Source organism: Vibrio chanodichtyis, assembly GCF_028863985.1.
Classification (GTDB): Bacteria; Pseudomonadota; Gammaproteobacteria; order Enterobacterales; family Vibrionaceae; genus Vibrio; species Vibrio chanodichtyis.
Map to the genome: position 1 here is coordinate 185,670 of NZ_JARBFT010000004.1, position 57,671 is coordinate 243,340.

At 46.1% G+C, this 57,671-nt stretch carries 53 protein-coding genes and 2 tRNA genes (2 of these 55 cut by a window edge); 31 read left to right on the forward strand and 24 right to left on the reverse strand.

Annotation, left to right across the window (positions count from 1 at the left end):
- Positions 1 to 886 carry the 3' portion of a c-type cytochrome biogenesis protein CcmI gene (gene ccmI / locus PUN32_RS06165; RefSeq protein WP_274722255.1) on the forward strand. Its footprint begins 332 nt before the window's first position, so 886 of the gene's 1,218 nt are visible here — the last part of the coding sequence; the start codon falls outside the window, past its left edge; its stop codon occupies positions 884 to 886.
- Positions 887 to 954: 68 nt separating this feature from the next.
- On the forward strand, positions 955 to 1,701 hold the full coding sequence (locus tag PUN32_RS06170) for an MlaA family lipoprotein (RefSeq protein ID WP_274722256.1): 747 nt from the start codon (positions 955 to 957) through the stop codon (positions 1,699 to 1,701).
- Between the two features lie 21 nt (positions 1,702 to 1,722).
- Here the strand turns inward: PUN32_RS06170 and PUN32_RS06175 are convergent, their stop codons facing one another.
- The 3 genes from PUN32_RS06175 to sodB all read right to left on the reverse strand — a co-directional run bounded on the left by PUN32_RS06175 (position 1,723) and on the right by sodB (position 3,808).
- Complete coding sequence (locus PUN32_RS06175) at positions 1,723 to 2,394, reverse strand: SDR family oxidoreductase (protein WP_274722257.1); 672 nt, start codon at positions 2,392 to 2,394, stop codon at positions 1,723 to 1,725.
- A 212-nt stretch (positions 2,395 to 2,606) separates the two neighbouring features.
- Positions 2,607 to 3,110, reverse strand: coding sequence for a VC2046/SO_2500 family protein (locus tag PUN32_RS06180; protein ID WP_274722258.1), 504 nt, complete (start codon positions 3,108 to 3,110; stop codon positions 2,607 to 2,609).
- A gap of 113 nt (positions 3,111 to 3,223) precedes the next feature.
- Positions 3,224 to 3,808, reverse strand: a complete 585-nt coding sequence (gene sodB / locus PUN32_RS06185) for a superoxide dismutase [Fe] (RefSeq protein ID WP_274722259.1) — start codon at positions 3,806 to 3,808, stop codon at positions 3,224 to 3,226.
- A gap of 283 nt (positions 3,809 to 4,091) precedes the next feature.
- On the opposite strand from sodB, the gene PUN32_RS06190 reads away from it, so the two are divergent.
- Complete coding sequence (locus PUN32_RS06190) at positions 4,092 to 4,424, forward strand: Grx4 family monothiol glutaredoxin (protein WP_274722260.1); 333 nt, start codon at positions 4,092 to 4,094, stop codon at positions 4,422 to 4,424.
- An 84-nt stretch (positions 4,425 to 4,508) separates the two neighbouring features.
- The gene (locus tag PUN32_RS06195; protein WP_274722261.1) at positions 4,509 to 6,455 is read left to right on the forward strand and encodes a DNA topoisomerase III; all 1,947 of its coding nucleotides are present in this window, start codon (positions 4,509 to 4,511) and stop codon (positions 6,453 to 6,455) included.
- 182 nt (positions 6,456 to 6,637) lie between these two features.
- Here the strand turns inward: PUN32_RS06195 and PUN32_RS06200 are convergent.
- The 4 genes from PUN32_RS06200 to PUN32_RS06215 form a co-directional block, all read right to left on the reverse strand.
- Positions 6,638 to 6,728, reverse strand: a tRNA-Ser gene (locus PUN32_RS06200).
- Between the two features lie 164 nt (positions 6,729 to 6,892).
- Positions 6,893 to 6,969: transfer RNA gene (locus PUN32_RS06205), tRNA-Pro, on the reverse strand.
- A gap of 63 nt (positions 6,970 to 7,032) precedes the next feature.
- Positions 7,033 to 8,838 carry a DUF3413 domain-containing protein gene (locus PUN32_RS06210; protein ID WP_274722262.1) on the reverse strand — a complete coding sequence of 602 codons (1,806 nt, stop codon included), beginning with the start codon at positions 8,836 to 8,838 and terminating at the stop codon, positions 7,033 to 7,035.
- A 33-nt stretch (positions 8,839 to 8,871) separates the two neighbouring features.
- Positions 8,872 to 9,087, reverse strand: a complete 216-nt coding sequence (locus PUN32_RS06215) for a YejL family protein (protein ID WP_166013310.1) — start codon at positions 9,085 to 9,087, stop codon at positions 8,872 to 8,874.
- A gap of 84 nt (positions 9,088 to 9,171) precedes the next feature.
- On the opposite strand from PUN32_RS06215, the gene yejK reads away from it, so the two are divergent.
- Entirely contained in the window at positions 9,172 to 10,173 is a 1,002-nt protein-coding gene (yejK, locus tag PUN32_RS06220) for a nucleoid-associated protein YejK (protein WP_274722263.1), read from the forward strand.
- 148 nt (positions 10,174 to 10,321) lie between these two features.
- Here the strand turns inward: yejK and nhaC are convergent, their stop codons facing one another.
- Positions 10,322 to 11,761 carry a Na+/H+ antiporter NhaC gene (gene nhaC, locus PUN32_RS06225; RefSeq protein ID WP_274722264.1) on the reverse strand — a complete coding sequence of 480 codons (1,440 nt, stop codon included), beginning with the start codon at positions 11,759 to 11,761 and terminating at the stop codon, positions 10,322 to 10,324.
- Between the two features lie 421 nt (positions 11,762 to 12,182).
- Between nhaC and asd the strand changes: the two genes are divergently transcribed.
- Complete coding sequence (gene asd, locus PUN32_RS06230; protein ID WP_274722265.1) at positions 12,183 to 13,301, forward strand: aspartate-semialdehyde dehydrogenase; 1,119 nt, start codon at positions 12,183 to 12,185, stop codon at positions 13,299 to 13,301.
- Between the two features lie 105 nt (positions 13,302 to 13,406).
- Here asd and PUN32_RS06235 read toward each other — a convergent pair whose 3' ends face one another.
- Positions 13,407 to 14,048, reverse strand: a complete 642-nt coding sequence (locus PUN32_RS06235) for a YchE family NAAT transporter (RefSeq protein ID WP_166013306.1) — start codon at positions 14,046 to 14,048, stop codon at positions 13,407 to 13,409.
- Positions 14,049 to 14,676: 628 nt separating this feature from the next.
- Here PUN32_RS06235 and adhE point away from each other — a divergent pair.
- Positions 14,677 to 17,364, forward strand: coding sequence for a bifunctional acetaldehyde-CoA/alcohol dehydrogenase (gene adhE, locus PUN32_RS06240; RefSeq protein WP_274722266.1), 2,688 nt, complete (start codon positions 14,677 to 14,679; stop codon positions 17,362 to 17,364).
- A gap of 747 nt (positions 17,365 to 18,111) precedes the next feature.
- Here the strand turns inward: adhE and rne are convergent.
- A complete protein-coding gene (gene rne, locus PUN32_RS06245; RefSeq protein WP_274722267.1) occupies positions 18,112 to 21,174 on the reverse strand; it encodes a ribonuclease E in 3,063 nt (1,020 codons plus the stop codon).
- Between the two features lie 607 nt (positions 21,175 to 21,781).
- On the opposite strand from rne, the gene rluC reads away from it, so the two are divergent.
- On the forward strand, positions 21,782 to 22,747 hold the full coding sequence (gene rluC / locus PUN32_RS06250) for a 23S rRNA pseudouridine(955/2504/2580) synthase RluC (RefSeq protein ID WP_274722268.1): 966 nt from the start codon (positions 21,782 to 21,784) through the stop codon (positions 22,745 to 22,747).
- Between the two features lie 83 nt (positions 22,748 to 22,830).
- Here rluC and PUN32_RS06255 read toward each other — a convergent pair whose 3' ends face one another.
- A complete protein-coding gene (locus tag PUN32_RS06255) occupies positions 22,831 to 23,412 on the reverse strand; it encodes a Maf family protein (RefSeq protein ID WP_274722269.1) in 582 nt (193 codons plus the stop codon).
- Positions 23,413 to 23,559: 147 nt separating this feature from the next.
- Here PUN32_RS06255 and yceD point away from each other — a divergent pair, with 147 nt between their 5' ends.
- The 16 genes from yceD (at position 23,560) to ptsG (ending at position 38,313) form a co-directional block, all read left to right on the forward strand.
- Positions 23,560 to 24,084, forward strand: coding sequence for a 23S rRNA accumulation protein YceD (yceD, locus tag PUN32_RS06260; RefSeq protein WP_166013295.1), 525 nt, complete (start codon positions 23,560 to 23,562; stop codon positions 24,082 to 24,084).
- 34 nt (positions 24,085 to 24,118) lie between these two features.
- Entirely contained in the window at positions 24,119 to 24,289 is a 171-nt protein-coding gene (gene rpmF / locus PUN32_RS06265; RefSeq protein WP_000290732.1) for a 50S ribosomal protein L32, read from the forward strand.
- 9 nt (positions 24,290 to 24,298) lie between these two features.
- Positions 24,299 to 25,324, forward strand: a complete 1,026-nt coding sequence (gene plsX / locus PUN32_RS06270) for a phosphate acyltransferase PlsX (protein WP_274722282.1) — start codon at positions 24,299 to 24,301, stop codon at positions 25,322 to 25,324.
- 5 nt (positions 25,325 to 25,329) lie between these two features.
- Entirely contained in the window at positions 25,330 to 26,280 is a 951-nt protein-coding gene (locus tag PUN32_RS06275) for a beta-ketoacyl-ACP synthase III (RefSeq protein WP_274722283.1), read from the forward strand.
- 69 nt (positions 26,281 to 26,349) lie between these two features.
- Positions 26,350 to 27,273 carry an ACP S-malonyltransferase gene (gene fabD / locus PUN32_RS06280; RefSeq protein WP_274722284.1) on the forward strand — a complete coding sequence of 308 codons (924 nt, stop codon included), beginning with the start codon at positions 26,350 to 26,352 and terminating at the stop codon, positions 27,271 to 27,273.
- A gap of 27 nt (positions 27,274 to 27,300) precedes the next feature.
- Entirely contained in the window at positions 27,301 to 28,035 is a 735-nt protein-coding gene (gene fabG / locus PUN32_RS06285) for a 3-oxoacyl-ACP reductase FabG (RefSeq protein ID WP_274722332.1), read from the forward strand.
- A gap of 233 nt (positions 28,036 to 28,268) precedes the next feature.
- Positions 28,269 to 28,505 (forward strand): acyl carrier protein, encoded by a 237-nt coding sequence (gene acpP, locus PUN32_RS06290; protein WP_166013291.1) that lies wholly within the window; start codon positions 28,269 to 28,271, stop codon positions 28,503 to 28,505.
- Positions 28,506 to 28,593: 88 nt separating this feature from the next.
- Positions 28,594 to 29,838, forward strand: a complete 1,245-nt coding sequence (gene fabF, locus PUN32_RS06295) for a beta-ketoacyl-ACP synthase II (RefSeq protein ID WP_274722333.1) — start codon at positions 28,594 to 28,596, stop codon at positions 29,836 to 29,838.
- A gap of 77 nt (positions 29,839 to 29,915) precedes the next feature.
- Positions 29,916 to 30,719 carry an aminodeoxychorismate lyase gene (gene pabC / locus PUN32_RS06300; protein WP_274722285.1) on the forward strand — a complete coding sequence of 268 codons (804 nt, stop codon included), beginning with the start codon at positions 29,916 to 29,918 and terminating at the stop codon, positions 30,717 to 30,719.
- On the forward strand, positions 30,716 to 31,732 hold the full coding sequence (gene mltG / locus PUN32_RS06305; protein ID WP_274722286.1) for an endolytic transglycosylase MltG: 1,017 nt from the start codon (positions 30,716 to 30,718) through the stop codon (positions 31,730 to 31,732). Before pabC ends, mltG begins: the two co-directional genes overlap by 4 nt.
- The gene (gene tmk, locus PUN32_RS06310) at positions 31,729 to 32,367 is read left to right on the forward strand and encodes a dTMP kinase (protein WP_274722288.1); all 639 of its coding nucleotides are present in this window, start codon (positions 31,729 to 31,731) and stop codon (positions 32,365 to 32,367) included. Before mltG ends, tmk begins: the two co-directional genes overlap by 4 nt.
- Entirely contained in the window at positions 32,360 to 33,334 is a 975-nt protein-coding gene (locus PUN32_RS06315; protein ID WP_274722289.1) for a DNA polymerase III subunit delta', read from the forward strand. Before tmk ends, PUN32_RS06315 begins: the two co-directional genes overlap by 8 nt.
- Complete coding sequence (locus PUN32_RS06320; RefSeq protein ID WP_274722290.1) at positions 33,325 to 34,092, forward strand: TatD family hydrolase; 768 nt, start codon at positions 33,325 to 33,327, stop codon at positions 34,090 to 34,092. Before PUN32_RS06315 ends, PUN32_RS06320 begins: the two co-directional genes overlap by 10 nt.
- Positions 34,093 to 34,532: 440 nt before the next feature.
- The gene (locus PUN32_RS06325; RefSeq protein WP_274722291.1) at positions 34,533 to 36,152 is read left to right on the forward strand and encodes a PTS transporter subunit EIIC; all 1,620 of its coding nucleotides are present in this window, start codon (positions 34,533 to 34,535) and stop codon (positions 36,150 to 36,152) included.
- Positions 36,152 to 36,607 carry a hypothetical protein gene (locus PUN32_RS06330; RefSeq protein ID WP_274722292.1) on the forward strand — a complete coding sequence of 152 codons (456 nt, stop codon included), beginning with the start codon at positions 36,152 to 36,154 and terminating at the stop codon, positions 36,605 to 36,607. Before PUN32_RS06325 ends, PUN32_RS06330 begins: the two co-directional genes overlap by 1 nt.
- Positions 36,608 to 36,882: 275 nt before the next feature.
- Entirely contained in the window at positions 36,883 to 38,313 is a 1,431-nt protein-coding gene (ptsG, locus tag PUN32_RS06335) for a PTS glucose transporter subunit IIBC (protein ID WP_274722293.1), read from the forward strand.
- A gap of 136 nt (positions 38,314 to 38,449) precedes the next feature.
- Here ptsG and PUN32_RS06340 read toward each other — a convergent pair whose 3' ends face one another.
- The 3 genes from PUN32_RS06340 to PUN32_RS06350 all read right to left on the reverse strand — a co-directional run bounded on the left by PUN32_RS06340 (position 38,450) and on the right by PUN32_RS06350 (position 41,094).
- The gene (locus PUN32_RS06340) at positions 38,450 to 38,551 is read right to left on the reverse strand and encodes a MetS family NSS transporter small subunit (protein ID WP_166013282.1); all 102 of its coding nucleotides are present in this window, start codon (positions 38,549 to 38,551) and stop codon (positions 38,450 to 38,452) included.
- Positions 38,551 to 40,011 carry a sodium-dependent transporter gene (locus PUN32_RS06345; RefSeq protein ID WP_274722294.1) on the reverse strand — a complete coding sequence of 487 codons (1,461 nt, stop codon included), beginning with the start codon at positions 40,009 to 40,011 and terminating at the stop codon, positions 38,551 to 38,553. Before PUN32_RS06345 ends, PUN32_RS06340 begins: the two co-directional genes overlap by 1 nt.
- A 492-nt stretch (positions 40,012 to 40,503) precedes the next feature.
- Positions 40,504 to 41,094 carry a porin family protein gene (locus PUN32_RS06350; protein ID WP_274722295.1) on the reverse strand — a complete coding sequence of 197 codons (591 nt, stop codon included), beginning with the start codon at positions 41,092 to 41,094 and terminating at the stop codon, positions 40,504 to 40,506.
- 47 nt (positions 41,095 to 41,141) lie between these two features.
- Between PUN32_RS06350 and cydH the strand changes: the two genes are divergently transcribed.
- The 4 genes from cydH (at position 41,142) to PUN32_RS06370 (ending at position 44,955) form a co-directional block, all read left to right on the forward strand.
- Positions 41,142 to 41,318 carry a cytochrome bd-I oxidase subunit CydH gene (cydH, locus tag PUN32_RS06355; RefSeq protein WP_274722296.1) on the forward strand — a complete coding sequence of 59 codons (177 nt, stop codon included), beginning with the start codon at positions 41,142 to 41,144 and terminating at the stop codon, positions 41,316 to 41,318.
- Between the two features lie 15 nt (positions 41,319 to 41,333).
- Positions 41,334 to 42,482, forward strand: coding sequence for a patatin-like phospholipase family protein (locus PUN32_RS06360; RefSeq protein WP_274722297.1), 1,149 nt, complete (start codon positions 41,334 to 41,336; stop codon positions 42,480 to 42,482).
- A gap of 218 nt (positions 42,483 to 42,700) precedes the next feature.
- Positions 42,701 to 43,918, forward strand: a complete 1,218-nt coding sequence (gene mlc / locus PUN32_RS06365; RefSeq protein WP_274722298.1) for a sugar metabolism global transcriptional regulator Mlc — start codon at positions 42,701 to 42,703, stop codon at positions 43,916 to 43,918.
- A gap of 98 nt (positions 43,919 to 44,016) precedes the next feature.
- Entirely contained in the window at positions 44,017 to 44,955 is a 939-nt protein-coding gene (locus PUN32_RS06370; protein ID WP_166013276.1) for a chemotaxis protein CheV, read from the forward strand.
- A 103-nt stretch (positions 44,956 to 45,058) separates the two neighbouring features.
- Here the strand turns inward: PUN32_RS06370 and PUN32_RS06375 are convergent, their stop codons facing one another.
- The 6 genes from PUN32_RS06375 to gap form a co-directional block, all read right to left on the reverse strand.
- Complete coding sequence (locus PUN32_RS06375) at positions 45,059 to 45,415, reverse strand: hypothetical protein (protein WP_274722299.1); 357 nt, start codon at positions 45,413 to 45,415, stop codon at positions 45,059 to 45,061.
- 137 nt (positions 45,416 to 45,552) lie between these two features.
- The gene (locus PUN32_RS06380) at positions 45,553 to 46,473 is read right to left on the reverse strand and encodes a ChaN family lipoprotein (protein ID WP_274722300.1); all 921 of its coding nucleotides are present in this window, start codon (positions 46,471 to 46,473) and stop codon (positions 45,553 to 45,555) included.
- 75 nt (positions 46,474 to 46,548) lie between these two features.
- Complete coding sequence (gene rlmA / locus PUN32_RS06385) at positions 46,549 to 47,367, reverse strand: 23S rRNA (guanine(745)-N(1))-methyltransferase (protein ID WP_274722301.1); 819 nt, start codon at positions 47,365 to 47,367, stop codon at positions 46,549 to 46,551.
- A gap of 147 nt (positions 47,368 to 47,514) precedes the next feature.
- Entirely contained in the window at positions 47,515 to 48,513 is a 999-nt protein-coding gene (locus tag PUN32_RS06390) for a DUF2860 domain-containing protein (RefSeq protein WP_274722302.1), read from the reverse strand.
- A 201-nt stretch (positions 48,514 to 48,714) separates the two neighbouring features.
- The gene (locus tag PUN32_RS06395) at positions 48,715 to 49,599 is read right to left on the reverse strand and encodes a D-hexose-6-phosphate mutarotase (protein ID WP_274722303.1); all 885 of its coding nucleotides are present in this window, start codon (positions 49,597 to 49,599) and stop codon (positions 48,715 to 48,717) included.
- Positions 49,600 to 49,862: 263 nt separating this feature from the next.
- Positions 49,863 to 50,858 (reverse strand): type I glyceraldehyde-3-phosphate dehydrogenase, encoded by a 996-nt coding sequence (gene gap / locus PUN32_RS06400; RefSeq protein ID WP_166013271.1) that lies wholly within the window; start codon positions 50,856 to 50,858, stop codon positions 49,863 to 49,865.
- Positions 50,859 to 51,194: 336 nt separating this feature from the next.
- Here gap and msrB point away from each other — a divergent pair, with 336 nt between their 5' ends.
- Positions 51,195 to 51,599: a peptide-methionine (R)-S-oxide reductase MsrB gene (gene msrB, locus PUN32_RS06405; protein WP_274722304.1), complete on the forward strand. Its 405-nt coding sequence runs from the start codon at positions 51,195 to 51,197 to the stop codon at positions 51,597 to 51,599.
- A gap of 46 nt (positions 51,600 to 51,645) precedes the next feature.
- Here msrB and PUN32_RS06410 read toward each other — a convergent pair whose 3' ends face one another.
- The 4 genes from PUN32_RS06410 to purU all read right to left on the reverse strand — a co-directional run bounded on the left by PUN32_RS06410 (position 51,646) and on the right by purU (position 56,531).
- The gene (locus tag PUN32_RS06410; protein WP_274722305.1) at positions 51,646 to 52,461 is read right to left on the reverse strand and encodes a DUF2989 domain-containing protein; all 816 of its coding nucleotides are present in this window, start codon (positions 52,459 to 52,461) and stop codon (positions 51,646 to 51,648) included.
- 52 nt (positions 52,462 to 52,513) lie between these two features.
- On the reverse strand, positions 52,514 to 53,527 hold the full coding sequence (gene ansA / locus PUN32_RS06415; RefSeq protein WP_274722306.1) for an asparaginase: 1,014 nt from the start codon (positions 53,525 to 53,527) through the stop codon (positions 52,514 to 52,516).
- A gap of 116 nt (positions 53,528 to 53,643) precedes the next feature.
- The gene (sppA, locus tag PUN32_RS06420) at positions 53,644 to 55,494 is read right to left on the reverse strand and encodes a signal peptide peptidase SppA (RefSeq protein ID WP_274722307.1); all 1,851 of its coding nucleotides are present in this window, start codon (positions 55,492 to 55,494) and stop codon (positions 53,644 to 53,646) included.
- Positions 55,495 to 55,697: 203 nt separating this feature from the next.
- Positions 55,698 to 56,531, reverse strand: coding sequence for a formyltetrahydrofolate deformylase (gene purU, locus PUN32_RS06425; protein WP_274722308.1), 834 nt, complete (start codon positions 56,529 to 56,531; stop codon positions 55,698 to 55,700).
- Between the two features lie 267 nt (positions 56,532 to 56,798).
- Between purU and PUN32_RS06430 the strand changes: the two genes are divergently transcribed.
- Positions 56,799 to 57,002 carry a hypothetical protein gene (locus PUN32_RS06430; protein ID WP_166013265.1) on the forward strand — a complete coding sequence of 68 codons (204 nt, stop codon included), beginning with the start codon at positions 56,799 to 56,801 and terminating at the stop codon, positions 57,000 to 57,002.
- Positions 57,003 to 57,093: 91 nt separating this feature from the next.
- A protein-coding gene (locus PUN32_RS06435; protein ID WP_274722309.1) for an ATP-dependent DNA helicase crosses the window boundary here: on the forward strand, positions 57,094 to 57,671 show its 5' portion. It continues 1,330 nt past the right edge of the window; the window shows 578 of its 1,908 coding nt (coding positions 1-578); its start codon is at positions 57,094 to 57,096; the stop codon falls past the right edge of the window.

The window sequence follows — 57,671 nt, forward strand, 5'->3', positions numbered from 1 at the left end:
ACAGTTTGGTCATTATCAGCAAGTACAAGCTTGGCAACAGGTTACGGCACAACTGCCACAGTTATCGAAAAAGTTAATGGTTCCTCAAGTTGAGCTCAGCGACCAAGAGATGAATGATCTGACTTTGGCGTTACGCACTCGCTTGCATTCTCAAGCCGATGATGTGACGGGGTGGCTGTTGTTAGGGCGCATAGGCTTGGCTAATCGTGACTTGAACAGCGCTATTGGCGCAATGAAAAAAGCCTTCGCACTGGATAGTGATAATCCAGAAGTGCAATTTGGTTATGCGCAAGCGCTGATGTTATCTAATGACGCAGTGGATCAGCAAGCGGCTAAATCGATATTGCTGAAGCTGGCTCAACATGGCTATCCGGATTTGCGCGTCTACTCTTTATTGGCGTTCGATGCTTTTGAAAATAGTGATTTTGCAACCGCGATAAAATATTGGAGCTTCATGCAACAAGTGATCGAGCCCGACGATGCACGTTATGAGATGCTGACGCGCAGTATTGACAGTGCACGACAACGGATGGGACAAGACTTGGCGGCCGAGGGTCAATCGGTGAAAGTCACGATTAAGCTGGGTGCCCAGACTCAGGTTGAACCGACTGCGGTACTGATGGTATCGATCCATGCTCCAGGTTCGCCAATTCCGGTGGCTGCGGCACGTTATCCACTTGGCGAATTCCCAAGAACCGTAGTCTTGGATGATAATAACAGTATGCTTGAAGGGGCAAAATTATCCAGCCTCGAATCTTTTGTGGTACATGCCCGCCTTGACCGTGATGGTAATGTGACCACCAAAACGGGTGACTGGTATGCTGAAAGCCAAATAACCCAGCCTGGACAGCCGGTTGAGGTTATACTTGATAAGCAGTATCCATAACATTACCTGCTGAATAATAGTATCAATAAGACCGATGACCACATCGGTCTTAGTACATGGAATAACATATGCTTAGCCGTTTATCTTGGATTGTTTTGGTAACCTCATTATTGGTTGGGTGTAGTAGTGCGCCAGATGAGGAGCCGTCATCCCCTCAGGTGAATGACCCTTTAGAAGGTTTTAACCGACAAATGTGGACGATTAACTACGATTACCTCGATCCGTACATTGTACGTCCGGTATCGCTGTTTTATGTTGGCTATGTGCCTAAACCAGTACGTACCGGAGTTGGCAACTTTCTCTCTAACTTGGATGAGCCAGCGAGTGTCGTCAATAACCTGTTGATGGGTAATGGTTCAAAAGCCGCCGATCACTTTAACCGATTTTGGATTAATACCAGTTTGGGTTTACTGGGCATTATTGATATTGCTTCTGAAGCTGGGATCAGAAAAAGCAATGGCAAAGAGTTCAGCGATGTCGTTGGTCACTATGGGGTTGGCAATGGCCCTTACTTTATGTTCCCAGGTTATGGGCCTTATACGCTACGTCAAGTCGGTGATCTGGTCGATGGGCTTTATTTTCCACTGGTTTACCTCAATACCTGGGCTGGAATTGGTAAATGGACATTGGAAGGCATGGAGACACGAGCGGCGTTGGTGGCGCAAGAGCCTTTACTGCACAACTCGCCAGATCCTTATAGCTTAACTCGCGATGCTTTCATCCAACGTCGTAATGCTGAGGCGGAAATTCAAGTGGATGATTATGATGCGGAACAAGAAGAATATTTGGATGAGTATTTGAGCGAAGGATTATAATCATTGACCGCTTAGCTGTGGCTAAGCGGACATCACTCGACCACTAAAATACTCATTAGCAACGATATATTCAGTATTGCGGATCAATTCTTCGCGCATTTCCGACCAGTGTACCCGTTCATCATTCGCGCTGGGGACTTGGGGCACAACGCCTGCCACCCGAATATTGAACGGAGTCAGCTCTTTAGCCCAGCATTGAGTAAATCCGGACACCATCGAATTAGCACTTTCAATTCCCAACCGATCTTGTGGTGCGTTATAGCACACCACATTGACGATCACCCCTTTCGTATCGTGCTGACGCATTCTGAGTGAGCAGGTATGGCTAAAATTAAACAATGAAGAAGCAATGGTCGCTAATTGCTGAATAAATTGAGCGGCCGGTTTCTCATCGACCAAAGAGGGCAGGGGGGCGGAGGGTAAATTATTAATCAATACATCTGGCACACGATCGAATTTCTGCTCGGTAATATCAAGTAGATGCTCAATGCTTTCTGGTGAAAAATCGCACAGATGAAAATAAGCAACTTGATCTGAGATTGCACAGCAACGCTGATAAGTTTTGACTAAACCAGACAGATTGAGATCGCATAACATCACCCGTGCTCCAAGCCGCACAAAATGGATAGCTAAGGTGCTACCTAGCACTGAACTGGCAGAAGTTATTAAGATTACTGCACTTTTTATATCCATGTGTGCCACCTTTCCGTATTTTTGTGCGCTTTGTTAGCGAGGATTTCTGTAAATGAGTGTGGTTATAATAGTTGATAAAATGTGAATGCAATGTGAATGAGCTCGAGTGAGCTTAGATAATTCAAATTGAAACTCAATAGTTTGCATTCATTCACAAAAATGATTGCAGAATGTGGGTGTTTGCAGTGCGGATAATTTCATATCTGCGCGGATCAGAGAGCAACTCGTAATTGATCTTGACGGTAGGCGGTCGCAAGACGCTGATAAAAATCTTTAGCTAAGAGTGAAATCGGGGTTTTATCCGCCAGATGGCGTCGTTCGTGCCCAGAGAGATTCAAATACACCTCTTCCGGCAAGCCTTGGGTATCTTGTGGGCGATAGGTTAACGCTTCTGGAGTCAAGTAATGGCTTAGCTTAGCACTTGCCATGCCCCCTTGATGGAACTGTGCTGCTTGGTTGGCTGAAATTTGATACGAACTGTGATCATTCGCCAGCGGTTGAGGAGGCGCAAGTTCAAAACGTTGCCGTAGTAGCTGCTCAGTGGTGGGAGTCTGATCGATCTTATCTACCGGGGTGTTATCGCGAACATCATTCGAAAATAGCGCCATCAGTAGAGAGAAGTCAGCACGACGTCCTTGCGTAACGGCTTGGCTAATACCTTGGCCGAAATGCAATTCACTGATGATCGCAGCTTTGTCTAATGTGTGGACTTGCATGACACTCTCCCGTTGATGTTCATTTAACGGCACTTGAACGAAAAACTTGAGCGAGAGAGATAAAAAAGCCTGCAAAATTGCAGGCTTATGGCGTTTTATTAAGCGGATGATGCTTATTTGGCGAGGTTTTGAGCAACAAAATCCCAGTTAACCAATGCCCAGAAGCCGTTCATGTACTCAGGGCGCACGTTACGGTAGTCGATATAGTACGCATGTTCCCACAGATCAACGGTCAGTAGCGGTGTCACCCCTTCTTCCGTCAGCGGTGTCGCTGCATTAGAAGTGTTGCTGATCGCTAATGTACCATCAGCTTTTTTCACCAGCCAAGTCCAAGACGAACCAAAATTGTTGATCGCAGAATCAGTGAATTTTGCTTTGAACTCAGCAAAAGATCCGAACGCTGCATTGATGGCTTCAGCAACCGCGCCAGTTGGCTCACCACCGCCGTTTGGTGACAGACAGTGCCAGTAGAAAGTGTGGTTCCAAATCTGAGCGGCATTATTGAAAACACCACCGGTCGAGGTCTTGATGATCTCTTCTAATGATTTATTTTCAAATTGAGTGCCAAGGATCAAGCCATTCAGTTTTACCACATAAGTGTTGTGGTGCTTACCGTGGTGGAAATCCAGTGTTTCTGCTGAGATGTGTGGCTCTAGTGCGTCTTTCGCATAAGGAAGAGCGGGTAATTCAAATGCCATTGCGGATTCTCCATTGAGTGTAAAGAGAGACTTCTCTTTATGTCATTGCTTCCAGTGTATTATTTTATTCGTCACTATGACTGACTTGCCAATTAGTTTAGCAAGTTTTTACTTTATTAAAACCCCGAGTGCAGAAAAAGATCATTAAGGTCAATCAATCCCAAGCATAACCTTGCCCAGTAAACTAAGTTTAGCGCTTAACCGTGTTAATAATAGGGTTTTTATTCTCCATTATTGCTTTAGAATACGGCCATATTTGATGACATCCATTAATGAGGAAGCGATGGAAACTATTGATAAAATCAAACAGCAAATCGCCGAAAATTCGATTCTGCTTTATATGAAAGGCTCACCTAAATTGCCAAGCTGTGGTTTTTCTTCACAAGCGGCACAAGCACTGATGGCGTGTGGTGAAAAATTTGCTTATGTAGATATTCTGCAAAATCCGGATATTCGTGCGGAATTGCCAGTCTATGCGCAGTGGCCTACTTTTCCACAATTGTGGATTGAAGGCGAGTTGATCGGTGGTTGTGACATCGTGCTGGAAATGTTCCAGAAGGGTGAACTGCAAACACTGGTTAAAGAGGCGGCAGCCCGTGCCGCTAATCAAGAATAATACTGTATAAAATTACAGTTTTACTTGCGTTTATAAGGCCACATTGAGTAATGTGGCCTTAATTTTATCTGATCAATGACCACCATGAGTCGACTCTTTATTGCTGAAAAACCAAGCTTAGCGCGAGCCATTGCCGATGCTCTGCCTAAACCACACCAAAAACAGCCGGGCAGTATTCGTTGCGCGAATGGTGATGTTGTGACGTGGTGTATTGGCCATCTGCTTGAGCAAGTTGAACCGGATGCTTATGCTGAACGTTATAAAAAATGGCACATGGCCGATTTGCCGATTATTCCACAGCAGTGGCAATTAAGGCCTAGGAAATCGGCGGCTCAGCAGCTTAGCGTTGTACGCAAACTGCTTAAAGATGCGACGCAAATTATTCATGCAGGCGATCCAGACCGTGAAGGACAACTGTTAGTTGATGAAGTGTTGGATTACTGCAAAGTGCCTCAGCATAAAAAAGCCCAGGTACAGCGCTTATTGATCAGTGATTTGAACCTTGCTGCAGTAAAACGTGCTCTACAGGATTTACGCAGTAATCGTGAATTTATTCCGCTTTCGGTTTCTGCCTTAGCCCGCTCACGCGCCGATTGGCTATATGGCATGAATATGTCGCGCGCCTATACTCTGCTTGGGCAAAAAGCGGGCTATCAAGGGGTGCTTTCTGTTGGCCGGGTGCAAACACCGGTGCTGGGTCTAGTGGTGAGGCGTGATCAAGAGATCGAAAATTTTATCGCTCATGACTATTTCACACTCGATGCGCTCATCCCTTATCAAAATGCTGCGGATCAGTTTGATATCCGTGCTCGTTGGCAACCGAGTGACGCTTGTTTGCCGTGGCAGGATGAGCAAAGTCGAGTGATCAACCGTAAGCTGGTTGAGAATGTCGCCAGTCGCATCGCACATCAACCTGCCAGCGTAACCGGATCAGAGCAACAGCAAACCAAGCAAGCGGCTCCGCTGCCTTATTCACTTTCGACGCTGCAAATTGATGCAGCCAAGCGTTATAACATGAGTGCGCAGCAAGTGTTGGATATTTGTCAGGCACTGTATGAGAAACATAAATTAATCACTTATCCACGCTCTGATTGCCGTTATTTGCCTGATGAACATTGGGCCCAAGCTGCAGAGGTGGTGGCGGCGATCGCCAATAATGCCCATGAGCTGACAACGGCTGTACAGCAGGCCGATTTATCGTTGCGTTCTAAAGCGTGGAATGACCGTAAGGTCGATGCTCATCATGCGATTATCCCCACCCCAAAACAGGCCGCGCTGAATCGGTTGTCTAGCTATGAGTTGAAAGTGTATCAGCTGATTGCTCGTCAATATTTAATGCAATTTTATCCAGCCGCCGTGTACGCAGAGGCAAAGTTAGTGTTTAACATCGCTGGTGGCACTTTTATCGCCAAAGGGCGTCAATTGCTCAGTGCGGGCTGGAAAGCATTAACCGGTTGTCAAGATGAGCAAGTCGAGGGTGTAGATAAAGTGCCACCTCTGCCTATCGGGACTGTACTGCAGTGTCGAGAGGGGGAGATCAAACAAAAGCAAACGGAGCCGCCTCGTCATTTTACTGAAGCAACGCTGTTGCAAGCGATGACTGGGATTGCTCGTTTTGTCGCGGATCAAGATCTGAAGAAAATTCTCCGTGAAACCGATGGATTAGGCACGGAAGCAACCCGTGCTGGTATTCTCGATACCTTATTTAAGCGTGGCTTATTACAGCGTGATAGTAAGCTGATTAAAAGCTCTCCCGCTGGTCGGGGCTTGATTGAAGCATTACCCAGTGAAGCCACTTACCCAGATATGACGGCGCATTGGGAGCATCAACTGCAAGCTATCGCAGAGAAAGGCCAAGCTTACCAACCCTTTATGCAGACCTTACAGCATCGGCTTGAACAATTGATCGAGCAAGTTAAAATTGCGCCAATACCTACGGCATTACAATCTTTACCCGCGGTCAGCAAGCCTACTTTTAAACGCACACGGCGTACTTCGAAGAATCAACGTCAAGCTAGAAAACGTAATTGATTGGATTAACTGCTGGGGATGAAGTAGGGGCATTATTCTGTTGCGAAGAAGGGAAGTTGACGCGAGCATCGTCGATGCTAGAAGGATGCTGAAATAACCACATATGTATCACCTATTTGTATTAGGTGACATTTGATCGTCTTAAAACGAAAAAAGCCCTTGATAAATCAAGGGCTTGAATGTGGCGGAGAGATAGGGATTTGAACCCTAGGATAGCTATTAACCATCGCCGGTTTTCAAGACCGGTGCTTTCAACCACTCAGCCATCTCTCCTTTTGTGCGGGCATAATATCGAGCTGATACTCACTTGTAAAGCCCCCAATAAACCGTTTGCTGCAATTATGTACACTTGGCTGCGATTTTTATCACTAAGCGTCATTTTGTACATTGATTAAAACGGAAAAGGGGAGTTTCTTAGAAACTCCCCTTTAGGTGTATGGTCGGACTGAGAGGATTTGAACCTCCGACCCCCGACACCCCATGACGGTGCGCTACCAAGCTGCGCTACAGTCCGATGCGCGTAATCTAATAACTTTTGTGTAAGGCGTCAAGCCTAGCTTGGCTTAAAATAATGAATTTAATTGTCTTTTGCGTAAAAACGCTGCAATTCAGTCAAACCTTGCATTAATACCGGTAGGGTCGGTGTTGTCTGTTTTAGGCGCTGGTATTCATTATCATAGACTTTAAAATTGCCAAACTTATCAATCACGGTGGTGTTTTGATCGGTTATTAAAGCCAACTCTCGGGCATCACCCGCAAGGATCCATTTGCGCTTACTTTCATTAAATAGATTTTTACCACTACTGTAATCTATCGGGTTGGATGAAACCCCAAGCAGATCTTGCATTAGAGTAACCGAGAAGTCGAGATGGCTAGAGCGGTGCGCGTAGGTACCAGCAATTCTGCCTGGCCAGTGGATCACCATTGGTACTTGCAGTTGATAGCGACTGTAGTTGCTGTCCGAACCCCAAGTATTGGTTTTGGTTTCGTTAAATTCGGTGCCGTGGTTAGAGGTCAGCACAATCACGGTGCTTTCGGCTAAGCCAAGCGTATTGAGCTGCTCAAGTAACTGGTTTAAGACTTGGTCAGCTTGGGTCACGGAGCGGTTATAGCTTGCGCGTAAGCGCTGTTCGGTGGAACCCTGTACAGGCGCATCGGTGAGATCGGAAAATTCTTCAAGCGTGGTCAATTCGAGATAGCTAAACCAAGGTTTTTTCTGAACGGAAGGTAGCCATTCTGCCCACATGTTTACCACTTGTTGATCGAAGGTATGCTGATTATCTACTGCGATTTTGGCCCGCTTTAATGTTCTAAATAGCGTTTCTTGATAAAGAGGATCGGCAAAATCATTGCCACTAAATAACCCAAATTGATAATCATTTTTTCTCATGATATCAATAAATAGCGGTGCACTGCCTTGGACACGAACACTGCTTGCGTAGGTGCTAGGTAAGCCATAGAACAAACCAAAGACCCCAAACATATCGTTGCTGGAACTGTAGTGGTTGGTAAAGTTGAGGTTTTGGTTGGCAAATTGATAAGCGGTTGGCATCAGATCTGGGGTTAAGGCATCCGCGCGCAGATTGTTAATGCTCACGATCAGCACGTTGAGGTTATTGGCGCGACGATTAAACTCTAACGGCTCCAATGGATAAGCCAGTACATCGATCTCGTTACTCTGCTCCGCCAGTCGCTTAGTGTACTCTTCTCTATCAAGTAAGCCGTGTTTTTCCATAAACGATTTGGCCGTCATCGGATAGGAGAGTGGGAAGTTAGCCCGTTGGCTGGTCACCGGTGCATATAGATAGGCATCGGACCAGACATAAATTAGATGGCTAGCAATAAAACTCACAAAAAACACCCCAGCGATTGGGCGTCCAATGCGCTTGTGCGATAGTTTGCGCTGCTTGCGCCATACCCATTCAGAGAGGCCAAGTTCAAGTAAAAAGATCAGCGGTAAAACCACAAACAGATGTTGTAAATCGGCATTGACGCTGCTGGTTTCATCGCTAAATAGCAACTCCCAAACCACCGGATTTAGATGCAGGTTAATGATCTGGTACGCTTGAGTGTCAATCAATAGTACCGTCAAGCCAAGTGTTGAGAAGCAAACGGCGAGAAAACGAAATAAGCTGCGTGATGGAATGATAAAGGTCAGAGGAAAAAGCACGAGCAGGTAGAGCGCGAAAACCAGAAAACCAAAATGGCCAATCCACGATAGGGTCAAATAGAGTTGCCCAAGCAGGGTTTCTGGCCAAGGTGATTGGGAAAGGTATCGCGTACCAATTAAGATAGCGGCGATGATATTAAAGAAGGCAAACCAATGCCCCCAACCAACTAAACGAGAAACTCGATCACCGTATGTATTTTCGCTGTCTACCATGTGCTTTTTCTATTAATAGGTTAAATGGGTCATTTAGCTTTGCAAAGACGAGATTAATGCTTGTGCGAATTTTTCTGCAATTATTTTACGCTGCCCTGCGGCAACATTTTGATTGAGTATATTGGTGGCAACATTACCCACCACCATTAAGGTGAGCTCTGGCGATGCATGGTGTTTATCGAGTACCGCAGCAATTTCAGTCAGAATGGTTTCAACGTGTTGGTCACTGTATTTCGATGTAATAGGCATATTGACTCTGATGATGATAGTAAAAGCGGCTTATGATACCCTAGTATGCCTGACAACTGAAACCACAACGATGATTATTTCACTATGAGCCTATTCCTTTCTAACGTGATTTTGCACCAACTGCGTAAAAATGATAACGATGAATTAGAGGTCAATTATCGCGCTGAATCTTTGCCTAATGATGCGTCCACCGAAAATTTGGTGGCGGAGTTACATCGTATTTTTAATGCCAAAGCAGGTAAAGGTTTCGGTTGCTTTAAATCAGACAGTGAGTTTCAGCTTTGGTTGCAAGAGATGCGTCGTGGCAGCTTACCCTTTTACCCTTTTTCACAGCAAAGCGCGCAGCGTCTGAAAAATGAGCTAGCCAAATACCCTTTCGCTGATGAAGGCATTTTAGTCATGGCGGAATATCAATCTTTGGCCACCGATTATCTGTTTATTGGTTTGCTACCGCTTAATCAAAGTTTGAAAGTCACCGAGGGACTAGAGATTAGCGCGACCGACTATCTGGATATCAATAAAATGGATATTGTGGCGCGGATTGATCTCTCTAGCTATGAGACGGACCAAGAGTCCAAGCGTTACCTGAGTTACATTAAAGGCCGAGTTGGGCGCAAAGTGGCCGATTTTTTCCTCGATTTTCTGCAAGCCGATATTGGTTTGGATACTAAGCAGCAAAACCAAGTATTGATGCAAGCGGTAGAAGATTTCTGTACGGATGCCAAGTTCGAAAAAGAGGAAACGATCAGTTATAAGAAGCAGGTGTACGAATACTGTAACGATCAAATCAAAGCTGGTGATGAGGTTAAGGTGCAAGAACTTTCTGGTGAGTTGCCAGCCAGTCATGAAGGGATCAATTTTTTCGATTTTACCCGTGAGCAAGGCTATCAATTAGAAGAGAGTTTCCCCGCGGATCGCTCAACCGTGCGTAAACTCACCAAATATGTTGGTGCAGGTGGTGGCTTAAATCTCAGCTTTGATAGTGTGTTACTTGGTGAGCGGGTGTTCTACGATCCAGAAACCGACACTTTGACCATCAAAGGGACACCGCCCAATCTGCGTGACCAACTGACGCGTCTACGCTAATCGGATATTTGCGGTGGCAAGCATGCCGTGCTAGCCCCGCAATTCGATCGACTGATATCGCTAGTCGAATAGGTAAAAAAAAAGAGCGCTTGCAAGCGCTCTTTTTTGTCATCCGTAAGGATGATGCTTGTTTTGCAGCAAGGTCTCGTTACGCCGCCGTGCTCACTGTTTCAGGCGCATCAGTCGGTGACAGGTCCGCAGATGCTGTGGGTTCACATTTATCCACAAACCATCCGCAGTAAGAGGTCACGATCGTAACGATAATGCACACAAAGCTTAGCCACATAAATGGCGCGTAGGAGAGGGTAGCCACTCCCAAAATACTCGCCATATAGATACCATTATCACTCCAAGGCACCATCCCTGAAGTTAACGTGCCGCCGAACTCCGCATTACGAGAGAGGTTTTTGCGTTGGTAGCCAAGCCGATCATAGTTTTTGGCACAAATTTTAGGGGTCAGGATCAGCGAAACATACATTGCAGAACCAAATACGTTACCCATAAACGCAGTGCCAATCGTGCTGGTGGCCAATGAGCCGGCACTGGTTACGCGACGTTCAAACAGTTTCGCGATGGTTTCAAGTACACCTACTTTATCTAACAGGCCGCCAAAACCGAGACCGAAGACGATCACCGCTACCGAGCCGAGCATGGATGACATGCCACCACGGTTGAGGATCGCATCAATAAAGCTTACGCCAGATTCGATATGGTAGGGAGCCCATGCAGTATTAAACGCCGCTAGGAAATCGACATCTTGGATCATCACCGCCCAAACAATACCGAGTAGTGAACCAAAACTGATCACTGGGAAAGAAGGCATGCGCATCGCAAGCAAACTTAGCACGATCAGTACGGGTACAAACGAATAAGGGGTGATGTAGAACTGTTGTTCCATCGCGACAATCACGCTCTCAACTTGAGACATATCAACATTGCCAGCGTAGTGGAAACCAAACAGCGTAAACAAAATACCGGTAATGATATAGCTGATCAGCGCAATCGGCAGCATGCCTTTGATGTGTTCCATCACTTCAACATTCGACATCGATGAAGCCAAGATCACCGAATCGGAAAGTGGTGACATCTTATCGCCAAAGTAACAGCCAGACAGAACCGCACCTGCGGTAATTGGTGCTGGAATGCCAAGACCTTGACCGATCCCCATCATGGCGATACCTGCAGTACCGGCGGCGCCCCATGAGGTGCCGGTAGCCAGAGCAGTTAACGAGCAAATCACCATGGTCGCCAGTAAAAAGATCGAAGGGTGGATCGCTTGTAGGCCGTAATAAATAATGGTGGGTACAATGCCACCAGCAATCCAGGTACCGACTAGGGCACCGACCGCCAGTAGGATCAGGACTGCACCTAAACCATTGCCAATACCATTTAAGGCGGCGGCCTCTAATTCTTTATATTTATGACCTAAGCGGATGCCTAAGGTCATGACAATAAACCAGCCGATGTACAGCGCAAGCTGGATAGGTAAATCTAACTGCGCAGTAAATGAAAACGCGAGCAACAAAAATAAGCCAAGCGCGATGATCACTTGGGTTAAGCTTGGTAGGCGTTGTGGGGCTTGTAACATAGTAAGAGCCTCTTATCCAATCGTTAGTAAGGAGTCAGGGTGTCCTTATTGAGTCGGCGGGCACTTTACCGTAGTTAAAATAATATATCGACATTAAAGCTTCTTGTTGTGATTTATATCGTCCAAATGGTTAATTTGTGGTGTTTGCTGTTGTTATTTTGCGCCATTAATGAAAGTAAATGTTTTGTAGAGTGGTTTTATTGTGTAACAGTAAGTTGTTTTTTGGTAAAAATTGACGTTAATGCTCTAATTTGACCAAAAATGCTTCTTTTAAGGCATCGAGTATCGAAAGTGCGATAAGTAGCAAGGAAGGATAGGAAAAAGTTCACTGATTTACTAAGAAACGCTTGAGATTTAAGACTGAACCACTTATAGATGAAGCCAGTAATTTGACATTGGATCTACACGGAGAGTATAGGAAATGAGAGTAGGTTTAGTAGGTTGGCGTGGCATGGTCGGCTCAGTTTTGATGCAACGCATGGTAGAAGAGCGCGATTTTGATCTGATTGAGCCCGTTTTTTTCAGCACATCGCAAATTGGTATCCCTGCACCAAATTTTGGTAAAGACGCAGGAATGCTACAAGATGCGTTTGATATTGAAAGTCTCAAACAGCTTGATGCGATCATTACTTGCCAAGGTGGCAGCTATACCGAAAAAGTGTATCCAGCCTTGCGTCAAGCCGGTTGGAAAGGTTATTGGATTGATGCCGCTTCTACGTTGCGTATGGATAAAGAAGCAATCATTACCTTAGATCCGGTTAACCTAAAACAGATTTTGCATGGTATTGACCACGGCACCAAAACCTTTGTTGGTGGTAACTGTACCGTGAGCTTGATGCTAATGGCATTAGGTGGCTTATATGAACGCGGCTTAGTCGAGTGGATGAGTGCGATGACTTATCAAGCGGCTTCTGGTGCTGGCGCGCAAAATATGCGTGAATTAATTTCGCAGATGGGCGTGATTAATGATGCGGTTAGCTCTGAGCTCGCCAATCCGGCCAGTTCGATTTTGGATATTGATCAAAAAGTGGCCGACACTATGCGTTCGAGCGCTTTCCCGACCGATAATTTTGGTGCGCCTTTGGCCGGCTCGCTGATCCCTTGGATTGATGTTAAACGTGATAATGGCCAGAGCAAAGAAGAGTGGAAAGCGGGAGTTGAAGCCAACAAAATTCTTGGTTTACAACACGCTCCAGTACCGATTGACGGCACTTGCGTGCGCATTGGAGCGATGCGTTGCCATTCTCAGGCATTGACGATCAAACTCAAACAGAATGTTCCACTGGATGAAATTGAAGAGATGATTGCTACGCATAACGATTGGGTGAAAGTCATCGCTAATGAGCGTGACATCACCGCTCGTGAGCTGACGCCAGCCAAAGTGACTGGTACGCTCTCTGTGCCAGTTGGTCGTTTACGTAAAATGAGCATGGGCGATGATTTCCTCAATGCTTTCACAGTGGGTGACCAATTACTGTGGGGTGCTGCTGAGCCACTGCGCCGTACGTTACGTATTATTTTGGCTGAAAAGGCGGCTTAACGGCGTGCCATATTTATCCCTGAAGACTAAAAAGCGCCGTTAGGCGCTTTTTTTATGGCATTCTTTTTTTACGGAGGATTTGGTGTGGGGTAAGGATGGATCGGTTTATAACGCTAAGCCTGGGAATAAGTTACGTAATCCATTGGCGATAAACTCAACCCCCAGCGCACCTAGGATTAGGCCCATGATCCGGGTAATGACGTTGATCCCAGTCTGGCCCAGTAGTCTGACAATATAAGGCGCGGAGCGAAACAGTAACCAAGAGCAAAAACTAAACGCGACAATGGTCAAAATAATGCCGACCGTATCTAGCATAGTGGGATAGCGAGACCCATATACGATGGTTGAGCTGATCGCGCCTGGGCCAGCCATCAGTGGCATGGCAAGTGGTACCACCGCAATTTGCTCGCGGCTGATGTATTCCGATTTCTCTTGCTTATTTTGTTTATCTTCACCGAGCTTACCGCTCATCATCGAAAAAGCGATGCTCATCAGCAGTAATCCACCCGCGATTCGGAAAGAATCAAGGGAAATACTAAACAGATCCAACAACATCTGGCCGGCGAGTAACGCAATGGTCAGGATAATCGCGACCGCAATATTGGCGGTGGCGGCGGTTTTATTTTTCTCTTCCAATGTCATATGACTGGTGAGAGAAACGAAAACGGGCATGATGCCAACCGGATTTACCGCAGCAACTAAGCCAAGGAAGAATTGAAGAAAAATAGCAATTTCAAAGCTTTGCATGATGAAGTCTCGTAACCATCAAAGGGACCTAAAGAAGCGTAGGTAATGTAAGTCAAAGATAGCAAAAGAACGAATGAAAAAAATTGGGTCGCCACGGATTATTGGGTGAGAAAAACTAATTGATGACTCATGCTGCCAAGGTAAAGAGCCCTCTGCTTTCCCATGTGAACGATGGTAATTGTTTCTACATGTCATTAATTGGGTGTTTTTTTGTAAAAAACACTCGAGATCTGGTGGTTGTCGGCATAATCTCTATACTCTGACTAGCACGTCATCTCCCTCCCAGAAGTGGTGTTGGCGTATAAAAATGAAACTTTTTTACAAGATATGTAGTTTTTTTAGCACGTTAGAATTTAAGTGATATTTTTTTGACCAGTCGCTTTTTTCGGTTTAATTATATTTAATTCAATGTGTTATGCTTGGTTTGTTCTGGCAGCTACCTCTTGTGAGGTAATTAATTTTTCATAACTGATCTGAGTCAATTTTTTTCACAGTCTGAAATATTATACTCAGCCGTGAAAGCAATTTACTAAGTTGGTTGTCAGTTAAACCTTTACGGTAAGGTGAAAACCAGTTACGCAGACTTACTAAAGAGTTTTTAACATTTTTTTATTTTAGGAGATTCATTATGCCTGTTACTAATCTGGCTGAACTTGATGCTCTGGTTGCTCGCGTTAAAGCGGCACAAGCAGAATTTGCTACTTTCTCACAAGAACAAGTAGACAAAATTTTCCGCGCAGCATCATTGGCAGCAAACCAAGCGCGTATCCCGCTAGCACAAATGGCGGTAGAAGAATCGGGCATGGGTATTGTTGAAGATAAAGTAATCAAAAACCACTTTGCTTCTGAGTTTATCTACAACAAATACAAAGATGAAAAAACCTGTGGCATCTTAGAAGAAGATGACAACCTTGGTACCATGACCATCGCTGAGCCAGTAGGCATCATCTGTGGTATCGTTCCAACCACTAACCCAACTTCAACCGCAATCTTCAAATCACTGATTTCTCTGAAGACTCGTAACGGCATCATCTTCTCTCCACACCCACGTGCAAAAAATTCAACCAACGCAGCAGCGAAACTGGTTCTGGATGCAGCAATCGCAGCGGGTGCACCGAAAGATATCATCGGCTGGATCGATCAACCATCAGTTGAGCTATCTAACGCGCTAATGAAGCATGATGGCATTGCACTGATCCTTGCGACCGGTGGCCCAGGCATGGTGAAAGCAGCATACTCTTCTGGTAAACCAGCGATCGGTGTAGGTGCGGGTAACGTTCCTGTGGTTATCGATGAAACTGCAGATATCAAACGTGCGGTTGCCTCTATCCTGATGTCAAAAACTTTCGACAACGGTGTAGTGTGTGCTTCTGAGCAAGCGGCTATCGTTGTGAGCGAAGTGTACGAAGAAGTGAAAGAGCGTTTCGCAACACATAAAGCTCATGTATTAAGCAAAGCTGACGCTGACAAAGTGCGTAAAGTTCTGCTGATCGATGGTGCTCTGAACGCGAAAATCGTAGGTCAACCAGCAGCAGCTATCGCTGAAATGGCTGGCGTGAAAGTACCTGCGGATACCAAAGTACTGGTTGGTGAAGGTCTGGGTAAAGTCTCTTATGACGATGAATTCGCTCATGAAAAACTGTCTCCAACTCTAGGTCTATTCCGTGCTGACAACTTCGAAGACGCTGTTGCTCAAGCGGTAACTATGGTTGAAATCGGCGGTATCGGTCACACTTCAGGCCTGTACACTGATCAAGATGTAAACGCAGATCGTATTCGTTACTTCGGTGACAAACTGAAAACTGCCCGTATCCTGATCAACATCCCAACCACTCACGGTGGTATCGGTGACCTGTACAACTTCAACGTTGCACCGTCTCTGACTCTGGGTTGTGGTTCTTGGGGGGGTAACTCAATTTCTGAGAACGTAGGTCCTAAGCACCTAATCAACAAGAAAACTGTTGCGAAGCGAGCTGAAAACATGTTGTGGCACAAACTACCTAAGTCTATCTACTTCCGTCGTGGTAGCCTTCCAATCGCACTGAGCGACCTAGAAGGTAAAAAACGCGCATTCCTAGTAACAGACCGTTTCCTATTCAACAACGGTTATGCTGATGACGTGGTTGCCCTGCTGAAAGCGCAAGGTATGGAAGTGCAAACATTCTTCGAAGTAGAAGCGGATCCAACGCTATCTGTAGTAGAGAAAGGCGCTGCAGCAATGCAAAGCTTCCAACCAGATGTGATCCTAGCTCTAGGTGGTGGTTCACCAATGGATGCTGCGAAGATCATGTGGGTAATGTACGAGCACCCAGAAACGCATTTCGCAGAGCTAGCAATGCGCTTTATGGATATCCGTAAACGTATCTACAAGTTCCCGAAAATGGGTCAAAAAGCAGAATTGGTATGTATCACTACCACTTCAGGTACAGGTTCAGAAGTTACGCCATTTGCGGTTGTTACTGACGACAAAACTGGTGCTAAGTACCCACTGGCAGACTACGAACTGACTCCTCAAATGGCGATCGTAGATGCGAACCTAGTGATGAATATGCCTAAGTCGCTGACCGCTTTCGGTGGTTACGATGCAGTAACTCACGCGCTAGAAGCTTACGTATCTGTTCTTGCGAACGAATACTCGGATGGTCAGGCTCTGCAAGCACTTAAGATGCTGAAAGAATACCTACCTTCTAGCTACGCAAACGGCGCGAAAGATCCAATCGCTCGTGAAAAAGTACACAACGCGGCAACGATTGCTGGTATCGCATTTGCTAACGCATTCTTGGGTGTATGTCACTCAATGGCGCACAAAATCGGTGCTGAGTTCCACCTGCCACACGGCTTGGCGAACGCGCTGCTGATTGCTAACGTAGTACGTTACAACGCGAACGACAACCCAACTAAACAAACTGCATTCTCTCAATACGACCGTCCACAAGCACGTCGTCGTTATGCAGAAGTGGCTGACCATTTAGGTCTGAGCCAAGCGGGTGACCGTACTGCACAGAAAATTGAGCGTCTGCTAGCTTGGTTGGATGAGCTGAAAGCGAACCTGGATATTCCAATGTCTATCCAAGCCGCTGGCGTAAACGAAGCTGATTTCCTTGCGAAAGTTGATGGATTAGCGGTTGAAGCGTTTGATGACCAATGTACTGGTGCAAACCCACGTTACCCACTGATTGCTGAACTGAAAGAAGTTCTGCTGGCTTCTTTCTACGGTAAGCCTTTCGTTGAAGGTCAAACTTTCGAAGGTACCACCGTTATCGTAAAGAAAGCGGATCAAGAAGCAGCGAAAGTAGCGCCAAAAGCAAAAAAATAATGTGATTGGTTTTCGCTAGCACGAAACAAATATCAAACCCTCCTGATGGAGGGTTTTTTTATGGGCGATTGATTGGTGTTCACCGACAAACGTCACACCGAGATAGAATATTCAATTCGCCACTGAACGGTGAATAGGTAGCTGTCTTGGCCAATGATTGACGTAGTGGCTGGTGAGCATTTGAAGTTCCAAGTGAGCAATACAGATTTTTAATACTCTTGCTAGCTGGTATGTGTTTCGCCAGTGCCTTGCCGTTAACCAGCATAGTAGAATATTAGGCGATTGACGGGGAAGCGTCTTAATGACTTTACCGAGTGAATCGGAGTTCAAGGCTCATTGTATTCTCATCGGTTGCTCAAGTTCGCCCAAGATCGGCTTATCTTGTCTTTTGTTGCCTATGTCGCTCGGCTGTTTACCTTTCAGCACAAGTCATTTTCCAGCCCGATGATATACCCATCCTACTTGACGTTGTAGCGGTGTTGACTAGCACTCTACAAACCTCATCACAGAGTTGATCTATGCTCAGAGGTTTTGTGTGTAGTGGTACAGGTCGTTTACCGCCTACCTGCATCTTCAAGTTGTTTGGGTATATTCCATCGCACATCCCTCTAACTCTCACTTGATGGTTTTAGTCAATCTCAAATGCCACAGCATGGTGTGCGTAAATTACGGGACTAAGATGCAAATATAAAAAATGCACATAAAAAAAGGGCTGCGAATGCAGCCCTTGTGGTCGGTATTGGTTAATTAGCTTAGTGGCTTTGTCATTGCGGCGCTTGCTTGACTACGCGCGGCTTGACTACCAGCACCACGTGCGGAATAACGCTCAGCACGGAATGGTGCTGGGTTAACCTGCACTTCACGGATCTCATTTGAGCCGGACGCTTTAGTCATCGGTGACGAAGCGCTTGGCTGTTCAATCACAGCTTTCGCACGACGCGGTTGGTGGCTGACCTTAGCAACTTTCACAACTTTTAATGGTTCAGTCGGTTGTTCGGTTACTGCTACGGCTTCAACCACGGTTGGTGCCACGGCAGCTGGTGCCGCATCAATCGTAGCTGAAGATGAAACTTCAACCGCGATTGGTGCAGCCACTACGTCTTGCTCGCGAGTTGAAACAACCGTTTCAGCAACTGTTTCAACGACAGGTTCTGCGATCACTACTGGCTGTTGTGCGATAGGGGTGGCGGATACCACTGGTTCGCGGCGTAGGATCACTTTACCCATACTCATTTCAGGGCAAGCAAAACCACCAAGAGTTGGTGCTGTTGCTACGGCTATATTTTGATCGACAATCACCTGATCCATTTGCTCTACTGGTTGCTCAGTTACAGTTACAACATCATGGCGAGATTGTGGACGTGGCGCTAAATCATAACGCGGCATCACTTTACCCATCGCCATTTCTGGTGATGCAACACCCCCTTTGCGCAGACGGAATGGGTTAGGGCGACGATCACGACCACGGCGGCGACGTTGACCACTTGCACGCAAGTGGCGTGGTGAACGGCGATTGCGACGTTGTTTTTGATCATCTTGATTTGAGTCAGTAACGTCTTCTACTGCTGGCAGAGTATGCGATTCTGCAGCTTCAAGCGACTCACTAGTGCTCATTGCTGACAAAGGATCCAGCTCTTCATTCGCCACTTGATCTTTAACGCGGATCTGTTTTGGCAGTTTGCGACGCTGACGACGCTCTTTAACTACCGCTACTTTTTCTTCTTTTGGCTCTGCAACTTTGACTTCTTGCTGTGCTTCCGCGGCCAGTTGGCGACCTTGCTCAAGCAGTTTAGCGCTCTTGCTGTCATCGCGTTTGTTACGGCGATCTTGTCGCTCTGCACGTTCGGTTTCTACGCGCTCATTACGTTCTGGCTTTGGTTTGCGATCTTGTGGCTTGCGATTATGGTTGGTCGCCTCTTTCTCATTGCGATCGCTGTTTTCCTCATTGGTGCGACGACGGTTTCTATCGCGAGGGTTACGACGACGGTCATTGTTACGCTCGTTGCGTTCACGGCGCGGTTTATCTTGCTGATTGTTGGTTGCCGCAGGTGTTGCTGCTGTTTCCACTGCTGGCGCTGGCGAGAACAGGTTCGCTAATGCGGTAAACAAACGGCTGAACAAGCCAGGTTGAGTCGGCGCTGCCGTTTTCGCAGGTTGTGGTTCAGCTTTGGCTTTTGGTGCTGGAGCGGGTATGGCTTCGGCAGGTTCTGCGAAGCCTTTTAGTACCGGCTCTTCAATGCGTTTTGGCTTAAGTTCGACATCTGGTGTCTCTTTGCCTTCCGCTTCTTTCATCGCTTCAAGCTTTTTCGGGATCAAGTAAGACAGGATGTCTTGCTCTTCACCGTCACGCACGCGGATCACGTCAAAGTGCGGGGTTTCCATCTCTGAATTCGGCACGATAGTGATACGAACATCTTGATTTTTCTCAATATGATTCACTGAGCGACGTTTTTCGTTCAACAAATAAGAGGCAATCGAGACCGGCACCACGGCAAGAACCTGCGAGGTATTGTCTTTCAGGGCTTCTTCTTCAATCAAACGCAGCACTGATAGCGCTAATGATTCATTGTCACGAATCACGCCGGTACCAGTACAACGAGGACAGATGTGGTGGCTAGCTTCGGCCAAAGATGGGCTTAGTCGCTGACGAGACATCTCCAATAAACCAAAGCGAGAAATACGGCCGATTTGTACACGAGCACGATCAACACGCACCGCTTCACGCAGACGGTTTTCAACTTCACGTTGATGGCGAACTGGAGTCATATCAATGAAATCGATCACCACCAGACCACCGAGGTCACGCAGTCGTAATTGACGTGCAATCTCTTCCGCGGCTTCCAAGTTGGTATTGAGCGCAGTCTCTTCAATATCGCCGCCTTTGGTCGCGCGAGCGGAGTTGATATCAATCGAGGTCAATGCTTCGGTTGGATCGATGACAATAGAGCCACCAGAAGGCAGACGAACTTCACGTTGGAACGCCGATTCAATCTGGCTTTCGATTTGGAAATGGCTAAACAGTGGCACTTCGCCTTCGTATTTTTTGACACGATTGACAAAGTCAGGGCGCACTAAGCGAATATGCTCAAGAGCACGTTCGTAGATGCTGGTACTGTCGATCAGAATTTCACCGATGTCACGGCGCAAGTAATCACGGATTGCACGAACAATCACGTTGCTTTCTTGATGGATCAGGAATGGTGCTGGGTTGGAATCCGAAGCCTGTTTAATCGCACTCCAGTGTTTAAGTAGTACGTTTAAGTCCCACTCCAGCTCTTCTGCACTTTTACCAACACCGGCGGTACGAACAATAAGGCCCATACCTTGTGGCAATTCCAGTGAACTGAGTGCGGATTTTAACTCGGTACGCTCATCACCTTCAATGCGACGAGAAATACCGCCCGCACGAGGGTTATTCGGCATCAGTACCAGATAGCTACCTGCCAGCGAAATAAAGGTGGTCAGAGCTGCGCCTTTACTACCGCGCTCCTCTTTTTCGATCTGTACGATCACTTCTTGGCCTTCGTTCAAAACATCTTTGATGTTAGGACGACCTTGGTAGCTATAACCGCTAGGGAAGTATTCACGCGCAATTTCTTTAAGAGGGAGGAAACCGTGTCGTTCAGCACCGTAGTCAACAAATGCAGCTTCAAGACTGGGTTCAATACGGGTAATGCGGCCTTTGTAGATATTGGCTTTTTTCGATTCGTGTCCTGGGCTTTCAATATCCAGATCGAACAGACGTTGGCCATCAACCAACGCGACACGCAACTCTTCTTTTTGAGTTGCGTTAATTAGCATTCTCTTCATTTAAAAATCTCATGTTCTTATATAGTTTTGATTCTTGTTTTTGTTGCTGTGTTTCGTTTTCACGGTGCCAGATCCCATGGCTTTTTCGATACAGCCTCCCGGCTGGAGGGGATGCTCTAGGGCACATCAGTATTCACAAGCTAGCAATAGCCTGTAAACCGCAATAAAGGCGGAAAGTACTCAACATGAAAGGCGACGAGTAGAGCAACAAAAAGTCTCAAATTCGGTGTCTTACGCCATGTGCTGCACTCAATTTTTCAACTCACTACTCACTAACTTGCTAGAAATTGAACAGTAAATAACAAAATGCTACCAGTTCAGCTCTTGCAGCTGTGAACTATAGCAGTGACAGCTAAAGTCAGCAATCAGCTTTCCAAGCTAGTGTGAATTATTTGCAGGAGATTAAAAAAGAGTAGGGAATAACCTATTGTCCAATGCTGGAAATAAGTGTGAAAAATGACTTATCACTATCTCTACCAGTAATTTAACGCGCAATATTTGTGCTAATTTATTGAAATGGTGCTGCCATCGCGTGAAGATCTAATGAAAATAAATTTTTGTTGCTAAGAAAATGTGATTTTAGCGTGATTCCAGATAGAATAACGCCATGAATGAAATTAGAACTCAAGTCCAGCTCATCGATATTGATGAAGATATGGCAGGTCAGCGCATTGATAATTTTTTGCGCAACCAATTAAAAAGCATCCCTAAAAGCGTAGTTTATCGCATTCTGCGTAAGGGTGAGGTGCGCGTGAATAAAAAGCGCGTTAAAGCGGAATACAAACTGGCCGCCGGCGATGTAGTGCGCGTGCCACCTGTCACGCTAGAAGTGAAAGAGGATCAGCCAGCAGCGCCGAATACCAAACTCAATAAAGTGGCAGAATTAGAACACTGCATTGTCTATGAAGATGAACATTTGTTGATCCTCAATAAGCCTTCGGGGACCGCGGTACACGGTGGCAGCGGTTTACATTTTGGTGCGATTGAAGCATTACGTGCTTTACGTCCGCAAGCGCGTTTTCTTGAACTGGTGCACCGGATTGACCGAGATACCTCGGGAATTTTGCTGGTGGCCAAAAAGCGTTCCGCACTGCGTCATTTGCAAGCTCAGTTTCGCGAAAAAACGGTGCAGAAATACTACTATGCACTAGTGATGGGGCGCTGGGATCCGGAGTGCCGGGTCGTAAATGCGCCGTTACTAAAAAATGAAGTCAACAGTATCGTGCGTGTCAATCCAAACGGTAAACCTTCGGAAACGCGATTTCGCATTGTTGAGCAGTTTAGTGAAGCGACCTTAGTGCAAGCGAGTCCCGTAACTGGGCGCACGCACCAAATCCGTGTCCATACCCAATATATGGGGCATCCAATTGCGTGGGATGATCGCTATGGCGATCGCCGTTTTGATGCTTACACGGCCAAGTTTGGGATTGAACGGCTGTTCTTGCATGCGGCGAACATTCAGTTTGTTCATCCAGCCAGCGAGCAGAAGCTAGATATTCACGCGCCATTAACGGCAAACCTTGAGCAAGCGCTAAACCAACTGCGCCAAGCTCAATCATCGCCAGAGCTGTAAGGAATAACCCTAACTCATAAATTGATGCGCGGTATTCACGTGGACTCACAGGGCGATTTATCGCGCTGTGAGTCATCCACGGTTTAAATCACATTAACCCCTTCTTGTTCAAGCAGATTAATCAATTTAATCAGCGGCAGACCAATCAGCGAATTGGGGTCATCACCTTCTAATCGCTCAAACAGGGCAATGCCTAGTCCTTCACTCTTAAAACTGCCAGCACACTCCAGTGGTCGCTCGACCGCCACATAGTTGCGGATCATTGATTCAGACAAGGTTCGAAAATGAACCGTAAACGTATCGTAAACCACCTGAATTTTCTGGGTTTGGTTATTAAAAAGGGCGAGTCCAGTATAAAAGGTGATCGCTTTGCCACTTTGTCGTGACAGTTGCTCCACCGCCTTTTCTATGGTTAAGGGTTTGCCGATGATTTGACCGTCAATCACGCACACCTGATCGGAGCCAATCACTAAACTCGGTTCAGGCAAAAAACAGCTGCGTGCTTTGTGTTCGGCTAAACGCATCACCAATTGGATTGGGCTTTCACCGATTAAAGGCGTTTCATCACAATCGGGTTTCGCACTAACAAAAGGTAGCTTGAGTTTGGTCAGAATTTGTTGGCGAAATGGTGAGGTGGAAGCTAAAACTAGTTGGTAATTTTGCATTTTACTTTACAATCATCGCGTGTTTGACAGCAGCATAACGTATCCTAATGCGCTGTTCATAATGCTCTCTGTGGAAAGGGAAAAAAAACTAAGTTTTTTGCCTTTTTCTTTGACTAAACCTGTTTTGGAAGATAATATTCGCGCCCTATGCAAAAGGTAAAAATACCGCGAACGGTTGATCCAGCTAAAGCGGCTCAGAAGAGATTAGATTTTGATGGCATCATCCAAATCAGTCTGTTCAAGCGCTTAGAGGAGTCAGTCGCAGGCGTTAAACGCGACGCTGAAGTTTCATTGTCATTTGAGATTGATGAACAGCAACTCGTTGTTATCTCTGGTAAAGCTAACATCGAAGTTGATTTAGAGTGTCAGCGCTGTAACGAGGTTTTCGCACATGAGTGTGAAGTTGACTTTACTTATACCCCTTATTTAGGGCGTAAAAGTGAAGAAGACGCCCCAGACGAGTATGATTTGGTAGATCTAAACGAGTTTGGTGAGGTTAACCTAGTTCAGTTAGTTGAAGACGAGTTCATCTTAAATTTGCCTCAAGTTGCAATGCATGACGAAGCGGATTGTAGCGTTGATTCAGACAATTTGGTGTTTGGTGAACTTCCAGAAGAAGTTTTGGAAGAGAAACCGAATCCATTCGATGTTTTAAAAAGCTTGAAGAAGTAATTCGCTAAGCATTCTTAACATAGGAGTAGGGTCAATGGCCGTACAACAAAACCGTAAAACACGTTCAAGACGTGGTATGCGTCGTTCACACGATGCGCTAACTGCTGCAGCGCTATCTGTAGACGCAACTTCAGGTGAAACTCACCTACGCCACAATGTAACTGCTGAAGGTTACTACCGTGGTAAAAAGGTTATCAACAAGTAAGGTTGACCTTTGCAAAATTTAACCGTTGCACTTGATGCAATGGGCGGGGACTTCGGTCCACGCGTTACAGTGCCTGCCGCCGTGCAGGCACTGTCACATTTCCCAGAGCTAAAAGTGATCTTAGTGGGTGATCAACATCAGATCGCTCAACAACTCTCCCTACTTGGTTATTCTGCCAATGCTCGTTTAAGTATTGTGCACAGTGACCGAGTTATCTCTAACTCTGAAAAACCTTCGTTGGCATTACGCAATAGTGCTGGTAGTTCCATGGGTATGGCGATTGATCTGGTTGCCGATAACCAGGCGGATGCTTGTGTCAGTGGTGGTAACACCGGTGCCCTGATGGCGCTATCCCGTTTTCGTCTTAAACTGTTACCTGGTATTGATCGTCCGGCGTTGGTTTCTGCTTTACCTACGGTATCCGGCGGTAAAACTTGGATGCTGGATCTCGGTGCCAATGTGTCGAGTGATGCGGATTCTTTGTTCCAATTTGCGGTGATGGGAGCGGCGCTAGCTGAGCAACATTTACGCCACGCACCTAGAGTTGCCATTTTAAATATCGGCGCAGAAGAGATTAAAGGTAATGACCTGGTTAAGCGCTGCGCGGAGATGCTGACCCAAACCCAAGAGATCAATTTCATTGGTTATATTGAGGGCAATCAGCTATTAACCAATAGCGCAGATGTGATAGTGTGCGATGGCTTTGTGGGAAATGTCTGCCTTAAAGCGTGTGAAGGAACAGCGCAACTCTTTATCGATAAGTTAAAAAAATCGCTTTTAGCCTCATCCATAAAGGGTTGGATTGCAAGAAAACTGTTTTCTGAGCTCTTTACTGAATTAAAAACCCTGAACCCCGACCAGTATAACGGCGCAAGTTTGCTAGGATTGCGCGGCATTGTCATTAAGAGTCATGGAAGTGCTGATGTATCCGCTGTTGTCAATGCAATTTGTGAGGCGGTGCATGAGGTGAAACGACAAGTACCCAGCCGTATAAGCGATCGTTTGGAAGCGGTTTTACTCGAGAGGCATTATTAGTCTTCATGTATAGCAAAATTTTAGGTACTGGCAGCTACTTGCCATCTCAGGTGCGTACTAACGCAGATTTAGAGAAAATGGTAGAGACCAGTGATGAGTGGATTGTTGCTCGTACTGGTATCCGCGAACGTCGCATTGCCGCTGACAATGAAACGGTGGCCGATATGGCTTTCTATGCGGCACAAAATGCGATAGCAATGGCCGGTATCGATAAAAATGATATTGATATGATTATCGTTGCCACCACCAGTGCGAGTCACGCTTTCCCCTCCGCTGCTTGTCAAGTGCAAGGTAAGCTGGATATTAAAGGTTGCCCTGCATTTGATTTGGCGGCCGCTTGCTCTGGTTTTATGTACGCGCTCTCGATTGCCGATCAACAGGTTAAATCTGGGGCATGTAAAAATATTTTGGTGATCGGTGCGGATGCACTGTCCAAAACTTGTGATCCGACCGATCGCTCCACGGTTATTTTGTTTGGTGATGGCGCAGGTGCCGTAGTGGTTGGAGCCAGCAATGAGCCAGGTATTCTTTCAACGCATATCCACGCCGATGGTCAATTTGGTGATTTATTGAGCCTTGAAGTGCCTGAACGTGGTGGCAGCAGTGATAAATGGCTGCACATGGCGGGTAACGAAGTATTCAAAGTGGCAGTGACACAACTGTCTAAATTGGTGGTCGATACGCTGCAAGCCAATAACATGGATAAATCAGAGCTGGATTGGTTGGTTCCCCATCAGGCTAACTATCGGATTATCTCGGCGACAGCGAAAAAACTGGCTATGTCATTAGATCAAGTGGTGGTCACGCTAGACCGCCACGGCAATACGTCGGCAGCGACAGTGCCAACGGCATTGGATGAAGCGGTACGTGATGGGCGTATTCAGCGCGGGCAAACTCTATTGCTCGAAGCGTTTGGTGGCGGTTTCACTTGGGGCTCGGCGCTGGTGAAATTCTAAATCCACAATCAATGTTGATTTTAAGGAGTCGTAAGGCTCCTTATCCATTATGAGATAAAGGAAAGAGTTATGAGTAAGTTTGCTATCGTATTCCCAGGTCAGGGCTCGCAAGCGGTTGGGATGCTGGCTGATCTTGCACAGCAATATGAGGTGGTAAAACAGACTTTCGCACAAGCGTCTGAAGTGTTGGGTTACGATCTATGGGCTCTGGTGCAAGATGGACCGATCGAAGATCTCAACCAAACTTTTCGCACTCAGCCAGCTCTGCTTGCGGCTTCGGTGGCGATTTGGCGTGTATGGCAACAACTAGAATTACCACAACCGGCGGTATTGGCTGGTCACAGCTTAGGTGAATATTCGGCATTAGTCTGTGCAGGAGTGATCGATTTTAAACAAGCGATCAAGCTGGTTGAGCTGCGTGGACAATTGATGCAACAAGCGGTGCCTGCTGGTACTGGTGCGATGTATGCAATTATTGGCTTAGATGATCAAGCCATTGCCAAAGCTTGTGCTGATGCAGCGCAAGGTGAAGTGGTTTCTCCGGTCAACTTTAACTCACCAGGCCAAGTGGTGATCGCTGGTCAAAAAGATGCGGTAGAGCGTGCTGGAGCTCTGTGTAAGGAAGCGGGCGCTAAGCGTGCGTTGCCACTGCCGGTTTCTGTGCCATCACATTGCGCGCTGATGAAGCCTGCTGCCGATGAATTGGCAAAAACTTTAGCAGAGCTTGAATTCAATGCGCCACAAATTCCCGTCATCAATAACGTGGATGTGATTGCCGAAACCGATCCGGCTAAGATTAAGTTGGCACTGGTTCGCCAGCTCTACAGCCCAGTACGTTGGACCGAGTGTGTGGAACAAATCAGCGCTCAGGGGGTCGAAAAACTGCTTGAGATGGGACCAGGTAAGGTATTGACTGGTCTGACTAAACGTATTGTCAAAACCCTTGAAGGAGCTGCGGTGAACGATGTGGCTTCTTTGGATGCGTTAAAATAATAACAGGAATAAAACATGACTCAATTCATGAGCTTAGAAGGCAAGGTCGCCCTAGTAACCGGCGCGAGCCGCGGTATTGGTAAAGCGATTGCTGAATTGTTGGTTGAGCGCGGTGCGCGAGTGATTGGTACTGCGACAAGCGAAAGTGGCGCGCAAGCGATTAGCGACTACTTAGGTGATAATGGCAAAGGCATGGCACTGAACGTGACCAATCTTGAGTCAATCGAAGCGGTAGTGAAAACCATCGCAGATGAGTTTGGTGGCATCGATATTTTGGTTAACAATGCTGGTATCACCCGTGATAACCTGTTAATGCGTATGAAAGAAGAAGAGTGGTCAGACATTATTGATACCAATCTGACTTCGATTTTCCGTCTATCTAAAGCCGTATTGCGTGGCATGATGAAAAAACGCCAAGGCCGCATTATCAATGTCGGTTCGGTTGTGGGTACGATGGGCAACGCGGGTCAAACAAACTATGCTGCAGCGAAAGCGGGTGTGATTGGTTTTACTAAATCGATGGCACGTGAAGTGGCATCGCGTGGCGTAACAGTGAACACTGTGGCTCCGGGTTTTATCGAAACGGATATGACCAAAGCGCTGAATGATGAGCAACGTGCAGCAACCTTAACCCAAGTTCCAGCTGGGCGTTTGGGCGATCCGCGTGAAATAGCATCAGCGGTGGCTTTCTTAGCCTCACCAGAAGCAGCTTACATCACCGGTGAAACACTGCATGTTAACGGTGGCATGTACATGATCTAAACGGCTTGCTTCATGATCCGGTACTGAACTGTCGAGTTGTGAGGCGAATTTAGATGAAAAGTGTCGATAACATGCACGATGTTTATGCATGACTTATATCAAATATGGTGTGAATTTCGGTTAAAGTCGGCTAATTTGTGGTTAGACCAGAAACCTCACACTTGCAACTTTCCCTAGTTCGAATAAACTACGGAATCATCGCATTAGGCGAAATCTGTAAAGGAAAAGAAAAAATGAGCAACATCGAAGAACGCGTAAAGAAAATCATCGTTGAACAGCTAGGTGTAGACGAAGCAGAAGTGAAGCATGAATCTTCTTTCGTTGATGATCTGGGTGCAGATTCTCTTGACACTGTTGAGCTAGTAATGGCTCTGGAAGAGGAATTCGATACTGAAATTCCTGATGAAGAAGCAGAGAAGATCACGACTGTTCAAGCTGCGATCGATTACGTGACCAACAACGCTCAGTAATCTCTCCCCAGGCGGCCTACTGGCCGCCTGAATTTTTATTAGTTCTCAACACCCTCTCATTTCAATTTCAATTCCGGAGAATATGATCGTGTCCAAGCGTCGCGTTGTTGTCACTGGCATGGGTATGTTGTCACCGGTAGGCAACACGGTAGAGTCATCTTGGCAAGCTTTGTTAAACGGCCAAAGCGGTATCGTCAACATTGAGCATTTCGACACTACCAATTTTTCTACTCGTTTCGCAGGGTTAGTCAAAGGCTTTGACTGCGAACAGTACATGTCAAAAAAAGATGCCCGCAAAATGGATTTATTTATCCAGTATGGTATTGCGGCGGGTATCCAAGCTCTACAAGATTCGGGTTTAGTCGTCACGGAACAAAATGCGACACGCATTGGTGTTGCGATTGGTTCTGGGATCGGTGGTCTTGAACTTATCGAAACGGGTCACCAAGCATTAATTGATAAAGGCCCACGTAAGGTTAGCCCTTTCTTTGTGCCATCGACCATTGTCAACATGATTGCTGGTAATTTGTCGATCATGCGCGGTTTACGTGGCCCTAATATTGCTATTTCAACCGCTTGTACCACTGGCCTACATAATATTGGCCATGCAGCACGCATGATTGCTTACGGCGATGCGGATGCGATGGTCGCAGGTGGCGCTGAAAAAGCCTCTACACCTCTGGGTATGGCTGGTTTCGGTGCAGCAAAAGCACTTTCAACTCGTAACGATGAACCGCAAAAAGCTTCTCGTCCTTGGGACCAAGATCGTGATGGTTTCGTGTTGGGTGACGGTGCGGGTGTGATGGTGCTCGAAGAGTATCAACACGCGAAAGCGCGCGGTGCGAAAATTTACGCCGAAGTGGTTGGTTTTGGGATGTCTGGTGATGCTTATCACATGACTTCACCAAGTGAAGACGGCTCTGGTGGCGCCTTGGCGATGGAAGCCGCAATGCGTGATGCGGGTGTGACTGGCGAACAAATTGGCTATGTCAATGCGCACGGTACCTCAACACCGGCAGGCGATGTTGCTGAAGTGAAAGGCATCAAACGTGCTTTAGGTGAAGCGGGCAGCAAACAAGTGCTGATTTCTTCCACCAAATCGATGACGGGTCATTTGCTTGGGGCGGCTGGTTCTGCTGAAGCGATTATCACAGTGATGTCATTAGTTGATCAAATCGTTCCTCCGACCATCAATCTGGATAATCCAGAGCCTGGTTTGGATGTCGATTTGGTACCGCATGTGGCGCGTAAAGTCGAGAATATGGAATACGCGATGTGTAATTCATTTGGCTTTGGTGGCACTAACGGTAGCTTGATTTTCAAACGCATGTAAAAACTTCACCACTCTTTACTTGAGTTCACACGGCTTGATGCATAGCATTGAGCCGTTTCTTTTTATGGAGTCCGAGCATGTACTGGGTGAATGGAAAGCGAGGTAATGAGCGACCGATTGATGATCGTTCTTTTCAATATGGCGATGGTTGCTTTACCACTCTACTAACTCAGCACGGTCAAGCGCTGCTTTGGCCGCAGCATCAAGCCCGCTTACAAGCTTGCCTTAAAGCGCTACATATTACCGAGCCCGATTGGTCAGCGGTGTGGCAAGGTGTGCAGGCGATGATACGCAGTGATGCGCAAGCAGGGATAAAAATTCATATTAGCCGAGGTACCGGCGGACGTGGTTACAGTCCTACTCAAGTTAGCGAATCCAGTGTTACTATTAGCGCGTTTGCTTTTCCTAGCCATTATGAGCAGTGGCGTAACGCGGGTGTGTCATTAGGCATTTGCCAGCAGCGAATGGGGTTAAATCCGCTGCTGGCTGGACATAAACATAATAATCGTTTGGAGCAGATTTTACTCAAACGTGAAATGGATGTGGCGGGTTGGGATGATGGTGTTTGTTTAGACATCGATGACCAAGTGATTGAAACTACTGCCGCCAATTTATTCTGGTGTAAAGATGGCCAGCTTTATACCCCTAGTTTACACCATGCCGGCGTTGCCGGTGTTGCACGAGGTCAGATACTCAAACTTGCCCAGCAGTTATCGATTCCGCTAGTGATTGACCGGTTTGGTATCGAAAGCTTGTTGGCGGCAGATGAAGTGTTCATTACCAATGCGTTACTGGTGATTGCGCCAGTGACACAGATAGGTGAACACTCGCTGGATATAGGTAGTATGACGCGACGTTTCCAGGAGAGTAGTAATTCGTGATTAAAAAGCTAGTATTGATTTTTGTCGTTCTGATCTGCGCTGCTGTAGGCAGTTATGCTTATTTTGTCAAACAAATGGATAACTATCTTGCGCAGCCTTTGCTGATAGAGCAAGCCCAGTTGGTGACCATAGCTCCTGGGACAAGTTTGAATCGAGAGCTGACAGTGCTCACCGAACAAGCGTGGATCAATGCCAGTTTTGTTGCCGATTGGGTGCGTCGCTTTCATCCTGAGTTATCGCAAATTAAAGCCGGGACATATCAATTACAACCTAACATGAGTCTACAGCAAGCTTTGGCTTTGTTGGTGGCCGGTAAAGAGCATCAATTTGCGGTGACCTTTGTTGAGGGTAGCCGTTTCCAAGAATGGCGTACTATCTTGGCCAATAATCCTTATATTACCCAGCAATTAACGGGTCTTTCGGAGGCGGAAATTGCCAAGGCCTTGGGGTTGCAACATGAAAAATTAGAAGGCTTATTTTTGGCTGAAACTTACCATTTCATTAAAGGTACTAGCGATTTAGACATTCTCAAACGTGCTAATCAAAAGTTAGAGCAGTTTTTGCAGGTGACTTGGGAGCATCGCCAAAAAGGCTTACCGATCCAAACCGCTTATGAAGCTTTGATTTTGGCTTCCATTATCGAAAAAGAGACCTCGATTGCTGATGAACGTGAGCGAATTGCCGCCGTGTTTATCAATCGGCTTAATAGGCGCATGCGGTTACAGACCGATCCTACGGTGATCTACGGTATGGGAGAAGCTTATGATGGCAATATTCGCAAGAAAGATTTACGAGAACGCACCCCATATAATACCTATGTGATCAATGGATTACCTCCAACTCCGATCGCTATGCCCGGTGAGGCTTCGATTTATGCGGCATTAAATCCGGAACAAAGTGATTACCTTTACTTTGTGGCGAGCGGTGAGGGCGGACATAATTTCTCGAAAACACTCGCTGACCATAATCGTGCGGTACGTAATTATCTTAAAAAACTTAGAAAAAAAACATGAACGCAAAATTTATCGTAATCGAAGGGCTTGAGGGTGCTGGAAAGAGTACCGCGATCCAAATGGTAGTGGAAACCTTACAGCAACATGGTATTCAGTCAATCGCCTGCACTCGTGAGCCGGGCGGGACCGTATTAGCCGAAAAGTTACGCGCCTTAGTCAAAGAAGAGCATCCGGGAGAAGTGTTGCAAGACATCACCGAATTGCTGCTCGTGTACGCTGCGCGGGTACAACTGGTGGAAAATGTGATTAAGCCGGCTTTAGCCCAAGGAACTTGGGTGGTTGGCGATCGGCATGATATGTCTTCACAAGCTTATCAAGGTGGTGGACGGCAGATTGCGGCTGCGACAATGCACAGTTTAAAACAAACCGCGTTGGGGGATTTTAAACCAGACTTAACCTTATATCTGGATATTGATCCGAAACTGGGTTTGCAGCGAGCTCGTGGCCGTGGTGAGCTGGATCGGATTGAAAAGATGGATATCGGTTTTTTTGAACGTGCTCGTCAGCGTTATCTTGAACTGGCCCACAGTGATGAGACGGTGGTATTGATTAATGCGGCTCAATCGATTGAACAGGTGACGACCGATATTCGCGTCGCGGTTGAAGCCTGGTTAAGTCAGATTAATCATGTCTAGTCTTACGCCTCTTTACCCTTGGCTTAGCCCTGTGTATCAGTCATGGCATACAACATTGGCAAGCGGACAGTTGGCGAGTGCGACCCTCGTCCAAGCGGCGGAAGGATTAGGTGCAGAAAGCTTGGTTGAGTCTATGGCTCGCAGCATCATTTGCGCCAGTCGTGACTCGCAGCCGTGTGGCTTTTGCCATAGCTGTGCTTTACTGCAGGCGGGTCATCATCCGGATCTGCATTATGTGCGACCTGAAAAGCCGGGTAAGGCGATTTCGGTTGATCAAATCCGGCATATTAATCGGATTGCTCAAGAATCATCGCAGCTCGCGGGTTATCGTTTGATTGTGATCGATCCAGCGGATGCGATGAACGAATCGGCTGCGAATGCGTTGCTGAAAACATTAGAAGAGCCACCTTTACACTGTTTGTTTATCTTAGTCACGTCCCGGATCCAGCAACTGCTACCGACCATTATCAGCCGTTGTCAACGCTGGGTGATCCCAAGCCCTACGCCTGATGTCGTGCAGGAGTGGTTACAAGCTCAGGCGATTGATGCGCCAGGCTATGCGTTGCATCTTTGTTCGGATTCACCACTGAAAACTCAAGCGTTTATGCAGCAAGGCGGGATCGCCAAGTATCGCGAGCTTGAAGCTCTGTTTATTGCGGCCGTTAACGGTGATGTTAATGCCCAATTAAAGTTTATTTCATTGATTAATAATGATTTAAACCAAGGACTTTATTGGGTTTGGTGCTGGCTAACGGATGCGCAAAAAATTCAGTTTGGGGTGCAGCAAAGCGATGCAACGCCACTTAGCGCCGAATTAGCCAACCGCCTGACTTATCATCAGCTTTATACCCAGACCGCGGCATTGCAAGCTCTCATCGATCAGCTGCGCCAATTTACTGGGTTGAATAGTGAACTATTGCTCCTGCAATGGTTTTATCAATGGATTAATGAGGAAATATGTTTGTAGATTCACACTGTCATCTCGACAAATTGGATTACCAAGATTTGCACACGGATGTGAATGATGTGATTACCAAAGCTCGACAAGCCAAAGTTGAGCACTTACTTACGGTAGGCGTTACGCTCGATGCTTTTCCGAATATGTTGGCCATGATTGAGCCCTTTGCTCAAGTGTATGTTTCCTGTGGTGTGCATCCTTTAGATGTAGAGAGTGAGTTTTCGCTTGCCACATTCCTGCAGTATGCGCAACACCAGAAAGTGGTGGCGATTGGCGAAACGGGGTTAGATTATCATTATCAGCCACAAACCGCAGAGTTACAGAAATTACGCTTTCGGCAGCAGATCGATGTTGCGGTTGAGCTGAATAAGCCATTGATCATTCATACACGTGATGCCCAACAAGATACGTTACAACTGCTAAAGGCAGGGCGGGCGGAGCGCTGTGGTGGGGTGATCCACTGTTTTACTGAAGATTTGCCGTTTGCTGAAGCGGCGATTGATCTCGGTTTTTATATTTCGATTTCTGGGATTGTCACTTTTCGGCAAGCAACGGCGCTTAAAGAAGTGGTAAAAGCATTGCCTTTAGAACGGCTCTTGATTGAGACCGATTCACCGTATTTATCACCAGTCCCACATCGTGGCAAACAAAATCAGCCAGCGTATGTCGTCGAGGTCGCGGCGTATATCGCTCAGCTTAAAGGGATTTCACTTACCGAAGTCGCTGCAAAAACCAGCGAAAACTTCAGAAATCTTTTTTTGCGATGAGAACTATTGTTGCGTAAAAAATAAACGGTAAATGATTTTTTATCGGTTAAACATTATAACAAATTAAAAAATAGCGAACATTTAGGCTGATTGATGGAAAATGGAGCAAAAATCATCAAATTGTAAATTTGTTGCAAAAAATAACATACAAGGCGATTTTATTTATCCTGTGAAATTAATGCTTTTTTATTTTTTGTTATTAAAAACAATGACATGACTTGTGTTGGTGGTGTTTGGGTGTGAGCGGGTGACTGTGATCCGCCTATTACTTTGAAACTAAATTTCATTCCAAACTAGAAAAATTAACGGCCATCAATATATATTTAGAGCCGGAAAATATAATGCATGAGTGTTACATTTTTCATTCAGTACTGGCATTAAGGCTACGGGGGGCCGTCAGAACTGAACCATTCTAATAACTTTATCAGGAGCATAAATACATGAAAGCTTTCTTTAGTAAACTTTCACAATCAATTATGTTACCCATCGCACTGCTGCCTGCAGCGGGTATTATGTTGGGTATCGGGGGGAGTTTTACCAACCCTACCATGATCGAAGCGTACCAAATCGGTGTGCTGCAAGACGGAACCGTTCTAAATAGTTTCCTACAAGTTATGACTGCGGCGGGTGGTATTGTATTTGCTAACTTGCCAGTCATGTTCGCTTTGGCGATCGCGGTAGGTTTTGCTCGTGCCGAGAAAGGTGCAGCAGCACTGGCGGCGCTGATCTCTTACCTGGTAATGAACGTTGCGATTGCTAAGACTTTGGTTGTGGCCAACATGATCAACTTAGATACCAACACTGTGGTACTGATGGGTAGCGAATATCCAGGGGTACTGGCTGATATGCTGGGTATTTCTAATACACTAAGTATGGGTGTGTTTGGTGGTCTGATCGCTGGTGCGGTAACTGTGGTATTGCACAATAAATACCATGATGCCAAATTACCAGATTACCTAGGTTTCTTCGGTGGTGCTCGTTTCGTACCTATCATCAGCGCATTTGCTGCGTTGTTCTACGGTATTGTTCTGACTTTCATTTGGCCATTCTTTGGTGCTGCATTCGGTGCCATCGGTGCTGCGCTAGGTGAAATGACTGCATCAGGTCACGGTTACATTGCTTCTTTGATCTTCGGTATCATTGAACGTTCTCTGATCCCTGTTGGTCTGCATCACGTTTTCTACTTGCCTCTATGGCAGACTGAGATTGGTGGTACTGCTCAGATCGCTGGTGAGTTGATCAAAGGTACACAGAACATCTTCTTTGCTTCTCTGGCAACCGGTGATTTCTCTCAATTTACTTCAACTAACTTTATGACTGGTAAATTCCCGTTCATGATGTTTGGTCTACCTGCAGCTGCTTATGCAATGTATACCCTAGCAGATGACAACAACAAGAAAGCCGCTGGTGGTCTGTTGTTCTCAGTTGCTCTGACTGCATTCCTGACTGGTATTACTGAGCCAATTGAATTCACTTTCTTGTTCCTAGCTCCAGCGCTGTACTATGCGATCCACGTTCCTCTAGCGGGTCTGTCATTCATGCTGATGGATATGCTGAACGTTAAAGTGGGTATGACTTTCAGTGGCGGTTTCATCGACTTCAGCTTGTTTGGTATTTTGCCAGGTGTAACTGGTGCTGAAAACAACTGGTACTTTATCCCTGTAGTGGGTATTGCTTACGCATTCGTTTACTTCTTTGTCTTCCGCTGGTTCATCGTTAAATTTGATGTGAAAACCCCAGGTCGCAAAGGTAGTGCCGTAGCAGTAGTGTCTAAGCAAGATTACCATGCAGCAAAAGATGGCGCGGCTGGCAGCAATCAAAAAGCGCAAGACATGATTGAAGCTCTGGGTGGTGCAGAAAACATCGTTGATGTTGATGCATGTATCACTCGTCTGCGCATCACAGTAAAAGATGGTGCTCAAGTGAAAGATAACGATTTCTGGACTCAACAGCTTGGTGCTCGTGGTCTGGTTAAAGTTGGTGACACTGGCATTCAAGCCATCTATGGCGCTGAAGCTGCAGGTTACAAAGCTCAAATCAACGCTCTGCTTGGTAAGTAATGAGTATTGGTGACAAATTTAGAAGAACCGGAGCCTTTATCATCGACGTCATGGTGGCGAAGATGTTCACTCAGGTGGTGGTAACGGTTCTGATGGCGATGGTGACAGGGCTCTTTAGTGATAAAACTTCAGGGCTATCGTTAAACGATGCGATGGCTCTGCCAGTTTTGTTATTGATGATGCTGTTAATGTTATTACTGTTTATCGGTGTATATCTTGGTTTCGGTGCGATTTGCTTTAAGCAGATTGGCAAGTCACTGGGTAAATATCTGCTTCGAGTGGACAGTGGTGATTGGATCAAGCCGAAAGATTTGTCGTTATACTTAGCTCGCGAAAAAGAGAAGATAGTGTTTTTCTGCGCCACATTAGGATTGTATGCCGTTTATTCGGCAATTCAGTTCTACATGTATGGTGTTGAACCACTGCATGATACAAGAGCAAAGAAAAACGCTTGAACAATTGATACCCCGAAAGCCCGCAAAAAATGCGGGCTTTTTGTCGTTATCCCTAAACTAGCGTTTTTCGTGGTAGTGATAGGTGATAGCCTATTATCGGTAAATCATCCCCTTAATTATAAGAAGCTTGGTTTGGTGGCTGAACAAAGTTTGCGTGGTATCAAGAGATCTTGAGATCTGGAAAAATATAATGGTTACATTTTTGCTGGCTCCTAATCGTTAGGTTGTCAGGGCATGCCGTTGGCCTTGCTAGTAATTTGATCAGGAGGATAAACATGTTTAAGCACGCTTTTGCAAATTTGCAAAAGGTTGGTAAAGCTCTGATGTTACCCGTATCAGTATTGCCGATTGCTGGTATCTTGTTAGGGGTTGGGGCGGCTAATTTTAGTTGGTTACCAGAGGTGATTTCTCATCTGATGGAACAAGCTGGGGGCTCGGTATTTGGTCAAATGGCGCTGTTGTTTGCGGTTGGCGTCGCACTTGGTTTTACTAATAATGATGGTGTGTCCGGTCTGTCAGCGATGGTTGGCTACAGCATCATGGTCGCGACCCTGAATGTGATGGCGACGGCCATGGGGGTTGATAAAATAGACACGGGTGTGTTGGGCGGTATCCTCGCTGGCGGTGTGGCAGCATGGTCTTTCAACCACTTCTATAAAATTCAGTTGCCAGAATACTTAGGTTTTTTTGCTGGTAAACGTGCGGTACCGATCATTACTGGCTTTATCTCAATTGCACTTGGTGTGATGTTGTCATTGATTTGGCCTCCGGTTGGGGCGGTGATTGGTTCATTTTCTGATTGGGCGGCTAACCAAAATCCGGTGACCGCATTTGGTCTCTATGGCCTCGTTGAGCGCGCATTGCTCCCATTTGGCTTGCATCATATTTGGAACGTACCATTTTTCTATCAAGCGGGTTCTTGTGTTAACGGTGTTGGTGACACGGTCAGTGGGATCATGACTTGTTTCTTGACCGCAGATGAGGCCTCACGTACGGCAGGTAATGGTTTTGGTCAGTTAGCTGGCGGCTATTTGTTTAAAATGTTTGGTCTACCCGCAGCCGCTTTTGCCATTGCCCATTCGGCTAAACCAGAAAATCGTGCCAAAGTTATGGGCATCATGGCCTCTGCTGCGCTGACGTCATTTTTAACCGGGATTACCGAACCGATTGAATTTTCGTTCTTGTTTGTTGCGCCTATCCTGTATGCGATCCATGCGGTATTAGCGGGTTTAGCTTATGTACTAACCAACGCATTCGATGTGGTGCATGGTCATGCGTTCTCGAATGGTTTCATTGATCTGGTTGTGCAATCGCCACGCGCAGATAACGTATGGCTACTCGTTGGGTTAGGTATGGGTTATGCGCTACTGTACTACCTAGTTTTCAGATCAGTGATCCGGATATTGAACCTAAAAACGCCAGGGCGTGAAGATGAAAATGTCGACATCGTGATGTCTAGTAGCAATCAACTGGCGGGTGAGCTCGTGGCGGCATTTGGTGGTAAATCCAATATCAGCAGCTTAGATGCGTGTATTACTCGCTTGCGTGTCACTGTGGTCGATACCGCGTTGGTTGATCAAGACCACTTGAAGCAGCTAGGGGCGGCAGGGGTGGTTATGGTGTCTGGTGGTGTACAAGCGATTTTCGGTACTAAGTCGGATAACTTAAAAACGGAAATGGATGATTGGATCCGTACTCACGGCTAATATCATGCTTACTGTAATGAGAAAGGAGACCTTCGGTCTCCTTTGTATTGTGTGATAGTCGGTTCAGTTAGTGAATGTAACCGCAAGCCATCGTGGATCTTGTTTCCCGATTGGTGATGGGAGCCGTTTGGCCAATTTACGATGATTGTTTATCCATCGCTTTTTTGATACAGATGGCAGCCCCACCCCATGTGATGCCGAGACCAAGTATCATCATGATAATTGCACTGAATGTCATTAGTGAGCCTCCTTTTGTGAGCCTGCATTGATAAGAATTCCGGTCATAAATAGGGCGGCGATAATCGCCCAGCCGAGGGTTAAATCGTAACCGCCATAGCCCTCAGTCAAGAGCTCTTGCAGTTTGGTTGCGACAATAATCGCCAAAATAACCGGTGAAATGAAACGCAAACAGAGATCAAACCAAATTCCCACTTTGAAATCAGAAATACTATTAGCATATTTGCGTACATCGGAAATTTTTAGCAACCAGCTCATTAGGAGCAGCTCGACTAAACAACTGGCCATGATCCCAACGTTGTTGGCAAAATGGTCAACCAGATCCAGCAGCAACAAACCGCCATTGGTGGCAAATGCCATGGAAACGAGTACTCCGCTACCAATCACGATATTGGCGGCCTTTTTGCGGCTCCAACCGAGTTTGTCAATAATCGCTGAGGTGACCGCTTCCATAATCGAAATATGCGAACTGAGGCCTGCAACCACTAAGGCGAGGAAGAATAAAGGCCCTAGAATATAAGGGATCGGCAGTAAATTGATCGCGGCGGGTAAGGTAACAAAAGCGAGACCAACGCCAGAGGAAACCACCTCGGTGAGCGGTTTGCCTTGCTCTTGCGCCATATAGCCGAGTACCGAAAAGATCATGATACCGGCTAGGATCGAGAAGCCACAGTTGATCAGCACGGTCATAAACGCGTTATTGGTGATATCGGATTTCTCGGGCAGATAACTCGAGTAGGCTAACATAATCGCGAAACCGATACTCAAAGTGAAAAATATCTGCCCGTAAGCCGCCGCCCACACCTTCACATCCCAAATTTTGCTGAAATCAGGTTGGAACATGTAGTTCACACCATCCAATGCACCGGGTAGGAAAATCATCCGCGCGATGAGCAGCAGTACCATGATAAATAACACCGGCATCATGATTTTAGACGCTCGTTCAATGCCTTTTTTCACACCACCGACAATAGCGGCGTAAGTGATGATCCAAGCGAGCAGCATAGCAAAGGCTATTTGCCACTGAATACCGCCTAATTGGGTTGGTGAATTATCACCCAGTTTGAGATATTCACTGAAGAAGAAGGCATTGGTATCGGTGCCCCAACTTTGGCTAAATGACATCCCAAAATAGGAAATAGCCCAGCCAATTACCGCAACATAATACACGGCAATCAGTGCCGCAATACCGACTTGAAACCAACCTAGCCACTCAAATTTAGTATGAATTTTGGCGAGGGTTTTCGGTGCAGAACCACGATTTTTTTGTCCCATGCTGAACTCGAGGATCATAAACGGGATCCCCGCAGTGATCATCGCGAAAAGATAAGGAATGAAGAATGCGCCTCCACCATTTTCGTAAGCCATATAAGGGAAACGCCAGATGTTTCCCAGGCCAATCGCTGACCCTACGGCAGCTAACACGAATCCTACTCGGGATCCCCATTGTTCTCGTTTCATAAACAACTCCTTGTCATATCCTAGGGGATGAAACTATTCGTCAGCACTTGCTGAATCTGAGAATGGCAACACCTAAGTCACCGGTACGGTGTTTGTCCGATAAACTTTTGTGCTATCATCCATGATTCCGCAAAAAGTTAGTTATATATATCGATTGCTGAGTGAAAACCTAGAATTTTATTCTTAGTTATGCGCTGTGTGTTTGCGAAAACTGAAATAATCAGCTAGGCAATCGTTTGAGACTACCGTGTTATTGATTGAGTGGCAATACAATCGGTTGGTTGGATTTATGTTAAAACAAGGTTGTATTTGTTTTGTATGTCAACTTATAGCGAGCAATATCGGGCAACTTAGTGACGAATCTAGTGAATATGACTGAAGTATCGGCTCATCATCAATACAATTGTCTAAGATTAAACAAAGCGTATTTGTCCAAAAAAACACCACACTCTAGAAGGTATATCCCGTTTTGTGAGTCTGTTAAAACTTGCTTTATAGGCGGATAGTCAGCCCAATTTGCACCGAAGCTTGATTGAGCCAATCGGACTTAAATTTTATGACACAGTTTTCTGAAGATGGCAGAGTACAGTTTGCGCTTGAATCATTGTCAACCATCGAGCCTAGCCAGCGAAGTTGTGCATTGAGCGCAATGTGTGTCGCGATTCTATATTCCAACCCACCAAAGGCACTCGCGGAGAAGCCGTATTTATTATCGGCCCAGCTTACATCGGTGTAGGTACCGCCAATGCCTAAGCCAAGGAAAGAGGAGAGCTGTGGTGACATCGGGTAGTAAATGCTACTTTGAAAATGCAGCGAATGCAGATGCGCATCTTGATTAGGCAGGGTTTCAACTTGAGTGGGTTGGGCGGAATAAAATAAGCCGACTCGCCCTTTTTCATAGGGCATTTCAAGCGCTATAGCATAGTGAGTCGAACTATCCAGATTATATTTATTACTATTTTGGTCAATAACTTTACCGCCTAATGAATAGCCAATCGAAGGGGTCAACATCCACTCAGCATTGACCAATGATGAAAAAATTAAAAGTAACGCATTGAAAATAAATAAAAATATTTTACGCATATCTAAACCCTAGCCAAGTTTTTGACGATGCTTTTATTGTGATAGTAATGGCAGAATTATGCACAAAAAAACCACAATTCTTGAAGATACTTCACACCGATGCTATTACTTTGCTGGATGATCAAGGAGGTGTTATGGAACAAGATCTGAAATATGCATTAGCAATAGTCGTGATCATTTTTGGCATTTTACTGGGATTTGGAGCAATTACTCTTATCCACTAGCCTAGGTATTTATCGATGAATATCTTGCCGCTAAATTGTGGAGGCGTGGTTTCTGATGCTGGGCCGAAGCTCAACACGCAGCATTTTGCAAAATACATCGGTGGTAAACAGGCTTTGGTTGCTCAAGGTGGTGGCCAGAGAGGAATATTTACCGCTGGTGTATTAGATGCGTTTCTTCTCGCTAATTTTGATCCTTTCCATGAGTTTTATGGCACTTCGGCGGGTGCTATGAATTTGTGCGCCTTTTTATCCGGTCAAGTGGGGTTAAGCAAAGCGTTTATCTTAGAGTTGACCACTCGTAGCGAGTTTTTCCATTTATTGAGCTACGTACGGCGTAGGCAATATATCAATATGCAGTGGGCATTAGATCGGGTGTGTGAATCTCCTTATGCTTTAAATTTGGAGCTTGCTCGTCAAACGTTAGGTCAACGCAAGGCTTATGCCGCCGTGACTGAAGTTGATAACCTAAAAGATGCTTATTTGCCAATGTTGGGCAGTGATTGGCAGCAAGTGCTACTGGCGACTTGTGCGATACCGGGTTTGTACCCAGAACCGGTTACGTTTGCGGGTAAGAGCTACATTGATGGCGGTGTTTCAGCGTCGATTCCGGTGCAAGAAGCTTGGCGTAAACAAGCTCGTTGTATTACCGTGATCCGCACTGAATTTATCCCCGAGCATGATCATACCGCTGTGCCATCTGTGGTTGCTCTCCCAGAGTGGTGGCCCGAGCAGTTGAATTATTTACAACAACGATTACAGCATAAATGGTCAGGATGGCGTCAAGAGTGGCGTGATTTTCTACACCAGCAAAGGCTAAGAGCGAAGCTGCAGCAGGGCGAAAAACATTTCCCTGCACTCAATGGTGGGCGTTGGCTATTCGGTGCCGATGATATTTATCGGTTCAGCCACTTATTTGGCAGTCAATTTGATGCTGGGTTGGCCGATTTATTGATGGTGCATTATCAGACTTATGCATTGACCTGTGAATTTCTTAATCTGCAGCATAATGACACTTTTATTGTTCAAATTATGCCAAGTGAACCGCTGCACGCCAACTCGCTGCTCAGTTCATCACAAGCCTTACTGCATGATTATCAACTGGGTCTTAAAGCTGGCGAGCAATTCTTGACCACATATCATCAGGCAAGCGAATTATGTCGTTGATGGTTTGAATTGTCATTTAGATATTCACTCCGTGTAGTTGCCCCACTAAGGCATATCTTCTACGTCGATTATTGTCGGAATATAAAGCCCAATAATTGGATATAAAACACAAACTTCTAGAGATGTGCGTGATACTTGTCACGCCTATTTGACAAATAGCTTCACAATTACTTCGCAAAGTAAAAAAATTAGTTTGTTGTTGAATTTCGGAGCGCCGCATGTACATGGCTCAACCCGGCCATATTGATCATATCAAGCAGATCAATGCTGGCCGCGTATATAAACTGATCGACCAAAAAGGGCCAATCTCTCGTATTGATTTATCAAAGGAGAGTGAGCTTGCGCCAGCCAGTATCACCAAAATTACCCGCGAATTGATTGATGCCCATTTAATTCATGAAACGACAGTACAAGAAGCCACCAGTCGAGGGCGTCCTGCGGTTGGTTTGCAAACCAATAATTTCGGGTGGCAATTTCTTTCGATGCGTCTTGGCCGAGGCTATTTGACAATTGCGTTGCACGAACTGGGTGGTGAAGTACTGATCGATACCAAAATTGATATTCATGAAATTGATCAAGATGATGTACTTTCCCGTTTATTGTTTGAAATTGAAGAGTTTTTTCAAACTTATGCCACTCAGTTAGATCGGGTAACCAGCATTGCGATTACCCTGCCAGGTTTAGTGAATTCTGAACAAGGCATTGTGCTACAAATGCCGCATTACAATGTGAAAAACTTAGCGTTAGGACCGGCAATTTATAAAGCGACAGGGCTACCGGTGTTTGTTGCCAATGATACCCGGGCTTGGGCGTTAGCTGAGAAATTGTTTGGTCATGCTCAAGATGTTGATAATTCAATATTAATTTCTATTCATCATGGGTTAGGTGCTGGCATTGTGTTGGATGGGCGAGTGTTGCAAGGCCGACATGGCAATATTGGTGATTTAGGGCATATTCAAATTGACCCTAAAGGTAAACCATGTCATTGCGGAAATTATGGCTGCTTAGAAACGGTGGCATCTTCACAAGCGATTCGCGATCAAGTCACAACCCGTATTATGGAAGGGGAAGCGAGTTGCCTGGCTGCCAGTGAAGAAATTTCGATTGAGGATATTTGTGCCGCTGCGGCGGACGGTGACTCACTGGCTGTCGATGTCATTCAACAACTGGGCCGTTATTTAGGCGCTGCGATTGCGATTGTGATTAACCTATTTAACCCAGAAAAAATCTTGATTGGTGGTGTGATTAATCAAGCGAAAGCGATTTTATACCCTTCGATTGAGCAGTGTATTCGTGAGCAGAGTTTGCCGGTTTATCATCAAGATTTGCCATTGGTGGAGTCACGTTTTTATAAACAGGCGACCATGCCTGGTGCGGCATTGATCAAGCAGGCGTTGTATGACGGCCTGTTATTAATGAAAGTAGTAGAAGGTTAACTTAATGATTTTCTTGGTGAGAATATCAGTCTTACTTGGATTTTAAGCGTAAGCTAGCGGTATACTGTTAGCTAACTCTTTATTGAACGGAATTTTGTATGTCAAGCATTTTGAACACGGTCGATCAACGTACGAATCTGGTCGGTGAAAATCGATTGGAGCTGTTACTGTTTAGCCTCAATAGTCGTCAAATCTTTGCGATCAACGTGTTTAAAGTGAAAGAAGTCATCAAAGTTCCACGTTTGACTCGTATGCCAGGATCGCACCCACACATCACCGGAGTCGCCTCACTGCGTGGTGAGCCGGTACCGGTGATCGATTTACGTTCAGCGATTGGTTTCCCTCCCTCTCGAGATCCTGCGGCGGAACAAAACCTGATCATTACCGAATATAACCGTAGTGTGCAGGGTTTTCTGGTTGGGCAGGTGCGCAACATTATTAATACCGCGTGGACTGAAATCCAACCACCGCCCAAATCGGCCGGTAAAGCTAATTATTTGACTGCGATAACTCATATTAAAGAGCACAATCAAATCGTCGAGATTATTGATGTTGAGAAAGTGCTGGCTGAAATTGTGCATTATGATGCCTCGATCTCGGCACAAGTGTTGGATCATGCTTTGCTCGATAATATGGTAGGACGTACGGTGTTAATCGTTGACGACTCTTCAACCGCACGCAATCAAGTAAAAGATACCCTTTCACAGCTTGGTTTGAACATCATCGAATGTCGTGACGGTTTAGAAGCGCTGCATCTTTTGCAAACCTGGTGCGACCAAGGTAAGAATATTTATCAAGAGTTACTGTTGATGATCACCGATGCCGAAATGCCAGGCATGGATGGCTATAAGCTGACCAATGAAGTGCGCAATGATCCGCGCATGCAAGATCTTTATATCACACTGAATACTTCGCTCAGTGGCAGCTTTAATGAAGCGATGGTGCAGAAAGTGGGTTGTAACCGTTTTATTTCTAAATTCCAACCTGATTTGCTGGTACAAGTGGTTCAAGAGCGGCTGAGAGAAGTGTTGGCTTAATATTTTGACTTGTTCTAGACGCAAGGCTCTCACCTGAGCCTTGTGTAAACCGCGATGAATTACCATCATAGTGTTATCACAACCACAGCTGAGCTGTGATGGGTCATAATAAGGCGAGTACAATACCACCTATGGTTGCCGCTGCGGAAAGATATTGCCCTGCGGAGTAGGAGGAGTCCTCGACTTTTTTCATGTTATCTGGGTGATCCATACCTAATGCCCCATAGGTGAAAGATTCCACCTTATCTCCTACCGTCTTATCTTTACTGGTGGGAACGGTACTGCCTCGTTCAAGCTCCTGTAATGCCGCCAACAAGGCTCGACCTTCTTCTGATAAAGTCACTCGGTTCGATTCGACTGATAACGGTGTCGTTGTCGAGTCTGGCTTAATTGGGGCCTGAGAAATTAGATTGGGGTGGGATGGCCGTGTTTGTACGGTTCCTGCGCCTACTGGGTTCATTTCTCTCTCCTAACTCATCACTCAGATAATGTATCGGCGGCAATCGAAAAAACTTGTGCGCTTTTTGTTCGTTACCGATAAAAATAGGCAAGCAAATGCTGTGCCTATTTTTAGACCTGTAGTGATAGAGCCGAGTATTATTGGCAGATGAGATCAGTATTGCGATTTTTCAGCGCTTGGATTGCAGCCGCTTGATGGGCTTTTTGCACATAGCGCACTGGTGGCGTTAGCACCTGCAGTTGATAATCAAGGCTAGTATGGGTGACATCACCGACCGGGGTAATGATCACCACGTTGAGCTCTGGGTTACGACGTAGAATCGAGGCCGCGGTTCCTAATCCCTGTTGAGTATGGAACATACCGGCAATGTGCAATACTTGGCGTTCTGGATGGGCGGCAAGATAGGTAACAATACTTTCGGCCATGGTTTCATCCCAAGTCACTTGCGCAGCATACTGATTTTCGTTTTGAGCCGGATTGCCATGATGCATGGAAGCCATAAAGGTGCGTTTATAAGGCGAATCTTGAGTGTTGATTTCAGCTGCTAGCCACTGGCGCTGCTCTGGGGTTAGCCGCTCAATATACTCAATGCCGATTTGACCAATACAGCGCACGATGGGCTTCGGGGCATTAGCGGCTAGAATGGGCAGTTGTTGGCTTTTGGCCAGTTCGACTAAAGGGCGGTAGTCACTTTCATAATTTGGCCAAGCATTGCTTTGTTGGATCAGGTACTGCTCACCAATTTTACCCGCTAAATACTCATTGAGCACTGGTTGGGCATCACGGGTAAATTGCTCCATCGAAAGTGTCATCGCGTGACCCTGTTCGGCTAATTGTTTAAGCAGATCAGTCTGGAAGCGATGGATACCAGCGTGGGTATGCCATTCTCCTATCAAGATAACATCGGCATTTTTAATCTCAGACGGAAGTTGGTGAATAGAGATCCATTCACCTTGTGGTGTCGCCAGCTGATAATCGTAGAATGTATTGATTGGTGAGGGGGCTGTTGAGCAGCCGGTCAGACTAATAGCAAGAAACAGTGCAGCAATCATGCGCATAAAATGGCCTCCATAAAATGAAGCTTATGGTACTGGAGGCCTCTCATATACGCAATCAATGAGAATTATTATCAGTTATTTTCGTAAATAAACTCGCAGCATAAAATCCGCTTCACACATAAAAGTTTCGCTGTTGCCGACTTGCTGTTTAAATGTCTCACTGGCTCGCCATGCGAAAGGGGTCATTTGCAAAAGATCGGCCGCTTCTGAGCCATTGAGTGTCATTGGGTAGTGCAGTTGGCACTCTTCAACCAGTTCAAACCCATCTAAGGTCTCTGCTTGCTCTGGATGCAAGCGTACTTGGTCATAAATGCCTTGTTTAAATTGGTAGAGATGACGTGCAGCAGGAGTGACGGTGATCACCACGCCACCTTGTTGTACACAGCGCTGTAATTCACTCTCTTTGCAAGGGGCATAGATGCGGATCACAGCTGCAAGGCTTTGATCGGCAAATGGCAGTCGGTGGCTAGAGGCGACGGTAAATTGGCAATCTGGGTAGCGTTTTGCCGCGTAACGGATCGCGACTTTAGAGATATCTAACCCCACCGTTTGCGCCAAATCATCTTGTTGGCGCACAGCATTAGCAAAAAAATCGGTGTAGTAGCCTTCGCCACAACCAATATCCAGCAGGGTTTGTTGATGGCCGGTGAGGTATTTTTGGCACAGCTGCGCGACTTTTTCACGCATCGGCGCGTAGTGGCCGGTTTGTAAAAAACGTCGACGAGCTTGGGTCATCTCTTGGTTATCGCCGGGATCTTTGGAGCGTTTGTGCTGGACGGGCATCAAGTTGACATAGCCCTCTTTCGCGACATCAAACTGATGGCGATTAACACAAGAATAGGCGTTGTGATTTAGCACGAGTGGATGCTCGCAAAGGGGGCATAAAAAGGTCATGGTGGTCTCAAACAACGAAATTGACGGCTAAGTTTAGCGATAGTGGCATCAAATAAAAAGTGACACGCTGGTTTTAGCGCTGCTCAACTTTTACTGACTCGCTGAGGCTCGTAATTAAATCACGGCCTCAGCGAGTCAGTTGACTGGTTAGAAGTTAAAGGCGATCCCGGTTGAGAGGAAAGTGGATTTTTGATCAAAAAAGTTGATCACGTCATTGGTTTCTCGGATACCAGCCATGGCGTTCAGTGATACGTTTTTCCAGCCAAATGGTGCGCGATAAGCGTACAGTGCAAATGCACTCCAGCGTTGAGCATCGCGTGTTGCGGAAAAAATCGGGTGTTCGGTCTGGTAGTCTTCTTGGCCATAGCTGAGAGTCATAAATAATGCTTGCTGGCCGAAAAAATGATTGAGACTGAGTTGGTAATCTAGTGCATTAAAATCAAATGCATCTCCTTCGGCATCGCGTTTGGTATAGCTGACCTGCGGGACTAAAGACCAAGCTCGACTGATTGGTAGCGATACTTCGGCTGACATTTGTTGGTAGATACTGTTGCGATTGAGTAATCCTCTGTCTATAGCGCTCCATTTATCTTCGCTAGCACTCTGCTCTTTATCCACTTGGTAATCTAGATAGGCGTAGCGCAGCGTGAGCGGTAGTGCAAAAGGTGCGGTATAGGCGATACGCCCACCTTGGGCGGTGATATCGGTGGTCGATCTTGCCGCTTGTGTTAGATAAGGATCACGCCAGGTTTCATTAACTCCTGGCAGGGCAGGAAAATATGCCAAGGTGATTTGGCCAAGCTGATCAAATTTATGCGTAATTCCGAGTTCAGCTTGCAGTTGCCCTTCAATCACCTGATCGGAGCTTTGACCAGCAAAAAATTGAGTTTTTCCGGAAGCAAAAGTGTATTGCACATTACCTAAAGGCATGAATCGCATTTTAGATGTGGTGTGTCCCGATTGCTGTAAATTGGGGGTGAGCGCATTATCATCATTGGTATTCATCTGTGATTGAGTGCGTGCGTAAAAGCTATTAAGACTCAATGTGAAGTCCCAGCCTGGCTGATTTCTATCGGAAGAGGCTTGGGCGGTCAGTGACAGAGATAATAAAGGCAGCACACTAAGGTAGGTATAGAGGGGTTTCATTAGATTTCCAAATGATGCGGTACATAATCATTAATTATACCTTGAGCTATGCTAAGCGCTATGTTGAAAACGTAAATTAACGTGTAGGGCTACAACCGAAAAAGGTAACTGATTGAAAGAAAAGCAGTGTACGCGCTTTGGAAGGTTAAGTTCGTTTACAATAGCGTTAATTGCACTGCTTTTTAGGCGTTAGGCGAGTTTTTATTGTGCTGAAATGTGCGTGATTAATTGATAGCTTTGCCCCGGTTGTAAAGTTTTACCTGCGCTTAATGAGGGGGCGTGTAGGGTTGATTCAACACATAAGAAATGTCGATATCCTTCATCGTTCATATCGGCCATTGCTTGTGCACCTTGTAACCAAGGATTCCACACCACAGCACTATTATGGCCTTGATTTTCGATCATCACCTTGCGATTCAGTTGCGAGTCTTGAATAGTGACTAGTGCTTCAGGCTGGGTATAAACGCGATCTATCGCATCAGAGAGAGTCAGTGGCGCATGGCTAGAACAAATCAGGTTGTTTTGCAGGCTATCCATGTAAGTTGGGCCAATACCCGTGGTCTCGGTCTGTTGAATATCACCCACTTGAAGGTAGGAGTGCAGAGCGCCTGAAAATGTCCACGCTTGGTGATCGGTATTGGTAATATGCAGTGTTACTTTGAGGCTTGCTCCGATCTCAACTTGTAGACGCAGCTCAAATTGGTAGGGCCACAGTGCCAAGCTTTCACTCGTCACCGGTAATCCGAGCATTACTATCACACCTTGTTCATTTTCTCTATGCTCGATCAGTTGCCACTCTTGACTGCGGGCAAAACCATGTGCAGGGGCTGCAATGCGGCCAAACCAAGGCCAACAAATTGGGATACCACCGCGTAGCGCAGTTTTGCCATCAAAAATTGCTTGTGGGCTCATCCACAGCAGATCCGCTTGGCCTTGAGGTTGGAAGGAAATCACCTGTCCACCGTGTAACGAAATCGCCGCACTGGCTTTATCGTGCATAATCCGCACAATTTTTATTTGGTCTAGTTCTGCAATCGTAACGCAATCAGAGAGTACCGCAACGGTATTCAAAGCATGTAAATCCATCTTAATTTCCTTAAATCTGCATTTCAGCCGGATCTGAGATTGATATCGCCTTCCTACTTGAAGCGGCAGCGGTGTTCGTTCACTCCAATCACATAGTTTACCCATGCTCATGGGGACTTACTCACTTGTCGCCTAACTGCAACTCCAAGTTGTTGGGGTATAACATCAAGAGGTTCCAATATTGAATGACCAAATCCCAGATACCAAAAAGGCGACCCGAGAGTCGCCTTTTTGTCTAACGAATTTCTTCGCTAATCACCACATTACTTAGAGATGTGTGCGATCAGGTCAAGAACTTTGTTTGAGTAACCGATTTCGTTGTCGTACCAAGATACAACTTTAACGAAGTTATCAGTTAGCGCGATACCTGCTTTAGCATCGAATACAGAAGTTTGAACTTCACCGATGAAGTCTTGAGATACTACTGCATCTTCAGTGTAGCCTAGAACGCCTTTCAGTTCGCCTTCAGAAGCTGCTTTCATTGCTGCACAGATAGCTTCGTAAGATGCACCGTTCTTAAGGTTAACGGTTAGGTCAACTACAGAAACGTTGGCAGTTGGTACGCGGAAAGCCATACCAGTCAGTTTGCCGTTCAGTTCTGGAAGAACAACGCCTACTGCTTTCGCTGCGCCAGTTGAAGATGGGATGATGTTTTGAGAAGCACCACGACCACCGCGCCAGTCTTTCGCTGAAGGACCGTCAACAGTTTTTTGAGTTGCAGTTGTTGCGTGAACTGTAGTCATCAGGCCTGATACGATACCGAAGTTGTCGTTCAGTACTTTAGCGATAGGAGCTAGACAGTTAGTAGTACAAGAAGCGTTAGAAACGATATCTTGACCAGCGTAAGAAGCGTGGTTAACGCCCATTACGAACATTGGAGTCTTGTCTTTTGAAGGACCAGTCAGAACAACTTTCTTCGCACCAGCGGTGATGTGTTTACGAGCTGTTGCGTCGTCTAGGAATAGACCAGTTGCTTCAGCTACTACGTCAACACCGATTGCATCCCATTTCAGATCTTCTGGGTTACGTTCAGCAGTTACACGTACAGTTTTACCGTTAACGATCAGGTTACCGTCTTTAACTTCAACAGTACCGTTGAAACGGCCGTGAGTTGAGTCATATTTCAGCATGTACGCCATGTAATCTACGTCGATCAGGTCGTTAATACCTACAACTTCGATGTCATTGCGCTCTTGCGCTGCACGAAAAACGAAACGACCGATACGGCCAAAACCGTTAATACCAACTTTGATAGTCATTATAGTTGCTCCACAACTTAATTTCTGATTAAAGATAACTGGTAGTAAAATTACAGAATCCAGTTAAAAGCTGCAACAGATAATCGGGCTTAACTTGTTCAAAGTCAAAAAAAGCGCGGCTTTTTTTCACAATTGTTTGCAACTGATGAACTTTTAAACTTAGACCTGCGGGTTATGCCTACCAATTGGTGTTGCGTGTGGCGATATCTCCGTTCACACACATAACAAAATTGTACTTAAAAAGTGTAAAAAGTATGTGCTACATTGCTTGGCTTAGGCAAGTTATTTCACCAAGAAATGGTGATCTAAACGATAAATAATAAGGAAATCAACAGCGTGAAATTTACCTCAGAAAATCAGTGCAAGCCTGATGAATACTGGCGTGAGCAGTTAACCGAGCAGCAGTACCATATCTGCCGTCAGCAGGGAACAGAAGCGCCATTTTCCGGAATTTTGCTGCACAATAAAGAGACCGGTTTTTACCACTGTACTTGTTGTCAGACCGCACTGTTCAGTTCGGAAAATAAGTACGATTCAGGTTGTGGCTGGCCGAGTTTTGATGCACCGCTCAATCCACAAGCGATTCGTTATTTAAAGGATCTTACTCACGCTATGGTACGCACCGAAATCCGCTGTGCTGCCTGTGATAGCCACCTTGGTCATGTGTTTGAAGATGGCCCGAATACGACGGGGTTACGCTTTTGTGTTAATTCGGTGTCGTTAGTTTTCAACAAAAAGTGAATAAAGCGGTGAGTTTAGCACCGCTGATGTTGGTTTTTCCGACAATTCACAGCTCGGCAATGAGCGATTGTTTGTAGCTGCCATTACGCAGCGCTTTGGTGATGGTGTTAGCGATGCGATCCAGTTCAGCAAATTGCTGTGGATTAAACGGGTAGAGCCGTTTCATTTCTGCCGCTGAGGCAACCGCGACTCCAAACTCTTTGCTCACCATTGCCCACACATACGCCTGTTTTGGATTATGCAATGCATGATAATTACTGGCTAACGCTTGCAAGATCTCCACATTACGTGGTTTGCCATTACCCAGTTCTAGCGATCGATGCAACAGTTGCACTGTTTTGGCTTTGTCGCGATCGGTATAAAACGTAGCCAGTGCGTATTGCATTTCGGCGGTTTCGAGCGCGGGTTGGCCTTCGAGCTGCAAAAATGCCCGGCGAGCATGGTTATCACCAATTTGACTCCATAAAAAATAGAGTGCTGCGGGCGAATTGGATTGTCTGAGTTTGGCGACAATCCGCTCTTGATCTTGGGTCGCATTGATCAACGCATTAAAGCGATTCTCTTTGAGTTTGGCTTGGTCAATTACTTGGATCTGCGAAGCGAGCTCAAGGCATTGTTGATAGGTGCTGACCAATTGATATTCTTTGATGATCTTATCATCACTTGGTGATTTCAAAATTTCAAAACGATGCCAAATCAGGTCAGTGCGCGGAATACGGCATTGTCCATCACCGAGATTAAGCTGCTCACAGCGCAGGTTGGGGTTATCAGTACACAGTTTTTCGGTATTGTTACGATTCTCGAAACAGCCATTGAGCAGAGTTAGGCTAGCGACGAGCAGTAGCGGTTTAGTCAAATTCATGATATCGACCTGTGATCAAATACACTGATTTATTGGGTTATGGTTGACGAAACTAAAGCGTCATCTCACCACGCAGTACCTGTTGCATCCGAGTTTTCACCTCTTGATAAGACAGATTTTGGCTGAGCAGATAGTGCAGTTTGGCCAGTGCCGCTTCTGGCGTCATATCATAACCGCTGATCACCCCGGCATCGGCCAGCGCACAACCGGTGGCATAACCACCCATGTTCACTTTGCCTGCGAGACACTGGGTCAGATTGACCACCAATACCCCACGCTCTGAAGCCGCTTTCAACTGAGCCAGCAGTTGTGGGTTTTGTGGTGCATTACCTACGCCAAAGGTGAGTAGAATCATGGCATTCACCGGTTGGAGCAAAGTATTGCGGATCACCTCATGAGAAATACCTGGGTACATGGTGATCACTCCAATCGGTTGTGGCGTGATGGCGTTGACTTTAAATGCGCCGCTGGGTTTTTCATCCACTTTGACATTGGCACTGAGCTCAATATTGATCCCTGCTTCAAGCAATGGTGGCAGGTTTGGTGAACTAAACGCGCTAAAGCCATCGGCGTGTGATTTACGGCTCCGGTTGCCACGCATGAGACGATTGTTAAAAAATAGCGTGACTTCATTGATCGGGTAGTTGGCGGCAATATGCAATGCATTCAGTAGGTTAGCTTGGCCATCAGATCGCAGATCTGCAAGGGGGATCTGTGAGCCTGTTACAATTACTGGCTTCGCTAAATTTTCAAACATAAATGACAGGGCTGAGGCGGTGTAAGCCATGGTATCCGTACCGTGCAGGATCACAAAACCATCATAGTTGTCGTAGTTGGCGGCAATATCGTCGGCGATAATTTGCCAATCGGTCGGGGTCATGTCCGAAGAGTCGATTAACGGATCATACTCATGGATAGTAAACAGTGGCATTTCGGGGCGGTGAAATTCCGGCATCCCAGCGAGCTGTTTTTCCATAAATCCTGCTACAGGTACGTAGCCGTGGTCGGATTTTTTCATGCCAATGGTGCCGCCAGTATAGGCGATATAAATATGTTTTCTGGCCATTGCGAGAAATCACTCAGTGTAGGGAACAGTGCGGCGATTATAGCGAAAACTCTTGCAATAAAAAGAGGCGCTTCGAGTAAAGCGCCTCGCTAGATCAAGGGATGTGACCGAATAGACTATTCAACTTGGCAGGGCAAACAGAACGCATACTGCCCTTTAGGATCATTCAGTTGATTAAGTAAGTGGGTTTGTTGTTGCCACTCACCGAGCAAAGGTTGCAGTGATTTAGGCCACAGAGCGGCAATATCCAAACCCGCATTAATCCGTACTTGACCAAGTAGGTCTTGTAAAAATTGCTGGATAGGGCTCAATGGCTCTTCCACCCAATACAGGTTGTATTGCTCAAGCTTGGCCAGATCGGCGGCGAGGCGCACCGCGTCGTCAAAATCGCCCAACTGATCGATCAAGCCGAGATTTAGCGCATCTTGTGCGGTCCACACTCGGCCTTGAGCAATCTCATCCACGGCTTGGATGCTCAGTCCACGCTTTTCGGCCACCAGCGAAATAAAGCGTTGATAACCATGCTCAATACCCAGTTGAATTGCCTCTTTCGCCCCTTGGGTTAACCCTGTGGTTAAGCCTTGTCCTGCAAATGGCGTCGTACCCACTCCATCGGTATAGATACCAAGCTGGTTAAGCCCTTTTTCAAAGGTGGTGATCACGCTAAAAATACCAATCGAACCGGTAAGGGTAGTGGGTTGGGCGACGATTTTATCGGCGCTCATCGAAATCCAGTACCCGCCTGAGGCGGCAAGGCTTGACATGGAAACCACCACGGGTTTGCCTGCGGCTTGTAGCGCTTCCATCTCATTGCGGATCACTTCGGAGGCAAAAGCACTGCCTCCCGGGCTATCGACGCGTAATACGACCGCTTTGATATTGTTGTCGTTGCGCGCTTCACGCAGCAATCCAGCGACGGTATCGCCGCCGATGCTGCCACGCGGTTGTGAACCATCCATAATCGCGCCACTGGCGACTACCACGGCGATATCGTTAGCAGCATTATTCTGAGCTGGCTTGATGCTCGTTTGGTATTCGTAGTAGCTGATCGCGTTATAGCTCTCTTTACCATCACTGCCAAAAGTTTGGCTTAACGCTTGGCGCATTTGCTGACGGGTTGCCAATTCATCGACTAAGCCAACTTGTTGTGACAGTGCGGCTAAATCTCCGCCGACCGCTTTCAACTGTGCAACAAACTCATCCATGCTTGGGGTTAGCGCAGTGATCTCAATTTGGCGATTGCTCGCTACATCATCGAGATAGGCGCTCCATAGCTGAGTTAACCAACGTGAGGCGGATTCACGCGCTTCATCGGACATATCATCGCGGATAAAAGGCTCAATCGCGGATTTGTAGGTGCCGACTCGGAAGACATGCGTGGAGACCTCTAATTTCTCCAGCAAGGTTTTGTAATACATCGAGTAAGCACTGTAGCCTTTGAGCAGCACAGCACCATCTGGCGCGAGGTAAATTTTGTCGGCATAGCTGGCGAGGTAATATTGGCTCTGATTGTAAAAATCTCCTACCGCATAGACCGGTTTGCCGGACGATTTAAACTCGTTGATCGCTTTGGCGATGTAGCGCAGTTTGGTCAAATTGGTTTCTGGCATATCGGCCAGTGCCAACACTAATCCTGTGATTTTGGTGTCATTTTTCGCATGGCGTAGGGTTTCAACAATATCAAATAACACGTTTTCACGTGGTAATTCATCGCCAAACGCGCTGCCGGCAAAAGAATCCATCGCTTTAAATTGTGACTTTTGCTCCACAATCGGCCCAGAGAGATTGAGCACTAAAGCGGAGGATTGATTGAGGCTGGGCAGTGGAGCATCGGCTTGGGTATAAATAAAATAAATGATGCCAATGGTCAGTAGGAAAAAAAGATTAGTCAGTGCCAGCCTGATAAAGGTAAGGGTTTTCCAGATCCCTTTTAACAACAAACCAACAAAACGAAATAGTGATTTCATGGTGTCTCCAGACCAATAGAGTGCCCAGCACTCCAAGCTTCAGATGTATAATGCCTATTCACACAATGCAGCACATCCTACGTTATCTGATCAGGGCAAACAACCGTAACCTTACTCGTTGTTTCATTAATGTAAAAATATTTACCCACCACCAAGAGCGAATAGCATTGTCCGGTGATGGGGAGGCGCTTATTGATAAGCTACTACAAAATCACGGTTTTATTACCATGGACAAAGACATGGTCGTTGAGCACTTTATTGAGTGCTTTGCTCAGCACATTTTTCTCAACATCATGCCCAGCTTGCGCCATATCTTCGGCATTGAATGTGTGGTCAACCGGGATCACATCTTGCTTAATGATTGGTCCTTCATCGAGATCATTGGTAACAAAGTGGGCGGTAGCACCAATGATTTTCACTCCGCGCTGGTAAGCTTGCTGATATGGTTTAGCGCCAATGAATGCAGGTAAAAAACTGTGGTGGATATTGATGATCTTATGGTGAAATTGTTCCACAAAAGCTGGGGTGAGTACGCGCATGTACTTAGCGAGCACCAGATAATCCGGTTGATATTGGTTAATCACCGCTAATAATTGCTGCTCGTGCTGCTCTCGAGACAACCCCTCATGGGACACGCAGTGATAAGGGATCTCAAAGCGCTCGGTTAAACGCTGTAAGCTATCGTAATTGCCGATCACTGCGGCAATCTCAACATCTAAACTGCCATCGTAGTTTTTGATCAGAATATCGCCCAGACAGTGTGCTTCTTTGGTCACCAGAATGACCACTCGCTTACGTGTCGAGTCGATCAGAGTACGTTTAGCGCCTTCTGGCAGTGCGTGATCGAGGTCAGCCAGCAGCGTTGTATCGTTGAAATAACCTTCCAACTCGGTACGCATGAAAAAATGACTGCTGGCATTGTCGACAAATTCATTGTTATGAATGATATTGAGTTGATGCTTGTAACAAATATTGGTGATCTTAGCGATCAGTCCCGGCGCATCAGGGCAATGCGTCAGCAAGGTTTTTCTTTCCATTAATAACTACTTCCATGCAAAAATAAATATCCCCTAGTTACGACTAGAAGCCACATGATGACTTAGCGCAATCTCCTAATGGGGTAGTGCAAATCTTTGATTGTAAAAAACCAATCGGTGCTAGCTGAATGGTGATGCAGCCCGCAATCGCGTACCTATAATTAATCTATTATCAAAATAGATTCAATCGGTTTAGCCAAGCAATACACAGGTTTATCAGCGATTGCATCGTGATTTTCTTATTATTAAGAGTAGTAGGGTGGTGGTATGGATAAAGAACTTCTTGCACGTAAGTTGTATGTTGAGCGAGTTGAAGCGCTGCTTGGCGCTCAGTCACTGAATGAGAATATGTTAGAAGAAATGTGGCAGCATCGTACCTCTCCAGGGGATGCCGCTAAAGCGCTGACCAATAGCCCCATTTCTGCTGGTGAGCGACCCGCTTGGTTGGCTCGTTATCTGCATCGCAACTAATACTTACTGTGTGGTGCGCGTGAGATTGTCATTCGCACCACTGTCAAAAACCTGCCATAATCGCGCCATTTCCGTTGCACACTGAACTGGCATGATTGAAAAAACCTTCTCTCAGCAAGGCGCATTAGGCCAAGCGATCCCTGGCTTTCAACCGCGACAACCACAAGTCGATATGGCCAAAGCAGTGGCCAGCGCGATTGCTCACCAAACTCAATTAGTGGTGGAAGCGGGTACCGGCACCGGTAAAACCTTCGCCTATCTGGTTCCTGCTTTGTTGAGTGGCAAAAAGGTGATCATCAGTACCGGTTCAAAAAACCTGCAAGAGCAACTTTTTCACCGCGATTTACCCTTGATGGTCAGTGCATTAGGCTTTTTTGGCCAAGTGGCGCTGCTGAAAGGGCGAGCCAACTATCTATGTCTTGACCGTTTAAGTCGGCAAATGATCGAAAGTCATACTCCCGAAGCTGATCCGGCACTACTCACTCAGTTGGTCAAGGTACGCAGTTGGGCATCGAGTACCCAAAGTGGCGATTTAGGTGAATGCGATGATTTGGCCGAAGATAGCCCTGTGATTGCGACAATTACCTCAACCAATGACAATTGTTTAGGTAAAGAGTGTCCGAGTTATCAAGAGTGTTTTGTGTCCAAAGCGCGGCGGCGCGCTATGGA

Excerpts from the sequence above, each read along its gene's own strand:
- PUN32_RS06360 (WP_274722297.1), top strand. The coding sequence starts at position 41,334 with ATGAATATCTTGCCGCTAAATTGTGGAGGCGTGGTTTCTGATGCTGGG.
- mlc (WP_274722298.1), top strand. The coding sequence starts at position 42,701 with ATGTACATGGCTCAACCCGGCCATATTGATCATATCAAGCAGATCAAT.
- PUN32_RS06190 (WP_274722260.1), top strand. The coding sequence starts at position 4,092 with ATGGAAACTATTGATAAAATCAAACAGCAAATCGCCGAAAATTCGATT.
- PUN32_RS06395 (WP_274722303.1), bottom strand. The coding sequence starts at position 49,599 with ATGGATTTACATGCTTTGAATACCGTTGCGGTACTCTCTGATTGCGTT.
- PUN32_RS06350 (WP_274722295.1), bottom strand. The coding sequence starts at position 41,094 with ATGCGTAAAATATTTTTATTTATTTTCAATGCGTTACTTTTAATTTTT.
- PUN32_RS06275 (WP_274722283.1), top strand. The coding sequence starts at position 25,330 with ATGTATAGCAAAATTTTAGGTACTGGCAGCTACTTGCCATCTCAGGTG.
- cydH (WP_274722296.1), top strand. The coding sequence starts at position 41,142 with ATGGCAGAATTATGCACAAAAAAACCACAATTCTTGAAGATACTTCAC.
- yejK (WP_274722263.1), top strand. The coding sequence starts at position 9,172 with ATGAGCCTATTCCTTTCTAACGTGATTTTGCACCAACTGCGTAAAAAT.
- yceD (WP_166013295.1), top strand. The coding sequence starts at position 23,560 with ATGCAAAAGGTAAAAATACCGCGAACGGTTGATCCAGCTAAAGCGGCT.
- PUN32_RS06180 (WP_274722258.1), bottom strand. The coding sequence starts at position 3,110 with ATGCAAGTCCACACATTAGACAAAGCTGCGATCATCAGTGAATTGCAT.
- ansA (WP_274722306.1), bottom strand. The coding sequence starts at position 53,527 with ATGGCCAGAAAACATATTTATATCGCCTATACTGGCGGCACCATTGGC.
- PUN32_RS06410 (WP_274722305.1), bottom strand. The coding sequence starts at position 52,461 with ATGAATTTGACTAAACCGCTACTGCTCGTCGCTAGCCTAACTCTGCTC.
- rne (WP_274722267.1), bottom strand. The coding sequence starts at position 21,174 with ATGAAGAGAATGCTAATTAACGCAACTCAAAAAGAAGAGTTGCGTGTC.
- PUN32_RS06210 (WP_274722262.1), bottom strand. The coding sequence starts at position 8,838 with ATGGTAGACAGCGAAAATACATACGGTGATCGAGTTTCTCGTTTAGTT.
- PUN32_RS06255 (WP_274722269.1), bottom strand. The coding sequence starts at position 23,412 with ATGCAAAATTACCAACTAGTTTTAGCTTCCACCTCACCATTTCGCCAA.
- PUN32_RS06320 (WP_274722290.1), top strand. The coding sequence starts at position 33,325 with ATGTTTGTAGATTCACACTGTCATCTCGACAAATTGGATTACCAAGAT.
- PUN32_RS06340 (WP_166013282.1), bottom strand. The coding sequence starts at position 38,551 with ATGACATTCAGTGCAATTATCATGATGATACTTGGTCTCGGCATCACA.
- PUN32_RS06330 (WP_274722292.1), top strand. The coding sequence starts at position 36,152 with ATGAGTATTGGTGACAAATTTAGAAGAACCGGAGCCTTTATCATCGAC.
- pabC (WP_274722285.1), top strand. The coding sequence starts at position 29,916 with ATGTACTGGGTGAATGGAAAGCGAGGTAATGAGCGACCGATTGATGAT.
- nhaC (WP_274722264.1), bottom strand. The coding sequence starts at position 11,761 with ATGTTACAAGCCCCACAACGCCTACCAAGCTTAACCCAAGTGATCATC.
- PUN32_RS06370 (WP_166013276.1), top strand. The coding sequence starts at position 44,017 with ATGTCAAGCATTTTGAACACGGTCGATCAACGTACGAATCTGGTCGGT.
- rlmA (WP_274722301.1), bottom strand. The coding sequence starts at position 47,367 with ATGACCTTTTTATGCCCCCTTTGCGAGCATCCACTCGTGCTAAATCAC.
- PUN32_RS06195 (WP_274722261.1), top strand. The coding sequence starts at position 4,509 with ATGAGTCGACTCTTTATTGCTGAAAAACCAAGCTTAGCGCGAGCCATT.
- asd (WP_274722265.1), top strand. The coding sequence starts at position 12,183 with ATGAGAGTAGGTTTAGTAGGTTGGCGTGGCATGGTCGGCTCAGTTTTG.
- adhE (WP_274722266.1), top strand. The coding sequence starts at position 14,677 with ATGCCTGTTACTAATCTGGCTGAACTTGATGCTCTGGTTGCTCGCGTT.
- PUN32_RS06215 (WP_166013310.1), bottom strand. The coding sequence starts at position 9,087 with ATGCCTATTACATCGAAATACAGTGACCAACACGTTGAAACCATTCTG.
- rpmF (WP_000290732.1), top strand. The coding sequence starts at position 24,119 with ATGGCCGTACAACAAAACCGTAAAACACGTTCAAGACGTGGTATGCGT.
- PUN32_RS06235 (WP_166013306.1), bottom strand. The coding sequence starts at position 14,048 with ATGCAAAGCTTTGAAATTGCTATTTTTCTTCAATTCTTCCTTGGCTTA.
- sppA (WP_274722307.1), bottom strand. The coding sequence starts at position 55,494 with ATGAAATCACTATTTCGTTTTGTTGGTTTGTTGTTAAAAGGGATCTGG.
- PUN32_RS06325 (WP_274722291.1), top strand. The coding sequence starts at position 34,533 with ATGAAAGCTTTCTTTAGTAAACTTTCACAATCAATTATGTTACCCATC.
- rluC (WP_274722268.1), top strand. The coding sequence starts at position 21,782 with ATGAATGAAATTAGAACTCAAGTCCAGCTCATCGATATTGATGAAGAT.
- PUN32_RS06430 (WP_166013265.1), top strand. The coding sequence starts at position 56,799 with ATGGATAAAGAACTTCTTGCACGTAAGTTGTATGTTGAGCGAGTTGAA.
- fabD (WP_274722284.1), top strand. The coding sequence starts at position 26,350 with ATGAGTAAGTTTGCTATCGTATTCCCAGGTCAGGGCTCGCAAGCGGTT.
- fabG (WP_274722332.1), top strand. The coding sequence starts at position 27,301 with ATGAGCTTAGAAGGCAAGGTCGCCCTAGTAACCGGCGCGAGCCGCGGT.
- PUN32_RS06390 (WP_274722302.1), bottom strand. The coding sequence starts at position 48,513 with ATGAAACCCCTCTATACCTACCTTAGTGTGCTGCCTTTATTATCTCTG.
- tmk (WP_274722288.1), top strand. The coding sequence starts at position 31,729 with ATGAACGCAAAATTTATCGTAATCGAAGGGCTTGAGGGTGCTGGAAAG.
- purU (WP_274722308.1), bottom strand. The coding sequence starts at position 56,531 with ATGGAAAGAAAAACCTTGCTGACGCATTGCCCTGATGCGCCGGGACTG.
- PUN32_RS06375 (WP_274722299.1), bottom strand. The coding sequence starts at position 45,415 with ATGAACCCAGTAGGCGCAGGAACCGTACAAACACGGCCATCCCACCCC.
- acpP (WP_166013291.1), top strand. The coding sequence starts at position 28,269 with ATGAGCAACATCGAAGAACGCGTAAAGAAAATCATCGTTGAACAGCTA.
- PUN32_RS06380 (WP_274722300.1), bottom strand. The coding sequence starts at position 46,473 with ATGCGCATGATTGCTGCACTGTTTCTTGCTATTAGTCTGACCGGCTGC.
- PUN32_RS06345 (WP_274722294.1), bottom strand. The coding sequence starts at position 40,011 with ATGAAACGAGAACAATGGGGATCCCGAGTAGGATTCGTGTTAGCTGCC.
- PUN32_RS06315 (WP_274722289.1), top strand. The coding sequence starts at position 32,360 with ATGTCTAGTCTTACGCCTCTTTACCCTTGGCTTAGCCCTGTGTATCAG.
- PUN32_RS06170 (WP_274722256.1), top strand. The coding sequence starts at position 955 with ATGCTTAGCCGTTTATCTTGGATTGTTTTGGTAACCTCATTATTGGTT.
- PUN32_RS06175 (WP_274722257.1), bottom strand. The coding sequence starts at position 2,394 with ATGGATATAAAAAGTGCAGTAATCTTAATAACTTCTGCCAGTTCAGTG.
- sodB (WP_274722259.1), bottom strand. The coding sequence starts at position 3,808 with ATGGCATTTGAATTACCCGCTCTTCCTTATGCGAAAGACGCACTAGAG.
- ptsG (WP_274722293.1), top strand. The coding sequence starts at position 36,883 with ATGTTTAAGCACGCTTTTGCAAATTTGCAAAAGGTTGGTAAAGCTCTG.
- gap (WP_166013271.1), bottom strand. The coding sequence starts at position 50,858 with ATGACTATCAAAGTTGGTATTAACGGTTTTGGCCGTATCGGTCGTTTC.